General features: G+C 54.5%; 67 protein-coding genes (2 of these 67 only partly in view). 48 read left to right on the top strand and 19 right to left on the bottom strand.

Annotation, left to right across the window (positions count from 1 at the left end; all coding sequences use genetic code 11):
- Together pdxJ and acpS are read left to right on the top strand one after the other, a co-directional pair.
- Positions 1-637, top strand: the 3' portion of a protein-coding gene (gene pdxJ, locus AAIE04_RS20095) for a pyridoxine 5'-phosphate synthase (RefSeq protein ID WP_498577585.1). 95 nt of this gene lie to the left of the window's left edge; only the last 637 of its 732 coding nucleotides appear in the window; its start codon lies off the left edge, out of view; its stop codon occupies positions 635-637.
- A complete protein-coding gene (gene acpS / locus AAIE04_RS20090) occupies positions 637-1,017 on the top strand; it encodes a holo-ACP synthase (protein WP_019452319.1) in 381 nt (126 codons plus the stop codon). Before pdxJ ends, acpS begins: the two co-directional genes overlap by 1 nt.
- A gap of 46 nt (positions 1,018-1,063) precedes the next feature.
- Here the strand turns inward: acpS and AAIE04_RS20085 are convergent, their stop codons facing one another.
- Positions 1,064-1,324 (bottom strand): YfhL family 4Fe-4S dicluster ferredoxin, encoded by a 261-nt coding sequence (locus tag AAIE04_RS20085; RefSeq protein ID WP_049242206.1) that lies wholly within the window; start codon positions 1,322-1,324, stop codon positions 1,064-1,066.
- A gap of 215 nt (positions 1,325-1,539) precedes the next feature.
- On the opposite strand from AAIE04_RS20085, the gene AAIE04_RS20080 reads away from it, so the two are divergent.
- Positions 1,540-2,937, top strand: coding sequence for a tyrosine-type recombinase/integrase (locus AAIE04_RS20080; RefSeq protein WP_096242539.1), 1,398 nt, complete (start codon positions 1,540-1,542; stop codon positions 2,935-2,937).
- On the opposite strand, the gene AAIE04_RS20075 is transcribed toward AAIE04_RS20080, so the two are convergent.
- The 14 genes from AAIE04_RS20075 to AAIE04_RS20010 all read right to left on the bottom strand — a co-directional run bounded on the left by AAIE04_RS20075 (position 2,934) and on the right by AAIE04_RS20010 (position 9,606).
- Positions 2,934-3,149: a helix-turn-helix domain-containing protein gene (locus tag AAIE04_RS20075; protein WP_096242538.1), complete on the bottom strand. Its 216-nt coding sequence runs from the start codon at positions 3,147-3,149 to the stop codon at positions 2,934-2,936. The genes AAIE04_RS20080 and AAIE04_RS20075 overlap by 4 nt on opposite strands.
- A 15-nt stretch (positions 3,150-3,164) precedes the next feature.
- Positions 3,165-3,734 (bottom strand): 3'-5' exonuclease, encoded by a 570-nt coding sequence (locus AAIE04_RS20070; RefSeq protein WP_498577584.1) that lies wholly within the window; start codon positions 3,732-3,734, stop codon positions 3,165-3,167.
- 31 nt (positions 3,735-3,765) lie between these two features.
- The gene (locus AAIE04_RS20065; RefSeq protein ID WP_498577583.1) at positions 3,766-4,200 is read right to left on the bottom strand and encodes a hypothetical protein; all 435 of its coding nucleotides are present in this window, start codon (positions 4,198-4,200) and stop codon (positions 3,766-3,768) included.
- Entirely contained in the window at positions 4,197-4,418 is a 222-nt protein-coding gene (locus AAIE04_RS20060; protein ID WP_492175990.1) for a hypothetical protein, read from the bottom strand. The genes AAIE04_RS20065 and AAIE04_RS20060 overlap by 4 nt, the downstream gene beginning before the upstream one ends.
- Complete coding sequence (locus AAIE04_RS20055; RefSeq protein WP_498577582.1) at positions 4,419-4,892, bottom strand: hypothetical protein; 474 nt, start codon at positions 4,890-4,892, stop codon at positions 4,419-4,421.
- Complete coding sequence (locus AAIE04_RS20050; RefSeq protein ID WP_498577581.1) at positions 4,889-5,134, bottom strand: molecular chaperone DnaJ; 246 nt, start codon at positions 5,132-5,134, stop codon at positions 4,889-4,891. The genes AAIE04_RS20055 and AAIE04_RS20050 overlap by 4 nt, the downstream gene beginning before the upstream one ends.
- 13 nt (positions 5,135-5,147) lie before the next feature.
- Complete coding sequence (locus tag AAIE04_RS20045; RefSeq protein ID WP_049269876.1) at positions 5,148-5,366, bottom strand: ParE family toxin-like protein; 219 nt, start codon at positions 5,364-5,366, stop codon at positions 5,148-5,150.
- Positions 5,363-6,178, bottom strand: a complete 816-nt coding sequence (locus AAIE04_RS20040; RefSeq protein WP_085337736.1) for a ParB/RepB/Spo0J family partition protein — start codon at positions 6,176-6,178, stop codon at positions 5,363-5,365. The genes AAIE04_RS20045 and AAIE04_RS20040 overlap by 4 nt, the downstream gene beginning before the upstream one ends.
- Positions 6,179-6,250: 72 nt before the next feature.
- Complete coding sequence (locus AAIE04_RS20035; protein ID WP_346425680.1) at positions 6,251-7,072, bottom strand: YfdQ family protein; 822 nt, start codon at positions 7,070-7,072, stop codon at positions 6,251-6,253.
- Between the two features lie 42 nt (positions 7,073-7,114).
- On the bottom strand, positions 7,115-7,477 hold the full coding sequence (locus AAIE04_RS20030) for a YfdP family phage-associated protein (RefSeq protein WP_046687498.1): 363 nt from the start codon (positions 7,475-7,477) through the stop codon (positions 7,115-7,117).
- Positions 7,478-7,653: 176 nt separating this feature from the next.
- Complete coding sequence (locus AAIE04_RS20025; RefSeq protein ID WP_268258510.1) at positions 7,654-7,782, bottom strand: hypothetical protein; 129 nt, start codon at positions 7,780-7,782, stop codon at positions 7,654-7,656.
- Positions 7,783-7,839: 57 nt separating this feature from the next.
- Entirely contained in the window at positions 7,840-8,025 is a 186-nt protein-coding gene (locus AAIE04_RS20020) for a hypothetical protein (RefSeq protein WP_197784001.1), read from the bottom strand.
- A 5-nt stretch (positions 8,026-8,030) separates the two neighbouring features.
- Positions 8,031-8,297, bottom strand: coding sequence for a hypothetical protein (locus AAIE04_RS20015; RefSeq protein WP_126179969.1), 267 nt, complete (start codon positions 8,295-8,297; stop codon positions 8,031-8,033).
- Positions 8,298-8,961: 664 nt separating this feature from the next.
- Positions 8,962-9,606: a S24 family peptidase gene (locus AAIE04_RS20010; RefSeq protein WP_498577580.1), complete on the bottom strand. Its 645-nt coding sequence runs from the start codon at positions 9,604-9,606 to the stop codon at positions 8,962-8,964.
- Between the two features lie 91 nt (positions 9,607-9,697).
- Here AAIE04_RS20010 and AAIE04_RS20005 point away from each other — a divergent pair, with 91 nt between their 5' ends.
- The 40 genes from AAIE04_RS20005 to AAIE04_RS19810 all read left to right on the top strand — a co-directional run bounded on the left by AAIE04_RS20005 (position 9,698) and on the right by AAIE04_RS19810 (position 42,177).
- A complete protein-coding gene (locus tag AAIE04_RS20005) occupies positions 9,698-9,925 on the top strand; it encodes a transcriptional regulator (protein WP_208061209.1) in 228 nt (75 codons plus the stop codon).
- A 59-nt stretch (positions 9,926-9,984) separates the two neighbouring features.
- The gene (locus AAIE04_RS20000) at positions 9,985-10,518 is read left to right on the top strand and encodes a YmfL family putative regulatory protein (RefSeq protein WP_498577579.1); all 534 of its coding nucleotides are present in this window, start codon (positions 9,985-9,987) and stop codon (positions 10,516-10,518) included.
- Positions 10,519-10,553: 35 nt separating this feature from the next.
- A complete protein-coding gene (locus tag AAIE04_RS19995; RefSeq protein WP_498577578.1) occupies positions 10,554-10,853 on the top strand; it encodes a hypothetical protein in 300 nt (99 codons plus the stop codon).
- 186 nt (positions 10,854-11,039) lie between these two features.
- Positions 11,040-12,569, top strand: a complete 1,530-nt coding sequence (locus AAIE04_RS19990; RefSeq protein ID WP_498577577.1) for a DEAD/DEAH box helicase — start codon at positions 11,040-11,042, stop codon at positions 12,567-12,569.
- The gene (locus AAIE04_RS19985; protein ID WP_033655077.1) at positions 12,566-13,552 is read left to right on the top strand and encodes a toprim domain-containing protein; all 987 of its coding nucleotides are present in this window, start codon (positions 12,566-12,568) and stop codon (positions 13,550-13,552) included. The genes AAIE04_RS19990 and AAIE04_RS19985 overlap by 4 nt, the downstream gene beginning before the upstream one ends.
- Positions 13,536-14,114 (top strand): recombination protein NinG, encoded by a 579-nt coding sequence (locus AAIE04_RS19980; protein WP_213680177.1) that lies wholly within the window; start codon positions 13,536-13,538, stop codon positions 14,112-14,114. The genes AAIE04_RS19985 and AAIE04_RS19980 overlap by 17 nt, the downstream gene beginning before the upstream one ends.
- The gene (locus tag AAIE04_RS19975; protein ID WP_498577576.1) at positions 14,111-14,782 is read left to right on the top strand and encodes a hypothetical protein; all 672 of its coding nucleotides are present in this window, start codon (positions 14,111-14,113) and stop codon (positions 14,780-14,782) included. Before AAIE04_RS19980 ends, AAIE04_RS19975 begins: the two co-directional genes overlap by 4 nt.
- A gap of 296 nt (positions 14,783-15,078) precedes the next feature.
- Positions 15,079-15,513, top strand: a complete 435-nt coding sequence (locus AAIE04_RS19970; RefSeq protein ID WP_122137178.1) for a hypothetical protein — start codon at positions 15,079-15,081, stop codon at positions 15,511-15,513.
- Complete coding sequence (locus AAIE04_RS19965; RefSeq protein WP_122016202.1) at positions 15,510-16,805, top strand: DUF6575 domain-containing protein; 1,296 nt, start codon at positions 15,510-15,512, stop codon at positions 16,803-16,805. Before AAIE04_RS19970 ends, AAIE04_RS19965 begins: the two co-directional genes overlap by 4 nt.
- 641 nt (positions 16,806-17,446) lie before the next feature.
- A complete protein-coding gene (locus AAIE04_RS19960; RefSeq protein ID WP_033655082.1) occupies positions 17,447-17,833 on the top strand; it encodes a putative holin in 387 nt (128 codons plus the stop codon).
- Positions 17,823-18,101 carry a phage holin family protein gene (locus tag AAIE04_RS19955; protein WP_033655083.1) on the top strand — a complete coding sequence of 93 codons (279 nt, stop codon included), beginning with the start codon at positions 17,823-17,825 and terminating at the stop codon, positions 18,099-18,101. The genes AAIE04_RS19960 and AAIE04_RS19955 overlap by 11 nt, the downstream gene beginning before the upstream one ends.
- A 4-nt stretch (positions 18,102-18,105) precedes the next feature.
- Positions 18,106-18,732 carry a glycoside hydrolase family 19 protein gene (locus AAIE04_RS19950; RefSeq protein ID WP_498577575.1) on the top strand — a complete coding sequence of 209 codons (627 nt, stop codon included), beginning with the start codon at positions 18,106-18,108 and terminating at the stop codon, positions 18,730-18,732.
- Entirely contained in the window at positions 18,729-19,148 is a 420-nt protein-coding gene (locus AAIE04_RS19945) for a DUF2570 family protein (protein WP_498577574.1), read from the top strand. Before AAIE04_RS19950 ends, AAIE04_RS19945 begins: the two co-directional genes overlap by 4 nt.
- On the top strand, positions 19,102-19,281 hold the full coding sequence (lysC, locus tag AAIE04_RS19940; protein ID WP_146042032.1) for an Rz1-like lysis system protein LysC: 180 nt from the start codon (positions 19,102-19,104) through the stop codon (positions 19,279-19,281). The genes AAIE04_RS19945 and lysC overlap by 47 nt, the downstream gene beginning before the upstream one ends.
- 62 nt (positions 19,282-19,343) lie before the next feature.
- On the top strand, positions 19,344-19,547 hold the full coding sequence (locus AAIE04_RS19935) for a hypothetical protein (protein ID WP_110621455.1): 204 nt from the start codon (positions 19,344-19,346) through the stop codon (positions 19,545-19,547).
- A 122-nt stretch (positions 19,548-19,669) separates the two neighbouring features.
- Entirely contained in the window at positions 19,670-19,999 is a 330-nt protein-coding gene (locus AAIE04_RS19930) for an HNH endonuclease (RefSeq protein WP_443013825.1), read from the top strand.
- A 124-nt stretch (positions 20,000-20,123) separates the two neighbouring features.
- A complete protein-coding gene (locus AAIE04_RS19925) occupies positions 20,124-20,591 on the top strand; it encodes a phage terminase small subunit P27 family (protein ID WP_047574388.1) in 468 nt (155 codons plus the stop codon).
- Positions 20,542-22,287, top strand: coding sequence for a terminase large subunit (locus AAIE04_RS19920; RefSeq protein WP_498577573.1), 1,746 nt, complete (start codon positions 20,542-20,544; stop codon positions 22,285-22,287). The genes AAIE04_RS19925 and AAIE04_RS19920 overlap by 50 nt, the downstream gene beginning before the upstream one ends.
- Positions 22,287-23,591, top strand: coding sequence for a phage portal protein (locus AAIE04_RS19915; protein WP_147824156.1), 1,305 nt, complete (start codon positions 22,287-22,289; stop codon positions 23,589-23,591). Before AAIE04_RS19920 ends, AAIE04_RS19915 begins: the two co-directional genes overlap by 1 nt.
- 12 nt (positions 23,592-23,603) lie before the next feature.
- Complete coding sequence (locus tag AAIE04_RS19910) at positions 23,604-24,455, top strand: head maturation protease, ClpP-related (protein WP_033655091.1); 852 nt, start codon at positions 23,604-23,606, stop codon at positions 24,453-24,455.
- A gap of 15 nt (positions 24,456-24,470) precedes the next feature.
- Complete coding sequence (locus AAIE04_RS19905; protein ID WP_106046318.1) at positions 24,471-25,691, top strand: phage major capsid protein; 1,221 nt, start codon at positions 24,471-24,473, stop codon at positions 25,689-25,691.
- 48 nt (positions 25,692-25,739) lie between these two features.
- Positions 25,740-25,991, top strand: coding sequence for a DUF7210 family protein (locus AAIE04_RS19900; RefSeq protein WP_440481665.1), 252 nt, complete (start codon positions 25,740-25,742; stop codon positions 25,989-25,991).
- 8 nt (positions 25,992-25,999) lie between these two features.
- Positions 26,000-26,326: a head-tail connector protein gene (locus tag AAIE04_RS19895; RefSeq protein ID WP_047574407.1), complete on the top strand. Its 327-nt coding sequence runs from the start codon at positions 26,000-26,002 to the stop codon at positions 26,324-26,326.
- On the top strand, positions 26,323-26,661 hold the full coding sequence (locus AAIE04_RS19890) for a phage head closure protein (protein WP_047574411.1): 339 nt from the start codon (positions 26,323-26,325) through the stop codon (positions 26,659-26,661). Before AAIE04_RS19895 ends, AAIE04_RS19890 begins: the two co-directional genes overlap by 4 nt.
- Entirely contained in the window at positions 26,648-27,037 is a 390-nt protein-coding gene (locus AAIE04_RS19885; RefSeq protein WP_047574415.1) for a hypothetical protein, read from the top strand. The genes AAIE04_RS19890 and AAIE04_RS19885 overlap by 14 nt, the downstream gene beginning before the upstream one ends.
- Positions 27,034-27,438: an HK97-gp10 family putative phage morphogenesis protein gene (locus AAIE04_RS19880; protein WP_197777123.1), complete on the top strand. Its 405-nt coding sequence runs from the start codon at positions 27,034-27,036 to the stop codon at positions 27,436-27,438. Before AAIE04_RS19885 ends, AAIE04_RS19880 begins: the two co-directional genes overlap by 4 nt.
- A gap of 34 nt (positions 27,439-27,472) precedes the next feature.
- Entirely contained in the window at positions 27,473-27,928 is a 456-nt protein-coding gene (locus AAIE04_RS19875; RefSeq protein ID WP_033655098.1) for a hypothetical protein, read from the top strand.
- A 5-nt stretch (positions 27,929-27,933) separates the two neighbouring features.
- Complete coding sequence (locus AAIE04_RS19870; RefSeq protein WP_498577572.1) at positions 27,934-28,188, top strand: immunoglobulin domain-containing protein; 255 nt, start codon at positions 27,934-27,936, stop codon at positions 28,186-28,188.
- 9 nt (positions 28,189-28,197) lie between these two features.
- Positions 28,198-28,557, top strand: a complete 360-nt coding sequence (locus tag AAIE04_RS19865; protein WP_049272273.1) for a hypothetical protein — start codon at positions 28,198-28,200, stop codon at positions 28,555-28,557.
- A gap of 232 nt (positions 28,558-28,789) precedes the next feature.
- A complete protein-coding gene (locus tag AAIE04_RS19860) occupies positions 28,790-31,735 on the top strand; it encodes a phage tail tape measure protein (RefSeq protein ID WP_498577571.1) in 2,946 nt (981 codons plus the stop codon).
- On the top strand, positions 31,735-32,073 hold the full coding sequence (locus AAIE04_RS19855; protein ID WP_492175773.1) for a phage tail protein: 339 nt from the start codon (positions 31,735-31,737) through the stop codon (positions 32,071-32,073). The genes AAIE04_RS19860 and AAIE04_RS19855 overlap by 1 nt, the downstream gene beginning before the upstream one ends.
- A 9-nt stretch (positions 32,074-32,082) precedes the next feature.
- A complete protein-coding gene (locus AAIE04_RS19850) occupies positions 32,083-32,835 on the top strand; it encodes a phage minor tail protein L (protein WP_498577601.1) in 753 nt (250 codons plus the stop codon).
- A gap of 8 nt (positions 32,836-32,843) precedes the next feature.
- Complete coding sequence (locus AAIE04_RS19845) at positions 32,844-33,551, top strand: C40 family peptidase (RefSeq protein WP_492175772.1); 708 nt, start codon at positions 32,844-32,846, stop codon at positions 33,549-33,551.
- Between the two features lie 64 nt (positions 33,552-33,615).
- Positions 33,616-34,185, top strand: a complete 570-nt coding sequence (locus AAIE04_RS19840) for a zinc ribbon domain-containing protein (RefSeq protein ID WP_492175771.1) — start codon at positions 33,616-33,618, stop codon at positions 34,183-34,185.
- A gap of 56 nt (positions 34,186-34,241) precedes the next feature.
- Positions 34,242-34,856, top strand: a complete 615-nt coding sequence (locus tag AAIE04_RS19835; RefSeq protein WP_498577570.1) for a tail assembly protein — start codon at positions 34,242-34,244, stop codon at positions 34,854-34,856.
- A 53-nt stretch (positions 34,857-34,909) separates the two neighbouring features.
- Positions 34,910-38,074: a TipJ family phage tail tip protein gene (locus AAIE04_RS19830; protein WP_498577569.1), complete on the top strand. Its 3,165-nt coding sequence runs from the start codon at positions 34,910-34,912 to the stop codon at positions 38,072-38,074.
- A 274-nt stretch (positions 38,075-38,348) separates the two neighbouring features.
- Positions 38,349-39,080, top strand: coding sequence for a hypothetical protein (locus tag AAIE04_RS19825; RefSeq protein ID WP_492175999.1), 732 nt, complete (start codon positions 38,349-38,351; stop codon positions 39,078-39,080).
- A gap of 20 nt (positions 39,081-39,100) precedes the next feature.
- Positions 39,101-39,355 carry a phage exclusion lipoprotein Cor gene (cor, locus tag AAIE04_RS19820; RefSeq protein WP_498577568.1) on the top strand — a complete coding sequence of 85 codons (255 nt, stop codon included), beginning with the start codon at positions 39,101-39,103 and terminating at the stop codon, positions 39,353-39,355.
- A gap of 69 nt (positions 39,356-39,424) precedes the next feature.
- Complete coding sequence (locus AAIE04_RS19815) at positions 39,425-40,711, top strand: tail fiber domain-containing protein (RefSeq protein ID WP_498577567.1); 1,287 nt, start codon at positions 39,425-39,427, stop codon at positions 40,709-40,711.
- Positions 40,711-42,177 (top strand): phage tail fiber protein, encoded by a 1,467-nt coding sequence (locus tag AAIE04_RS19810; protein WP_498577566.1) that lies wholly within the window; start codon positions 40,711-40,713, stop codon positions 42,175-42,177. Before AAIE04_RS19815 ends, AAIE04_RS19810 begins: the two co-directional genes overlap by 1 nt.
- A 273-nt stretch (positions 42,178-42,450) precedes the next feature.
- On the opposite strand, the gene AAIE04_RS19805 is transcribed toward AAIE04_RS19810, so the two are convergent.
- Both AAIE04_RS19805 and AAIE04_RS19800 read right to left on the bottom strand, forming a co-directional pair.
- Positions 42,451-43,995, bottom strand: a complete 1,545-nt coding sequence (locus AAIE04_RS19805; RefSeq protein WP_498577565.1) for a phosphoethanolamine transferase — start codon at positions 43,993-43,995, stop codon at positions 42,451-42,453.
- A 143-nt stretch (positions 43,996-44,138) separates the two neighbouring features.
- A complete protein-coding gene (locus AAIE04_RS19800) occupies positions 44,139-44,987 on the bottom strand; it encodes a MurR/RpiR family transcriptional regulator (protein WP_063919905.1) in 849 nt (282 codons plus the stop codon).
- Positions 44,988-45,154: 167 nt separating this feature from the next.
- Between AAIE04_RS19800 and murQ the strand changes: the two genes are divergently transcribed.
- Genes murQ through yfhb form a run of 3 tightly spaced genes read left to right on the top strand, consistent with a single transcriptional unit; the run spans position 45,155 to position 48,094 of the window.
- Complete coding sequence (gene murQ / locus AAIE04_RS19795) at positions 45,155-46,048, top strand: N-acetylmuramic acid 6-phosphate etherase (protein WP_498057118.1); 894 nt, start codon at positions 45,155-45,157, stop codon at positions 46,046-46,048.
- Positions 46,049-46,066: 18 nt separating this feature from the next.
- On the top strand, positions 46,067-47,434 hold the full coding sequence (locus AAIE04_RS19790; RefSeq protein ID WP_198637077.1) for a PTS transporter subunit EIIC: 1,368 nt from the start codon (positions 46,067-46,069) through the stop codon (positions 47,432-47,434).
- 3 nt (positions 47,435-47,437) lie between these two features.
- Positions 47,438-48,094, top strand: coding sequence for a phosphatidylglycerophosphatase C (gene yfhb, locus AAIE04_RS19785; RefSeq protein WP_019452324.1), 657 nt, complete (start codon positions 47,438-47,440; stop codon positions 48,092-48,094).
- A 48-nt stretch (positions 48,095-48,142) separates the two neighbouring features.
- Here the strand turns inward: yfhb and AAIE04_RS19780 are convergent, their stop codons facing one another.
- A complete protein-coding gene (locus AAIE04_RS19780) occupies positions 48,143-49,195 on the bottom strand; it encodes a DUF2157 domain-containing protein (protein ID WP_211129588.1) in 1,053 nt (350 codons plus the stop codon).
- Positions 49,196-49,312: 117 nt separating this feature from the next.
- Here AAIE04_RS19780 and tadA point away from each other — a divergent pair, with 117 nt between their 5' ends.
- Positions 49,313-49,819, top strand: a complete 507-nt coding sequence (gene tadA / locus AAIE04_RS19775) for a tRNA adenosine(34) deaminase TadA (RefSeq protein WP_019452326.1) — start codon at positions 49,313-49,315, stop codon at positions 49,817-49,819.
- Here the strand turns inward: tadA and mltF are convergent, their stop codons facing one another.
- Positions 49,820-51,280 carry a membrane-bound lytic murein transglycosylase MltF gene (gene mltF, locus AAIE04_RS19770; RefSeq protein WP_019452327.1) on the bottom strand — a complete coding sequence of 487 codons (1,461 nt, stop codon included), beginning with the start codon at positions 51,278-51,280 and terminating at the stop codon, positions 49,820-49,822.
- Positions 51,281-51,554: 274 nt separating this feature from the next.
- On the opposite strand from mltF, the gene purL reads away from it, so the two are divergent.
- Positions 51,555-55,341, top strand: partial view of a phosphoribosylformylglycinamidine synthase gene (gene purL / locus AAIE04_RS19765; RefSeq protein ID WP_498577600.1) — the 5' portion only. It continues 107 nt past the right edge of the window; only the first 3,787 of its 3,894 coding nucleotides appear in the window; the start codon lies at positions 51,555-51,557; its stop codon lies beyond the right edge, outside the window.

Below are 55,341 nucleotides of genomic sequence, written 5' to 3'. Positions count from 1 at the left end.
TATTGCCGAACAGGCGGGGGCCGACGGCATTACCGTGCATCTGCGCGAAGACCGCCGTCACATCACTGACCGCGACGTGCGCCTGCTGCGCCAGACCATCCAGACGCGCATGAATCTGGAGATGGCGGTGACCGACGAGATGCTGGACATCGCCGTTGAGCTGAAGCCGCATTTCTGCTGCCTGGTGCCGGAAAAACGCGAAGAAGTGACCACCGAAGGCGGCCTGGACGTCGCCGGCCAACTGGACAAAATGAGCGTGGCGGTCGAGCGCCTGACGCAGGCGGGCATTCTGGTTTCGCTGTTCATCGATCCCGATCATCGCCAGATTGACGCGGCGGTGGCGGTGGGCGCTCCTTATATCGAAATCCACACCGGCGCCTACGCCGAAGCGCAGGGCGAGCTGGCGGTACAGGCCGAGCTGCACCGCATCGCGGTGGCTGCCGCCTACGCGGCCGAGAAGGGACTGAAGGTCAATGCCGGCCACGGTCTGACTTACCACAACGTGCAGCCGATCGCCGCGCTGCCGGAAATGCACGAGCTGAACATCGGCCATGCGATTATCGGCCAGGCGGTCATGTGCGGGCTGCCGGCCGCGGTTGCCGACATGAAAGTGCTGATGCGGGAAGCGCGTCGGTAATGGCGGTGCTCGGGCTGGGTACCGACATCGTCGAGATGGCGCGTATCGAAGCGGTGGTGGAGCGCAGCGGCGACCGTCTGGCGCGCCGGGTGCTGAGCGATGCTGAGTGGGCGCTGTATCAGCAGCACCAGCAGCCGATCCGCTTTCTGGCCAAGCGTTTCGCCGTGAAAGAGGCCGCCGCCAAGGCGTTCGGCACCGGCATCCGCAACGGCCTGGCGTTCAACCAGTTCGAAGTGTTCAACGATGCGCTGGGCAAGCCGAATATTCGTTTGCACGGCCGCGCCGCCGAGCTGGCGGGGGAGATGGGGGTCGCCGCGATCCACGTTTCGCTGGCCGACGAACGGCGCTATGCCTGTGCGACGGTGATCGTCGAAAGCTGAAAAGAGAAAGGGCGCCCTGTGGCGCCCTTGTCAGTTCTGCGGCGGATTAAAGGCGATCGGCGTGGTGCAACACCACGAATTTGTCCCACAGCTGCTCGTTGGTCTCGCGATGCAACGGATCGGTAATGATGGTGTTGTCGATCGGGCAGACCTGCTGGCAGGTCGGCGTATCGTAATGGCCAACGCACTCGGTGCAGCGATCGGTATCGATCTGGTAGATGTCATCACCCATCGAAATCGCCTGGTTCGGGCATTCCGGCTCGCACATGTCGCAGTTGATACACCGCTTTGTTATTAGTAATGCCATATCAATCACTTACGAGTTTAAACTATTTAAATCATGCATTTATAGGCTTTAGTTATTGCGCACGATTCCGCACTATGTGTATATTTATACAGTGTTTGGAACATTGAAAAACCATGTTCAGCAACACAGAATGGCAACACATGCCTTTTTTAGCCCCCAGATTTAACCTCATGTGTGAGCTTAGTGCTGGTGGCCTCTGATACAAGGAAATATCAATGCCGCGCACTGTAACACAGATGCAGGATATCCCCAAAAATGATGAGTTCTTGGCCGCATCTGCACGTTGGGAAGACTGCAAGCCACCTTATGCAAGCTCACACATGAGAATCTGTGTTGCTGCCGCCAAAATCATTTTGGCGCACCTCGGCCAAGCTCGGCGATCGAAGTACGAAAAAGACAACTATCTGCGCATAGATTTTAGCAAAGCAGGAAAGGTCACGTTCTACGCTGAGTTTCCAAAGAAGATGGGGCTTAAGGGTAAAAAACTGGGGGAGTGGCCAGAAATGGCTATTCAGATCGCCAGGGAGAAAGCTCAGGACATCGCCGATAATGGCTTGAAAGCTGAGTCGGTACAACAGGCAATCAGAGAGTATGAAGAGGACTTATACGCTAAAGTTCAGCGTAAAAAGTTGGGGGAGGATAGCTTCAAAACCTACTGCACACGGACGAAACAAATAGCCGCCGCGTTCGGTGAGCGTGAGGTTTTCAGCGATGTGACATATAACCGCCTGCTTGAAGTTTTCGATCTCTGGATAGAAACCAAATCCAATAATCAGGCGTTGGAGCTATCAGCAGAACTGCGACGGCTATGGAAGTTTGGCGCGCCACGTTACTGTAACGGGCGCAACGTTGCCGCCAGTCTGCCGAGTGATTACATATCATCGAGAGTCCAGAAGCCGACGCCGACACGTCTGTTTACCGATATTGAGTCTATCGCGGGGTTGTGGCTAAACATCGCTGCGGCCAAATCAGTGCATCAGAAAAATGCGATGCGGTACATGATCCTAACTGGCGTCAGGCCGATCAACGTCAGCAACTTGCGATGGAGTTTTATAAATGAGCAGGTAGGGGAAATAGTATATCCGGCTGGGGTAATTGGCATGCGCGGGGCTATGAAAACCCAGAAAGAATTCCGGCTACCTATAACGCCAGGCATCGGGAAGATTCTTGAAGAGCAGAAGGCGTGGAGGGATTCTGTCGAAGGGTGCAATAAAGATTACGTGTTCCTCCAGCCGCGTGACCCATCACAGCCATTTTCTAAGCGTTCCCTGGACAAGCTAATAAAAATTTATAGCCCAGAGAACGCCGTGAAAGGTATTAGGCATGATGGTACTGTGAAGGGGAAAGAAGGTGCATTTAATACAATGTGCCGAAAATTCCTGAAGAGTAATGTTATCGCCACGATGAGAGATAAAGGTTATTCACGAAGTGATTCGAAGGAAATAAGCATATTGTGTATGCATCACTCTGACAAAGAATCAGACCCTATGGGCGAGTTTTATGATTTCTCCGACGAAATATTAAATGAAGAGATGGCACTGAAGCGGCTGGCCTTTGAGGCACATGAGACTAGTATACTCGCTCAGGTTGCGTTATTAAGAAAGAAACGTTAATAAACGCTTCTGCATTTAGCAATAAAAGCCAAAACATTTTTGCGCTCATACCGGACTACTTTATGTGTAAACCGAATGGGCGCTAAAATCTGCCGGTGACGGTGATTGTTATTCCAATCCCTCAAAGTTTTAGTAGTAACCCCTCCAATAAGTTTGCACACCTCTTCTGGGGTTAGCAAATCCAGCTCTGTACCTTCTTTTTTATTATTCATGACCCCCCCCTTGATTTAATCTTGCTGGTGGCCTGCAAATAGGCGCTGATAAATTGCGGAAACATACTTCGCCTGGTGGATAGCATCGGCTAAGGCGTTGTGGCGCTCGCCGTCAAACGGCATATCACGCTTAGGATCAAAGCCAACTACACGGCCAAGCTCAACGATAGTGCGAACGTCCCTGTCGTTGTACCACTTCCACAGCAACGGAACGCATTCACGCTGGTAAGATTCACGCAGGATCACGTTATCGAATACAGCGCCGTTCCCCCATACGCGCAGGCTACGAGGATTGGCGACATTGGCCCGGATAAACTTATTCAGGTCATACAACGCAGACAGCAACGACGGCGCACCGTCAACGCAGATTGCCGCGCGGGCTTCGCTGCTTTGCTTCATCCACCAAATAATCGTATCGGCGTCAGGTGTTGCCTTACCGGCCATAACGCTTTGCAGGTCTACGGCGGTGTAGAACTGCTCGCCAAGTTCGCCGCTGTGCGGGTTAAAAAGTACAGCGCCGATAGTCAAGATAGGGGCGCTGGGCTTCTTACCCAGAGTTTCAAGGTCAAGCATCAAATGGTTCATCAATATTTATCCTGGCTGTGAGTCGTGAGTGTCATGCATCCGATTTCTTCTTGGAGTTGCGCAGCTTGGTGATGCGCGATTTGACCGCCCGCAGCTCCGCGTCTCCTTCCGCCACCGTCAGTGCAAACTTGAGCGCCTGCAACGGGGTGGTAAACATACTGGACAGTGGTTTCCCGCTAGCCGGGAACTGGTGGCGGCAACACGCCGGGATGTTTTTGAGCCAGTTCCCCTTTTTGTCCTGCGTCAACGAGCCTCGCTGGACGAGGTTCACATACTGTGTGTCGTCCGCGTATGCTTTCTTAACACCGAACTGAGATTGGCTGTTGCGCTTGCGACGAATGGTTCTAACCTCCCATTCATCGATGGTGATCTCCACGCGTCCCGCTTCGTTCGTGTAGGGCCAGCAGGTATAGAACACCTGCCCCGGCTTGAACTTGACCCTGCTTTCGGATTTGGTTGGTGTCATGCATCCCCCTTAACGCGCGCTTCAATCATTCCCCAGACCTTTTCGTACTCAGGCCAGTCAGCTTCGACGACCACGGCATCCAGTGGTTGCTTACCGTTGTTCTGTCGATGTGCGGTAACAGCAATAGCAATTCCCCTCAACGCCTCGCGCTGCTCAACTGTGAGCGCCTCGATTGCGTCTTTAAATTTGATAACCAGATAGCGGTTTTCGCGTTCCATTCACTTATCCTCTACGGTGAAACCAGCTTTCCCAACATCACGAGCAGCTGCATTACGCCCATCAACCCAGCCCTTGCAGTAGTCATCACTGGCTCCGGACACATGGCAGATGAAGAACTCGTCGTAGTTCACGATTTTAATTGGCGTAGCCAGCTTGGCTTCCAGCTCCGTGACTCGTTCACGTAAAACCCCGCGTTCACTAATCAGCCTCGCAGCATGCACCCGATGTGCTTGGTCTTTCGCTTCCAGCTCTGCCAGCAGGGCGGAGACGTACTCTTGCGAGTAGAGAGGCCGCCTGGACATGATCTCAACTTCACGGGCGATCATGTAAAGATGCTCGGTGTTGTACATGTCCGAACCACCGATCGGCCGCTTATGCTCTGCCAGATAGCGCAGAGCTTTTACGGAGGTTTCATTGCAGCCGTTAGGCCACGCCACCGGCTTGCTCAGTTCGCTCAGCTTTTCAGTGCTCATTGTGCTTTCTCCCGGGCCTCGGCCTGCTGCACCTTGACGTGCTTTGTGATGTTCCGGCCACAGTCGCAGCAGTAGAACGCTTTACCGCCTCTGATGCCGCTGGTGTGTTGACCTTCCTGAAACTCGCCTGACCAGTCGTAGAACTGCTTGAAGTCCACGATCTCTTTCGTGTGGTAGCCGTTCTCGCCGCCGCAATGCGGGCAGGCGGTTAACTCTGCGTTGTTGCTCTTACGCTTAGCCACGCTCCACCTCCCTCTATTTATCGATCACGCAGTTGTAATCATTGTGGGTAAGCAACAGCCAATTATGGCCGTCGTCTTTTGAAAGTAAGCGCCAGCGTTTATTTACACGAAAGGTCAGGTATTTTTTGCCATAGGTTCTTTTGGGGAATAATCGACCGGCGCGGAACTGTTTTAATTTTTCCAGCGCCTTCGCAGTAATCCACAAAGGCGCATTATTCAGATTGATGCTCATTGCTGGTGGCCTTCATTGCGATAATCATTAATTATCTGCATGACCTCGTCTTTAACACCTTTGGCTAACATCAGTGAATCGGTATCGCCTTGCACGATTGGCACAGCATCAAACAGCAGTTCCAGCATTCGACGGGCTTTCTTGGCGCTGAATTGTGGCTGAGCGACGCTCTTAGTGATTTTTTTCTTACCGGATTCTTCGGCCTTTTTCATCAAGCGCGCGGCTTCACGGTCGGCATATACGCCATGCTCGCGGTTAATTTGAATAGCCAGGGCATAGTTAATGGAACCAGAGCGCACCAGGCTCTTGATATAGGGGCTGCATTCCTGCAATTGCAGATGCTGGAGGATATCGGACTCAGAACGCTTAACTTTCTTTGCGATCTCCGCGTTAGTCCAGCCCTGATTTACCAGCCGTTGATAGGCCGCGCCACGCTCGATAGGGGTAAGTGCCAGACCCTGCGAACTGGTGACCATGAAGGCGATTTTATCGGCCTCAGTACCCACAAAATCCTTACACTCAAGACGCGCCACCTCATGCCCGGCTTCACTTGCCAACAGCGCACCGTGGAAGCGGTGGTGACCGTCGATAACTTTCACGCCTTGCTCAGTCACTTCAACTGCCAGCGGTGGTATATATTCCCCCGCAATAAACGCATCCCTAAACTCTTCAACGTGCGCCTGATTTAATTCGCGAACGTTATAGCCGTCTTCAGCATAAATTTCACTGAGTGGAACCAGAAACGTTTTGCGAGTAGTGATATCCGAACCGATGCTTTCTTTTGCAGAATAACGCTGACTTAAAGTTGCCATAATTATCTTCCATTCTTAGAGGGTGAAAATGCTTCACTATGCGCCACACACGGTGGCGCATAAGACTGCACTTTATTTAATTGAACCTTCATAAACCGGGATTTTTTCGAGCTGGTTTTCCAGGTCTACGACGATCTCGGTGAATGCATGTTCAACGATTTTTTTCGGTTCGATAAGTTCGTACCAAAGCGCTAAGCCGCCGTCTTTCAGGCGGTAGCGGATACGGGCTTCAACCTGGTAAGGTGCGCCGTTATGGAATGGCGCGATGGCCAGGCTGATTTTTTCCGGCAGGGAGGTGTTACCACTTCCTGATTTTTCATCGCTATAGCTCATTTGGAACGTGCCATCTTGCAGGCGACGCACCGATTTGAATTCAGCTTTGCGGGTTTCTTGGAACGCCAGAACCATTTCCAACAACGCCGTACCAGATGGGCCTTTGTAGTCATCACTGATCGGCGCTATATCGCGGATGTGGTTTTCGAGGAACTCTGCAAAGTCCGTCTGGTTCATCGCGCGGCTGTCACGTTCGGCCCACGCTTGCCACTCATCGGAATACGGGCAATCGTAAACAGCACGATGATTAGCCCACTCAGCGGAATTTGGGGCCGAGTGATAATCCAGAACCGCTTCGATACGGGTTGCTGTTTTATCGGCGAAAATTGCTGTGCGTTCGTCGGAAAACTTTTTAACGTAGGCAATCAGTGAAGATGCTGAAATGAGCTTGACCGCCTGGCGAATTAAGGACGGCTGAAGTTGATAACTCTCCAGAGATTTGACGTTATGATCATTAGGCACAACGGCTACTGGAATATCCGTTTTCGGCGTGAACGCGGTCAGTGCCAATTCCTGAATTTCGCGCACTGAGCCATTAGCGAGGCTTGCAAGTTCTTGCATGCTATTTTCCTTAATTAATATTAACGTTGCTGGCTAAATTAATTAGCCGTGGGCTTGCAGCTTAATAGGCGCTGCGGCGGGGGCTGTATCAATGACTTTCAAATCCATTTGCACTTGAGATGGATCATCACGCATTAAATCGCCATCGGCGGTTGAGAACATAATGGTGTCAGCCCGATCCAGTTCAGGAATGGATTTCTTGACGTTCGGGGTGATTTTCATCGTGTTTTCGTCGCGGCTGTTCAACATCTGGCAATTAAGCGTCAACGTAACAGCGCCTTTCTTGCCGGTTTCGCGAACCATTTTAATAACCTCGGCCAGCGCTTCGGTAAGCTCCTGGTCTAAGGTGCCTTTGTTGATATAAGCCAGCTGCTGGCTAAAGGGAGTGCATTTGCTTTCAGACATACTATTTCTCCTCGTCACATACAGAGAAGAACTCGGGCCGGGTGACGCCCTCCACGGTTAAATGGATGCCAGAATTCTTCTCTCTATGAAAAAGGGCGACCAGCCTATGAACATTATCTTCACCCCTTATTGGTTGAAGTTCGGTCTGGCCGCCAAAGACTACACACAGCAAAGATTTAGAGCGGGTGGCCTTTCTGGGACAGGATTTTCACCAGGCGGGCAAAGAAGGTGAGGCGTACAGCTTGCACGGTAGGAGCCACGCGCATGGTATCGACAACGACTGTGTTAACATTGCGGTTGATCATGTTGAATCTCCGTTCTACTGGTCAGGCCCCGGCAAAGATTGGCGTCTGCAGCCGGGGCTATTTTGAAGATATCGTTTTGGGCATCAGCCCGGCCTTAGCCAATTCGCTGATGACCTTTTTGCGCAGCCCATCTTTAGCTGCTGACAGGTGGAAAGCGGCTCCGGCGTAGCGAACGAAAACGGAACTGCCTGAAACTTCGGCACACCCAGTGACGCCGGAATGACTGAAATTCAGAGATTTCATGATCGTCACCAGTGGCTCACTCGTTCTCTGTCCCACATATCGATAAATGCAGGCCCACGCGGAATTGATTTATTGGCTTTCCGCTGGATATGCCGACCTTTCATTTCTAGAGTCTGTCCGACCCTGGTATATCCCTTAACAGCGTTATCAGACCTAACCTTTTGTTTGAAGAATGGAGCGTTGCCGAAGATCGCATGTTTTCGGCTTAACAGAACTGCGGCGGCTTGCTTATTTGACATGCCTGCATGGAAATAAATAGTTGCTTTGGCCATCGTGTAATCCTTTCGTATTGTGCGCCCCGTAGGGCGCGGTGGGTGTTAGAACGTTAAGTTGCGAATCAGAGGCGCTGCCGTTGAACCGCCGCTCATCTGCACGCGAACACGGCTTACTGACGGCTTGGTGCGTTCTTCTCCGGTGTAGCTATTAAATGTGCATGGCCCCAGCACCAGGCGGGGAACTCCGCGAAGAATTACGGTTTCACCGGCTTTTGGATGCTTGCGATATGCCTTTCGGCGTTGTGCTGCGTTCATCGTGTAACCCTCTGCTGTAGTGGTTTTATGCCTGTCCGCCGGATGCTCTCGACGGCAGGGTAAATCCACTCTTTCCTTAAAGAACGTTACCGGTCGATCCCTCTCGGGGCCGGGGAATGATTGCATCGCTCACCCCTTGGCGTGTTGCCTGTTGGCATCCTGCCTTACCCGTAACGTTTGCGGCGGTGTTTTGCTGGTGGCGTCTCGGGTTGATGAGGTGAGTTTAATAAACAATAAACTTTATCGTCAAGTAAATACTAAACTTAAGGTGTCGTAAAGTATTAACCAATTGAATATTTTGATAATTTATTTTTTAGAGTTGGTTAGAAAGGTATTAGAATTTGCTGAGGATGAGTGGATATAGAAAACCCGGCACTGTGGCCGGGTTGGGGGGATGCTGGATAACTTATCCGTGGCGCTTGTATGCTTGTGACTGGCTGAGTAATACGCGCCCGATAACCTTCAGTTTATGTTCGTTTTCTTCAGTAATAACCCAATCGGCATACTCCGAGTTGTCTGAATGGACGAGCAAATGATCTGGCATCATCTGAAGCCTTTTCACATGAAGGTGATTCTTAAATAAAAACACATAGATACCATCGCCAGTGAAATAGTCTTTGCTTACATCGACAAAGATAGCATCTCCTACCTCAATTGTTCCTGCCATGCTATCACCGTCAACGGTAATCATCTTTATTTGTGATGCCTGCTTACCACCAAACATCTGCAACGCATGATCATTGGTGTACTCAATTGAACGAATGGTCTGAATCACTTCGCTGTTGATTACCCCTGGCCCAGCACTTGCCTGGACATCAAGAACTTCGATTTTGAAATCGCTACTTTGCTGATTTGCCAGCCGATCATCGTTGACGTCATCAAGGAAGCCTTTCGGCATCCCATAACTATTCTCAAGGCGTCTTGCAGCCCGCTCGCCAAAAGATGCCTTACCCGTCATCAATTGTGACAGGTAGCTCTTTTCGCTGGCTGGCAGCACTTTGTCTGCGAACCAAGCCCTCAGACGTTCACGCCGATTTTCAGTCGTATTCATTTTTTCATTGTGCTTAGCAATAACTAAACAAGCAAATACTTGACGTTTAGTTTAGTGTTTAATAAACTCCGTTCAATTAACGAGGTGACCTATGCAACTAAAAATTTATATCGATGGGTTGGAGAGAGGTGAAGCCAAGAAGTTGGCAGATCAACTTAATGTTTCCAGCTCTTATCTTTCACAAATGGCATCTGGTCGATGCCCCATCTCACCCGCTCGTTGCGTAGAAATTGAGATCGCAACCGAGGGGAAGGTTAGCAGGCGTGATCTTCGTCCGTCTGATTGGAAAAAAATCTGGCCTGAGTTGGCCGCCGCCTGACGTAAGAAATTATCTAGCAAGATCGAAGATTAAGTAACCACAGCCCGAGGAGTACAACTGTGTCACAGCAAAAAGCGCCGGACTGGCAGGCAGAAAAACAGCCTGAATGGGTGGTCAATTCCGCCCGCAAAATCATCACTGGTCTGCCTGGTGGCTATGCTGAGGCTGCACAGTGGCTGGGGGTTACGGAAGACGCGCTGTTTAACCGTCTTCGCCCAAACAGCAACCAAATTTTCCCGATCGGCTGGTTTATGGTTTTACAGCAAGCTGGTGGCAATACCCACTTTGCCGATGCTGTATCCCGCCAGTCTCGCTGCGTGAACGTGCGTCTGCCCGAAGTTGAAGACGTCGATCGAGACGACATCAACGCCAAGCTGATGGAAGCGATTGAGTACATCGGCAAGCACTCCGAACTTGTCCGCAAATTTACCGAAGACGGCGAGATAGACGCCGCCGAGCGTAAAGCGCTGGACGCCAATACCTACCGCCTGATCGCGACGTTCCAGGAGCACATCCTGTTGCTCTATAGCGTGTTCTGTCCGGCGGAAGTCACCCCAATCCACAAAGCGAAGTGGTGCGGCCCTATGCCGTAGGGAACTGCTGTATTTCACAACCGGAGGGTAAGCGTATGGAGCCTGCATCGTTTGTTCGAACCGCCATGCCTGCGGTGTATTGCCGCGAGGATGCCGCATGGATTCAAGACCAGCTCGGTAAGTTACCGCACGGACAGCGCGGGAAGATTGCGCACGCCTACGAGGAGGCTTACCGCACAGCGTTCGACGCCGAGGAGGTTTCCTACCGGCAGGAGAACGCTGGCCGCAAAGCGGCTAACACGCGCCTGCGGCTGTACGTCGAGCGGTATTCACGGGCAGGCCAGGGTATGACAACCGCGCCACCGCTGGTGGGGCAAAACAGGGTAGCGGCATGAATTTTTTAGCCGGTGTTTTTTTAAACGGGGGAGAGGGGAAGGGTAAGAGGGGGGAAAGGGGGGTGATCGGGTTGGGGTGTGGGGGAAGGAACGGGCTTTACCAGAGAGAAGATCTTTAAGGGATCGAGTGTTTAAAAAAGCCAAACGGACATTTAGACGGCTAGACGATTAAACGAGGAGATAACGATGACGCTTACAATCCAGCCACGCGAAAAACAGATAGTTGCACTGAACATGCTGCGCGCGGCGTGGAAACAGTACGCCTCGTTCATGATGTACGCCCCGGTCGGGTTCGGCAAAACCGCAATCGCGGCGCTGATCGCCAGCGGGTTCATCAGCCGCAACATGCGCATAATGTTTGTGGCCCCGTATACCGTCCTGCTCGACCAGACCGCAACGCGTTTTATTGAGTACGGGTTGCCAGCTGAGGAGATCGGCTACATCTGGCGCGACCATCCGGCATATGACCCGAGCCGACTTATTCAAATCGCATCAGCCGATACGCTGATCCGCCGCGACTTCCCCGACAACATCGATCTGCTGATCATCGACGAGGCGCACCTGAAGCGCAAAAAAATGCTGGAATTCATCGACAAGCTGACCGCTAAAGGCGTGAAAGTGATCGGGTTGTCCGGTACTCCGTTCTCGGCCTGGCTGGGGACGTATTACCAGAAGCTGATCAAGCCGACGACGATGAAAGAGCTGATCGCTATCGGCGCGCTGAGCAAATACGAATTTTATGCCCCATCGCACCCAGACCTGAGCGAAGTGGAGACGTCAGAGCAAGCAGGCTATGGCCGAGACTACAAAGAACAGCAGGCTGCAGATGTGATGAGCGACCCGACGCTGGTGGGCGATATCGTTAAGAACTGGCTGGAGAACGGGGAAGACCGCCCGACCATTTGTTTTTGCGTCAACGTGGCCCACGCAAATTACGTGACCGTTGAATTCAGCAGAGTGGGTGTGACCGTTGAAGTGATGACGGCGGCGACGCCACACGAAGACCGCCAGATGACGATCCGCCGGTTTGAGCAGGGCATCACGAAGATCATCATCAACGTCGGCGTGCTGGTGGCCGGTTTTGATAGCGATGTCCGCTGCATCATCTACGCCCGCCCGACGAAATCAGAAATCCGCTGGCTGCAATGCCTTGGCCGTGGCTTGCGCACTGCGCCCGGTAAAGACCACTGCCTCATCTTCGACCACACAGGCACCGTGCATAAGCTCGGCTATCCCGACGATATCGAATATGACTACCTGCCCGCCAGTTCTGACGGGATGGAGAAAACGCCAGCGCGCGTGGTTAAGACTGACCAGCCTGAGCGCCTGCCGAAAGAATGCACCCAATGCCACTACGTGAAACCGGTCGGCGTCTACATCTGCCCGAAATGCGGCTTCAAGCCGATCGCAGGCGAGGACGTAGAAACCGATAAATCACGCGGCCTGAAAAAAGTGAAGCAAGCCAAGGAGGTTGTCACCAAAGAAGTGAAACAAGCCTGGTGGAGTCAAATCATCTACTACCAACGCATGCGCGCCGCCCAGGGCAAACCGGTAAGTGACGGCTGGTGCTCGCATGTCTACCGCAAAAAATTCGGGGTATGGCCGCAAGGGCTGTATCACGCACCGATGGCCATCACACCAGTGGTGAGCAACTTCATCAAATCAACGCAGATCGCCTACGCAAAATCTAAGCAAAACGAAGGGAAAGCCGCATGAATACCAAACAGGCAGCTATCGGCCATTGGCCGAAAATATTCGAGTTTTACGGCCTACCCCCGGTAACTGGGAAAAAACATTTTAAGGGAGAATGCCCGCTGTGTGGCCGCAAGGGCAAATATCGTTGCGACGACAAGAACGGCACCGGCTCTTACATCTGCGCATGCGGCGCGGGTGACGGTTGGGCGCTGCTGACCGGGGCAACCGGCAAGGACTTTAAAACGCTGGCGGCAGAGGTCGATAAGCTGATTGGCCGCGTCTACTCGCCGGAAGAGGGTTATCAAGCTGGTGGCCCTTCATCTGGCATAGCCTCGCAACGCCAGCGCGTGAGCTGCAAGTTTGCCTCGCTGACCAGCCTGAAAGGCACCGGCGCAGACCGTTACCTTAAGCTGCGCGGCATCACCAGCCTGCCACAAGACAACGTGCGCTACTGCGACCGGCAACGCGCAGCGGGTGGCGAATACCAATCCATCTATGCGCTGGCAACGGACGACAAAGGCGAGCTTTGCTACCTGCACCGCACCCTGCTCGACGGGGACAAAAAAGCCACGGTAGCTGGCGCGCCGAAAAAGATGATGAAGCTACAGGAGGACAGCTATCTGGAGCATGCCAGCTCGGTCGCTATCCGCATGTTCCCGCCGTCTACCACGCTGGGCATCGCTGAGGGCATCGAAACCGCGCTGTCGTGCCATCAAATCACGCAATGCAACACATGGGCGACGCTGAACACCACCTTCATGAAGAAGTTCCGCGTACCGCGTGGAGTGCAACGCCTGATCATCTTTGCTGACGCAGACAAGAACGCATCCGGCCACGCTGCGGCGTTTGAGTGCGCCCGCGCCAATCTGCTGGCAAAGAACGATCTCCAACAAGTCTCAGTGCGCTGGCCGAAGTCCGGCGACTTTAACGATCTGCTGCTTAACGGCTCAGAGGTCTACGAGTGGGTATTCCACCGCGAGGAAAACAATGAAAAAACCAACTAAGCCGAAGCAGTACAAGGCGAAAAAGTGCGCCCAATGCGGTGAAACGTTCACGCCGGTGAAGTATCTGCAAAAGGTCTGTGGCCCGCTCTGCGCTATCGCATACCAGAGTGACGCACGTAAGCGCCAGGCGGAAAGGGAACGCAAGGACAAGCTGAAAATTCGCAAACTGGCCGTTAAGCCGCTGCGCTACTTCATCAACCAGGCGCAGACCGAATTTAACGCCTACATCCGCGAGCGCGATGCCGACGAGCCATGCATCAGCTGTGGACGCTACCACACCGGCCAATACCACGCCGGGCATTACCGCACCGTTGGGAGCCATCCAGAGCTGCGCTTTGATGAAGATAACTGCCACAAGCAGTGCTCGGTCTGTAACAACTTCAAATCCGCGAACCTGAGCGAATACCGCCCTAACTTGATCGCCAAGATAGGCCAGGCACGGTTTGACCGGTTAATGGGGCCACCGCCGAAAGTCGGCAAGTTGGGCCGCAGTGACTATGAGCGCATCCGCGACACGTATAAAGCCAAACGCAAAGCATTGAAGCAGGAGAAGGCAGCATGATGACCCCAAAACAGAAACGAGAAATCAAACACAACGCCTGGGCGACTGTTGCCGGTGTTCCTCGCAAGAAATACCTGGGTAAGTACCAGCGCCTGACCCGGCTGCAAACATTGTGGATCACCTCGCTATTGAACGCCTGGGGCGATATGTACGGCGGCAACACCGACGGGAAGTTGAAGTGCAGTGGCGGCAGCGGTGTATGGGGGCAAATCGTGCCTGAGCAGTGGGACGACGAAAGCGCGGCGCGAATTGTGAAGGTGCTGGGCGACCTGCGCAAACTTGGGTATCGCGGGGAGGAGCAGTTGAAGAAGGCAACAACTATCCTCTGGCCTCAACGCTCTCTGGGCTCAATGCTGGTGGCTGCTGACGCTGGCGAGGAATGCGACTTCATGGAAAAAGCGGTGTTGGCGTCGATGACTCACGATAACCCGGTCTACATCATCGGCAAGCTGTTCTACACGGGCCGGAACAATACGGTCTCGGTGCTGGGGCGCTATATGCAAAATCATTACGCTCCCTGGCTGACACGCGATCAGGTGGATGACCGGGTGCGCTGGTGCATTGAAATATTCAATTCTGCGGTATTCGTCGCCGTTCGTGCGGCTATCTGCATCGAAAATGAAGAAAAATGCAAAAATATCTTGAAAATAGCCAAAGAAACTGCATAATACAGGTATGCTTTCGCGAAGCTGTACCATCAAGCGATGCAACAAAATGACCCGCCACTGAGCGGGTTTTTGCAATTTTGGAAGGTTATTGGTTTTCGATATGTAGTGCCAGAAGTGAGCAATAACAACTACATACTGCTATGTGAGCCATAATGGTAACTTTTCAGTGTCTTCTGTTTTAATTTACAGTATGTCTTGACTATTAAGTGTCTGCTATATTCAGTTGCGATGCCAACGGACGGTAATTTTAGCTCACGTTGAACTTGGCAGTTTGAATAGTTTGAAGAGCAAAGAATATGACAGACAAAAAACAAGAAGAAGTTAATCAGGCTAATAATGAGTACCCGAATTATTTTCCTGAAAACGTTCCGCCCAAAGAAGCAAAGGACGCAGAAGGTGAGTTCTTTCGTATCGTGAAGAGTAACCCTCCGCAGCAGGGTTGCTTTTTGAGTATGTATAAAGAGAAACCTAATAGACTGAAAAAATTCAGCGGGTTGAAACTTAAATGTTGTTACGGTGTTTCTGTTTATACCGAGGAAAGTGCAGTTGTAAATGCATTTGATAAGTTTCCGGAAGGGACTGGGCAGAGATACGTCGCTAAAGGCACTGTATGTGCTGAAAATGGAAAAATGATGAAAACCTTTTCCGACCCATTTCATCATACTTTGTGGTTAAAATTGAATTCTCAGATACATGAGGTTTTTGCATGTACTCGGGGGCTGAATAAATGAGTAACTTATTCTTGTCCGACACACAATTTGGCTCTTTGTTTTTCAAGAACATATATGAGTTTTTCGAAGAGCCTAGGTTTTTTTCAGTATCCAATGAAGTTGGAGGGCTTTTTGTTGTCTATTGGATAGGTGATGATGATGACTATGATAAATGGTTTATAATCCCAATATCCAAAGGCAGACTGGAGCATCTAGAGCGGAAGAGAATAGACATTCATGCGGTATTGTCTTATCAAGAACAGCGCTCTTATTATCAAGTGAATATTCCGTATGATGACTCTGAAGAGCCGGAATATATAACAAGAGAATCTCAAGATATTGCGGCAGCGATAAAGCTTCCAAGGCCTGGACTATTCATCAGTGGGGTAACACCAGTCCTTGATACTGGTAAGTTGGGCGCGGAAGTGCAGTTTTCGACCCATGAGATTCATATCGAGAAGAGCGCTAAAAATAGCCAAGTGCCTTTGATGCTAAATGGTGTTTCTAAAGTTTTCGAGAAATTTAATGATTTATATAATTCTATATTAGAAGCTGTCGGTGAAAAGGATGCGATGACCCCCATATCTGGAAGGCCTGGGTCGTTCGCACTCTCATTTCAGGCTGAAAAGCTTGAGCATTTCGAACCGCTTTTGAAAGGTCTTAATGACCTCATTCTGTACAAAAGGGATATCATTCCCTACATTAAAAAAAATAATATAGACGTGCAGATGATTGAAGCACTGTTTCAAAGTGTAATTGAAACAAGTACAACAATGGAGCTGAAAAGCAATAGTACTGGTGAGTTGATTTTCTCTCTCAGCAAGCCTAATGCATTAATTTACATCAATGGATTGGCTAAGCTTGCAAGCGAGTTTGTCGGCGGCTATCAAGTCCCACAGGCCAATATTATTGATCAGGTATTTAAAATTGTAGAGCTAAAACATAAAGATAAATACCTGAACTTGGAATCTACTGGACTAGATGAACGCCATATTTTCTATTACATTCATGCTGCAAAAATACTTGGCTTCTTGAATGCTAATGGCTCCATTGCCGCTTTAGGGCAACAGCTCGCAGAGTCTTCTGTAGAGTCAAAACTTAAAATAGCGGCAAGAAGTTTTGAAGCGAGCCACTGTGGCTGGGCTTGGATTATGTGGAGCAATGCGAAAAACCTCAAAGGGGTCAAAGCTGAGACAGCAGAAGAGTTCCTAATGGAAAAATGCTTATCCCTTAGTACCACCACCATTAAGCGTCGTGCATCGACCTTACGGCAGTGGTGTGATGCTTTTCAACCAGTTTACCAAGAGTTTTAATTTTTTATCGATCACAAGGCTACCCTCTGGTGGCCTTTTTTTTTGATAAATTAAAGCGAAGCCTCATCCAACATTAACCGGTGTCCCAACTGAGGGGTTGTGTCGGCAGCGGGGTGATGGGGCTTCGCCTTAATGTTTGTGAAAATACCCTGAATGAAATTCGTTAGGGCATCAGTGAACCACTATGGATGGCGAACCAACCAGTAAGGTAAACAGAATGACGCTGCCTATAGCGACAGCTGCTGCTAATTCATTTTTCATATCTTAATCCCCGGTAAATGTGTTGGTACTGCTGCGAACTCTGTCGGTTCGATGTTGCTTCTACTCGCCAGGGCTACTCTGGTGAAGGTGCCCGCGTGTGCGGGCTAGAGAAGCCATTCTGGTGTATCAAATGTTACAAGACACATATTAGATATTGATAACTCTATATGACAATTTCAACTTAGGACTATTCCGAAGTGAGGGCAAGTGTCTGGGGAAACTCATCCTCATTTTAAGACAAAACTCATTAAGAACTTGCACCTGGTTGAAGTGATCGTGGCCTGACCAAAGTTACCAATACAACTTAGTGGCCCCGGCATTTGCTGGGGCTTTTTGCATCTAACGCCCGGCATCGGCTGAGCTAACACAGGAGATAACTCATGTCCGAACCGGTAACCAGTACCGCCGCAGGGACTTACATGATTGGCGGTATCACTATTGCTGGGCTGGTGGCGGGAGCAGATACGGGCGTAATCATCGGTGCTTTCGCTGGTGCTGTGATTTATGTCCTGTCGGCAGCTGATCTTTCAATCTGGCATCGTCTGGCGTCGTTCCTGGCATCGTTCATGATTGGCACGCTGGCGGCTGGGTTCGTCACTGACGCCATCAACTACCTGACCCCGGACGCTATTCACGCAGAAAGGCCGCTGGGTGCTGTAGTTGCTGCTGCTGTGGCGGTTCGCATCTTCATGTACATCAGCAAGCAGTCGGAAAATCCGGGGCAGTGGTTTAAGCGGCTGCGGGGAGGTAGTGGTGATGGCCAGTGAAATTATCTTGATTGTGAATGCGGTGGCCTGCACGGCTATCGCGTTGCGTCTGATGACATTTCGCAGGGCTGGTGGCACTCATCGGCCATTAGCCGCATGGGCGGCATATTTCCTCATTATCGCGGCGGCGTCCGTACCAATCCGCATCCTGACCGGTGAGTACGTTTGTGCCGATTGGTCGGAGACATTCATCAATATCGCGTTTTGCGTCACGGTGCTGGCGGCACGCGGGAATGTCATGCACCTGGCTAAACCTTTCTTGAGATAGACCTATGACACAAAACGACTTTCAACGGGCGGCAGGTATCAGCGCCGGGTTAGCTGCGCGCTGGTATCCGCACCTGCTCGTAACGTTTGCAGAATTCGGCATCAACAAGCCGTTAGAGCAGGCGATGTTTATCGCTCAAATCGGCCATGAGTCGAACGGCTTCACGGCCAAGGTCGAATCATTCAACTACAGCGTTGATGGCTTGATCGCTACATTCGGCCCTAAATCGAAAGCCAAGCGGTTGACTGACTATCAGTGCCGGATGTTGGGGCGTACAGCCCAGCAGCCAGCCAAGCAGGAAGCTATTGCCAATCTGGTCTACGGCGGGCGAATGGGTAACAGCGCCAGCGGGGATGGTTGGAAGTATCGCGGACGCGGGCCTATGCAAACGACCGGCCTGAAAAACTACATGGCTTGCGGCCCGGCGCTGAAGCTTGACCTGGTTGGTCATCCAGAACTGCTGGAACAAGACCTGAACGGAATGCGTTCGGCTGGCTGGTACTGGAAAGCTAACGACTGTGGTCGCAACGCTGGTGATGTTGAGTTGACCACGCGGCGCATTAACGGCGGGACAAACGGCCTGCAGGACAGGAGCGAACGCTTCGAACGTGCTTGCAAGGTGCTGTTATGAGCTGGCGCTGGTGGTGGGATGTAATTATCAAAGCGTGGCCTCTGCTGGTGGCGCTGCTGGCCGCAGTGCTGGTGCTCTACACGCTTTCTCTGCGCGATGACCTGGATAAATCCAAAAGGAATAACGGCGCGCTGGTGGAAAAGTTAAACACCAAAGACGCGGCGCTGGTGGCGATGAAACAGGCATCAGATGCTGACAGGCAAGCGAGCGCCGCGCAGTTGGAAAAAGAGCGGAAACTGAGAGGGAAGGCTGATGCAGAAAACAAAGCGTTGCGCGAGGCTCTGGACGCGAGCGGCTGTAGCAACAAGCCTCTGCCTAGTGCTGCTCTCGACATCCTGCGCGGACAGGCCAAAGCCGCAGAGCACGCAGATGATTTACATCCTGCCGCCAGCGGTGCTGCTGCAACAGTGCGATGACGCGCCGTTCACCGGCACAACGTTCGGTGATGCAGTGACAGCGCTGCACGTCAAACAAGGCGAAATGAAGGTGTGCGCCTCACGCATGGAGGCGTTGATCAAGTGGGCGCAGAGCGCCGGGAGAGAGCAATGAGCAAGCAGTTTTACGAGCGCCGTAAGCGCTATTTAGAAGAGAAGCGCCGCCGCATGGAAGAGATGGAGGTCAGCAAGATTGTGCTGACTCAAGAGCAAATCAAAGAGCTGGCACGGTTCGCGGCTGAAGACGGTCAGCCGTCATACACCATTACGCATGGGCTTATTGATGCGTTCGAGGCGGATGATGGTAAGCACGTGCCGGAGTACAGCGGCCTGATCGCCTACTCGGAGTCGGAAGAGCACGGCGTTTTGCAGTTGGCCTAATTTATAAAATTCTGAAAAAGGCATTCGTCGAGTGCCTTTGACAGAATAAACGATCTGAATACCCACAAGGTGGTTTGCTACATCGTCGGGGTTATATCCAACTAACTAGCAGGAAGTTCCATATGAGCATCAAGAAACCCTACGGCAGCAAATGGCAAGCCGAACGGCTTGTGTTCCTGCGGGAGAATCCTCTGTGTGCCATGTGTCAGCAGATGGGCCGTATTGAGCCAGCAACGGTGGTGGATCACATCGTGCCGCACCGCATGAAAGAAGCGAAGACGCCCGAGGAAATGAAGACGGCTCAGCACCTGTTCTGGAGTCGCAAGAACTGGCAGGGATTATGTAAGCCACACCACGACTCCACAAAGCAACGTATGGAGAAGACCGGCAAGGTAATAGGGTGCTCGCCCGACGGCCTGCCACTCGACCCAGCGTCGCACTGGAACCGCTGACAGCGGCGTTTGAACGCGGTGGGGAGGGGCGGGGTAAGAGTTCACCCCTCTCGCCCTTAAAGACCGCCGCTTGTCATTTTTGCGCACAACCGCGAAATGAAAAGTTTTTTTCTGGGAGGTTCCGATGGCAGGACGACGCCCGAAACCGTCCCACCTCAAGGTGGTCACCGGCAATCCGGGCAAACGTAAACTTAATGATAAAGAGCCGCAACCGGCGAGAGAAATTCCCAGCCCACCTTCGCACCTGACGGACTGGGGGAAAACGGCCTGGGGAAAAATGACTGTGCTGCTGGACGGCATGGGCGTTCTGACCGTTGCCGATACTTTTGCGCTTGAGCGGCTCTGCGATATTTACGCCGACATATTGCAACTGCGCAACACGATCGCCGACGAGGGCCGAACGTATACCGTTCAAACGGAGGGGGGCTTTTTGATTAAGGCTAACCCTGCGGTTGCCATGCTGGCAGACGCCGATCGACGCTTCAAAAGTTATTTGGTGGAGTTTGGTCTGACGCCTGCCGCCAGGTCAAAGGTGAAAGTAAATGGTGGAGAGAAAGAAGAAGACCCGCTCGCCGAATTCTTCGGCACCTGATCCAGCCACGCAATATGCGCTGGATGTTACCGAAGGTCGAATTATTGCCGGGCCTGATATCCGAAACGCCTGCAAACGTCACCTTAATGATTTAGCCGAAGGTGAAAGCCGGGGGCTGTATTGGGATGTTGATGCTGTTGGCCGCGTGGTTGACTTCTTTGCCAAAGTGCTGAAGTTGAACGGTGGTGAACATGAAGGCGCGCCTTTCGTCCTTCTTGGATGGCAGGCATTTGTTGTTGGCTCACTGTTTGGCTGGAAAAAAGCAAACGGCACGCGTCGATTCAGAACGGCATATATTGAATCAGGCAAAGGCTCCGGCAAGTCGCCATTATCCGCTGGGATTGGCCTCTACTGTCTGGTTGCAGACAAAGAGCCGCGCGCTGAAGTCTATGCAGCGGCCACGAAAAAAGACCAGGCGATGATCTTGTTCCGTGATGCGGTGGCGATGGTGAACCAGTCCCCGGCGCTGGCCCAACGTATCGATCCCTCCGGCGGGGCCGGTAAAGAATGGAACCTGGCATTTTTGCAAACGGGTTCTTTTTTCCGCCCGATCAGCTCTGATGATGGGCAATCAGGGCCGCGTCCGCACTGTTGCCTCATTGATGAGGTGCATGAGCACAAAGACAACAAAGTGGTTGAGATGATGCGCGCCGGGACAAAAGGCCGCAGGCAAGCGCTCATCTTCATGATCACAAACAGCGGTCACGATAAAACCAGCGTTTGCTACGAGTACCACCAGTACGGCAAACAACTCGCCGCCGGTCAGAAAGTTAACGATGCCTTCTTTGCGTTCATCTGCTCTTTGGATGAGGGTGACGATCCTTTCAAGGATGAGTCCTGCTGGGCAAAAGCCAACCCCTCAATGGGGCATACGTTCCAACTAGAATATTTACGCGAGCAGGTGGAAGATGCGCGGGGCATGCCGTCGAAAGAAAGCCTGGTCAGACGCCTTAACTTCTGCGAATGGGTGGATGCTGAAAACCCGTGGATCGGTGGCGATATCTGGATGGCATGTGAAAAAACATTCGATATCGAAAGCCTGAAAGGGGAAGAGTGTTTTGGCGGTCTGGACTTGTCCGGCAAGCGTGACCTGACAGCGCTGGGGCTGTATTTCCCGCGTATTAAGACGGCGCTGGTGGAGTTCTGGACGCCGCGCGACACGCTGCACGACAGGGCCAGAAATGACCGCGTTCCGTATGATTCCTGGGTACGTGAAAAGTACCTGCATGCGCCAAAGGGCAGCGCTATCGATTACGGCTTCGTTTCTAAACGAATCGCCGAGCTGGCAGCACTCTTTGATATTCAGTCGATCGCCTTCGACCGCTATCACATGGATTATCTCGAGCCTGAATTGCTGGATGAAGGGGTGACCGTTCCGTTGGTTCCTCATGGGCAAGGCTTCGGAAAATCGGCGGAGTCGGGCTTGTGGATGCCGCATTCAATCGAGCTGCTCGAACAACTCATCACCGAGAAAGAAATCACCATCCTGTTTAATCCTTGTCTGCGCTGGAACGCGGCAAACGCGGTTATTGAAGAAGATAAAAGCGGTAACCGGGTATTCAGCAAACGGCGCAGTAATGGCCGCATAGATGGCGTAGTAGGGCTGGCGATGGCAGTCGGTGCTGCTGACGGCGTTGTTGAGGATGACGGCGATATTGATGGCTTTTTCGATGATCCGATCATGGTAGGTATCTGATGGGCAAAAACAAGCAACCTGGGCGCGTTAAAAGCGCCCTTTTAAATTGGCTGGGTGTTCCTATCAGTCTCACTACCGGGACATTCTGGCAAGAATGGTTCGGCACCAGCAGCAGCGGCAAGGTGGTCACTGCTGACAAGGCTATGCAGCTTTCCGCTGTATGGGCTTGCATTCGGTTACTCAGCGAATCGGTTTCCACTTTACCGATGAAAGTCTATCGTCGTGAGGCCGATGGTTCTCGTAAGCTGGCGCAGGATCACCCGGCATACCAGGTGTTGTGCCGCCGTCCTAACCTCGAAATGACGCCGTCCAGGTTCATGTTGATGGTGGTGGCCAGCATCTGTTTGCGGGGAAACGCCTTCATTGAGAAAAAAATGATTGGCAGAAAGCTGGTGGCGCTTAATCCGCTGTTGCCTCAAAACATGGTGGTTAAACGTCTGGATACCGGGCAGTTGCAGTACACCTACACCGAGGATGGCAAAAAGCGCGTGATACCGGTCGACCGGATGATGCACATTCGCGGCTTTGGTCTGGATGGTGTCTGCGGCATGATGCCGCTGAGTTCGGGCCGTGACGTGTTTGGGGCGGCGATGGCTGTTGATGAGTCGGCGGCAAAAATCTTTGAAAACGGTCTGCAAACGTCAGGATACATCAGTTCGAAAGTTGCTCTGAATAAAGAGCAGCGAGAGCGTCTGCGCACATACTTAGCCGCGTTCGCCGGTTCAAAAAACGCCGGTAAAATGATGGTGCTGGAAGGGGATTTATCGTACCAGAATGTCACGATGAATCCTGAAGACGCGCAGATGTTGGAGAGCCGAGCCTTTAGCATTGAGGAAATTTGCCGCTGGTTCCGGGTGCCGCCTTTCATGGTGGGGCATGTGACGAAGCAGAGTAGCTGGGCATCGAGTGTTGAAGGGATGAACCTGATTTTCCTGACCAACACGCTACGCCCACTGCTGGTGAACATCGAGCAAGAAATCTCACGTTGCCTGCTCGATAGCGATGAAGATTACTTTGCAGAGTTCTCGGTGGAAGGTTTGTTGCGTGCCGACAGTGTTGGCCGCGCGGCGTACTACACCACCGCTCTGCAGAATGGCTGGATGAGTCGCAACGATGTACGCCGACTTGAAAACCTGCCGCCGATTCCTGGCGGTGAAATCTATACCGTGCAGCTTAACTTGACCCCGCTTGAGGACTTGAAACAGAACAATCTCGGCGCTCAGGCTGGCGCTATCACCCGGCTGCATAATTATCTTTTCCCCGATATTCCTGAAGACCAGTCACCGCTGAAAAAAGCGGCGTAGGAGCAATCCCCCATGACAAAAAAACGACTTCCGGTCGCACCGGCGGGGCGTCCCTGCGCGGGCGTTACCTGTGAGCCGCTGCCTTCGGCGCTCGAAAGATGGAATGGCGGTCTAAAGGCCGCTGCCTCTGACGACAATTCTATCTCGGTGTTCGACGTTATCGGCCAGGATTACTGGGGCGAAGGCGTTACAGCGAAACGGATCGCCGGTGCGCTGCGCTCAATGAATGGCGCTGACGTTACCGTAAACATTAACTCGCCGGGCGGGGACATGTTTGAGGGGCTGGCGATTTACAACCTGCTGCGAGAGTACCAGGGCAAAGTAACCGTAAAAGTGTTGGGGCTGGCTGCAAGCGCAGCCTCAATCATTGCGATGGCCGGTGACGAGATTCAAATTGGCCGCGGTGCTTTCCTGATGATCCATAACTGCTGGGTGGTGGCGATCGGTAATCGTCATGACTTTGCTGCAATGGTTGAGTACCTCGAACCTTTCGATAACGCAATGGCGGATATTTACTCCGCCCGCTCCGGACTCGATAGCGACACCGTCAAGCAGTTGATGGACGGCGAAAGCTACATCGGCGGCAGTGATGCCATCGAGAAAGGGCTGGCCGATAGCCTGTTGTCATCCGATGCGGTAAGCAGTGATGAAGACTCACCGGCGGCAGCATTGCGCAAGCTGGATTCCATACTGGCCAAGGCTAATACCCCTCGGTCAGAACGCCGAAAACTTTTGAAAGCCTTAACAGGTAGCACGCCGAGCGCTGTTACCGATCCTACGGGTACGCCGAGCGCTACCGAACCATCCCCTGAAATCCTTGCCAAGCTGAACGCCGCATTAAGCGGGCTGTGCGCGGCGTGCTAATTATTTGGAGAAATTATGTCTGAAGTTAATGAGATTCTGAAAAAAGTCACCGCATCTATCGAAGATGCAACCAGCAAATTTAACGCCAAGGCAGAGGACGCCCTGAAAGAGGCGAAAAAATCAGGCGAGTTGTCCGCAGAGACTAAGGACGCCGTAGATAAAATGGCGACCGAACTGAACGCCATGAAGGCAGCAGAGAAAACGCTGAAGGCCGCGCTGGGTGAGCTGGAGCAGCACGTGGCGCAAATGCCATTGAACCGCGCGGCTGAAGTGGTTCAATCGGTCGGGCAGCAGGTGATTTCTGCGGAAGCGCTGAAAGACTTTGCATCCGGTATTCAGGCCTCACAACGGCTGAGCATTCCGGTTAACGCGACGCTGATCTCTACCGATGTTCCAGGGCAGATTGTGGCCCCACAACGCCTGCCGGGTATCGATACCGCGCCGAAACAACGCCTGTTTATTCGCGACTTGATCGCACCAGGCACCACCGGCTCCAACACGATTTATTGGGTGCAACAAACCGGCTTCACCAACAAGGCTGCTGCCGTGCCTGAAAACACGCCTAAGCCGTACAGCGATATCCAGTTTGCTGAAAAAATCACGCCGGTTCGCACGTTGGCGCATCTGTTCAAAGCCTCCAAGCAGATTCTGGATGACTTTCCGCAGCTGCAATCGACCGTTGATGCAGAAATGCGTTACGGCCTGAAGTATGTCGAAGAGCAGGAAATTCTGTTCGGTGACGGCACTGGCGCACACCTGGAAGGCATCATGCCGCAGGCGTCGAAGTATAAGGCGGCGTTTGAAGTCGCTATGCAAAACGGCATTGACGATCTGCGTTTAGCAATGTTGCAGGCACAACTGGCACGTTTCCCTGCCACCGGCCATGTGTTGCACTTCATCGACTGGGCCAAGATTGAGCTGATCAAGGATACGCTGGGGCGTTATATCCTCGCCAATCCAGCCGCGCTAACCGGCCCGACTCTCTGGGGCTTGCCTGTTGTCGCGACGGAGTCTTCGGCGTTCCTGGGCAAATTCCTGACCGGTGCTTTCAGCGCGGGCGCACAGCTCTTTGACCGTGAAGAGGCAAACGTTGTGATCAGTACCGAGAACGCCGACGACTTCGAGAAGAACATGATCTCGATTCGTTGCGAAGAGCGTGTGGCGCTGGCGGTCAAACGACCTGAAGCGTTTGTTACCGGTGCTTTCACTGTGCCAACCCCACCAACCGGCGGTTAATTATCCGCACCGCATAGCGGCCTTCGGGCCGCTTTCAAGGAGATACCCATGAAAGTTAAAGCACTTGTACCGATCTTGTTCGGTAGCCGGGTGGTGAATGACGGCGAGTTGTTCGAAACGCAGGAGCTTCACGGGCGCGAGCTGATCAAAAAAGGCTATGCCGAGCAGGTGAGTGATGACGATCCTGCAGAGCAGCAGGAGCAGCAGGAGCAGCAGGAGCAGCAGGAGCAGCAGGAGCAGCAGGAGCAGCAGGAGCAGCAGGAGCAGCAGCCAGAAGCGGCCAAGAAATCCAAAAAGTAAGGTGAGCCATGTTAGAACTGGAATTGGTGAAAGAGCATTGCCGCCTGGAACCTGATTTCAGTGCGGATGACACCCTAATCGGTGTCTATATCGGTGCGGCGAAAAAACATGTTGAGATGTATACCCGCCGCACCCTTTACGCCAGCGAATCCGACCCCGGATACGATACCGACGAAGATCACCTGTTGCTGGATGATGATGTGCGCACGGCAATGCTGCTTTGTATCGGGCATTGGTACGCGAACCGCGAGGCTGCGATTGTTGGCGCGTCGGCATCTAAATTGCCGCTGGCTGTTGAGTCTTTACTCCAACCCTATCGGATTTACGGCTTATGAAATCATTACGCGCAGGTTCGCTGGAGTTTCGCATCAAGCTTCTACGTCCCGTTACACTTCGCGATAAGCAGACCGGCGCACCGGTCAAATCCTTTGAGTTCGTCGCTGAGGTTTGGGCCGATGCGGAGCCGATCTCCAACCGAAAAATTCGCACGGGTGAACAGGGGCAGGTGGTGGAAACCATGCTGTTCACGCTACGGCCACGGGATGAAATTACCGTTGATTGGCAGGTGGTTTTTCAGCAGCGAACTTTTACCGTTCGTGCGCCAGATCGTTCGCAGCGAGATCGGCTGTTAATTACGGCGGAGGCTGATATTCGTCATGATCGAGTATGAAATCAAAGCGGCACTGGAGGCACTAACGAGCCTGCCAGCGTATCCGCTGTTGCTGCCTGACCCGGAACAGGAAGGCGTGACGTATCAGAAGGTCAGCAACCCGAAAGTTGATACCGGGCTAGCCAGCACGGCACTGATTCAGGGGCGTTTTCAGGTCGCGCTTTATGTCATCGGCGATTACGCGCGCCTCATTGAATTGGATAAGGCTATCTGCGCCGCCTGGGAGAGCATTCAGCATGGGCATATTGGCCGCTGGCCCGTTCAGACGGTGACACGCGGCACGATGCAACAAGGGGCAACCACACTCACCAACAACAGCGTTCAGTACCGGCTTGTGCGTGATTACGTCATCTGTTATCCGGAGGACGCCACATGATCAGCATAAACGTTACGGGCCTGGATTCTCTGGAGCGTCAGCTAAAGGCGATGGGGGATGAAGCGGTTAAGGTATTGCGAGATGCCGGGCGAGCGGCGCTGGAGCCGGTGCTGGAAGACATGAAACAGCATGCCGGTTTTGATGAGAGCAGCACCGGGCCGCACATGCGGGACGACATAAAAATCCGCAGTACGAGCCGCATGAACGATCCCCGTTATTTGACGGTAATGACATTCAAGGTCGGCCCGAGCAAGAAGCATCACATGAAGGCGCTGGCGCAGGAATTCGGCACGGTTAAGCAGGTTGCCGTACCGTTTATCCGCCCGGCGCTGGATTACAACAAAACCCGCGTATTACGCATCCTGGCGGCAGAACTCCGCTACGGCATCGAAAACCGGTAGCGACCGCTGCCACAATCATTAAGTGAGGGAAATTATGGCTGATAAAACGTCGCCAGAGTACGCCATGCTTCCGGCTGGCACGGTTGTTAAGTGGGGCGCTGTCGGCGCAGCACCGACGGCCATGAAGGCGCTGGTTAACTGTAAGGCTGTGGGCGAGATGGGGCAGACCGGCAGTTTTGTCGATTGCACGACCCTTATCGACACCACAAAGCAATTTATCTCCGACCTGCCGGAAGGCGCGGAGAAGTCGATCGGGTTTATCGACGATCCATCCAATACCGATTTTGCGGCGTTCCTGACCGCAGCGGACAACCGCGAAACCGTTCAGTTCTATGTTGAGCTGCCGAACGGCCGCACCTCCACCTCGATCCTCTCGCTGTCCGGCTGGAAGATGAATGAAATCACCGCTCCGGCGAGTGAAGTCATTCAGATCACGGTGCAAGGCAAGCAGAACAGCAACACCTGGGGAGCTGTGGCCCCAAAGGTGTGATCAGCGTGACTACCCAGCCGAAGAGCGCTGATCTGGCAGTCGGGGGCAATTTGTCCCTGACTGTTGCGGCTACCTCCAGTAACGGCAAGCCCGTTAAATACAAATGGCAGAAAAACGGCACTGATATCAGCGGTGCAACCTCTGCCACTTATACCAAAAACTCAGTTGTGGCGGCGGATGCAGGCGTTTATCGCGTGGTGTTGTCTGCCGAGCGGTCAGACACTGTCAACAGCGCAACCGCAACCGTAACCATTAAGTAAGGACATGGCATGACCCAGAAGAAAATCAACCTCAAGACCGCGCTGCTTCAACCCATCAATACGGCTGTGCCGCACACGCTGTTTGGCGTACCGGTACATATTCGCCGCCTGACGGTATGTGAACTGATGGATTACGACGAAGGGCTTGGAAAGGCGCAGGCAGAGAGTGACCAAAAGGCAGCAACACTGCTGGGTGCTCAGTTGATCCTCTCTGCACTGGTTGACGAGCAGGGTAAATCAGTACCGGCGTCTGATTTGCCGTCACCGGCGGAACTGCTGGCCGCGCATGATAACGCGGCGTTATTTGATGCAATCCGCGCTATCCAGAACCACAGCTACGGCACGCTGGAGGAAGCCGAAAAAAACTGACCCACTCACCGTGGCTATGGCTGATCTATCAGTTGGCCGATCGCTTCGGTGAGCCAGACGTCAGAAAAATTGCAGCCCTCCCGGCCTCCATTATCCAGCACTGGGAGGCATTCTATTCGCTGGTGGATAAGGCAACGTCCGATACTGCTGCCCCGCCCCCTGTCAATCTGTCAGCCCCTGTCGCATCTGATGTTGATGAACAGTGTGCTGCCGTTGTGCGAGCGCTCATGTAATGGCCGATGTAGCTACTCTGGCGGTAGCGTTGCACCTGAATTCCGCCAGTTTTAAATCTCAAATTGTCGATTCATTCAGAACGGCAGAAACCGCGTCAAAAAACTTTACCGGCAAGGCGCAGCAGGAAAGCCAGAAAACCACCGAAGCGCTGACCCAGATAGGCAATCAGGCGAAGCGCACCGGTGGTCAGCTTAACTCGTTGAGCGGTGCGCTCAGCGCCAGCCAGGGCGGCTTCGAAGGGCTGCGAAGTGTGATCAGTGGCCTGGCCGGTGGGAGTAACATCGCGGTCAGCACGCTGGCCAATACATTAATCCCGACGCTCGACCGCACTTTCATCGGCTTTAAGGGGCTGACCAGCGGCTGGGAGGCCCAACGCGAAGCGGCGAAGGCTGCTGCCCTTGAGTTTAACAAGGCGGCACAGGGCCAGATTGAACAGGCGCAATCTGCACGCCAGCAGGCCCAGGCACAGTTCGATGCGGCTAAGCGTACCCGTGAACAGGCTCAAGCATCCCGCGAGCAGGCTCAGGAAATGGCGCGCTTCTATGCGGCAAAAAATCAGGAGAACCAGCTCTACGGCCTTTCGGTCAGCTACCAGAAAGAGTATGCCGACATTCACCGCAAGGTGCGCGAGGCTGATCTTGCTGAGGTCAGCGCCAAGGAAAAAATGGCGCAGGCATCGAAAGCGGTACTGGCGGCAGATGTTGCCGAAGCCCAGGGAAAAACCAATCTGCTTTCCTCCCTGAACCAAATCAGTGTGGCCAACAAGGAGGTTTCCTTTACAGCGCGCGCGGCAGCGGTCAGCACCAACCTGATGAAAAGTGCGCTGGCCCTGCTGGGTGGCCCGGTTGGCTTAAGCATCATGGCGGCGGTTGCCGGTGCCACGGCATTGTATACCGCGTTCCAAAAAGGGGAGGCAGAGACCAAGGCATATACCGCAGCGCTTCAAAAGTCAGGGCTTCAGGCCATTATGACGGTGAATGATCTGCGTATGCTGACGATGACGCTCGGCGGCACAGAGAATGCGGTTAAGGCTGTCACCAGCGCCGCCGGCGCGGGATTCGGTGGCAATATGCTGTCGGACATAGCTGAAACCGGCACACGGATGAACGAGCTGGGTATGTCATCCGATGATCTTGTTTCGACGCTATCAAGCCTGAGCGGTGAACCTCTCAAGGCAATGGAGGCGTTGACCAATCAGGGCGTTCAGCTCAACACCACGTTTATCGATCATATCGCCACGCTGTCCAGGCAGGGCAAAACCAGTGAAGCGACGGCGTTACTTCAGCAGAAATACCTTGATGATGTGAAAGCCAAAGTCACCGAGCAGGAGAACAGCGTCAGCGGCTTGGCGTCTATCTGGAAGTCGCTGAAAAATGAAGTGGCGTCTGCGTTCGATATCATCGGTCAGGCACACATGAAAACCGGCCAGGCGCAGGCACTGGCGCAGGGCGTTAAGCTGGATATCAGTAACGATACCGCTAACGAGGTGAAGAAAACCAACGAAGAGCTATACAAGCGGCGGCAGCAGGAACAGGAAGCCGCCCGGAAAGAGCTTAAGTTACAGAATGAAGTTTCTGCTGCTATTAAGGCTGGTGCTGATCCTAAAAAGGAACAGGCTCGACTAACGGGGATTGTATCGGCGCAGTTTAAGGCCGGGAAACTGACGGCAGACGAATATGCGCAGGCGTTGAAGGGCATTAACAAGCAGTATGGCACAAAGTCTAAAGGGGCTGCGTATAGCGATAGTGAAGGCGTAAGGCGTCTGCAACAGTTGCAGCAACAATCCTCCGTGCTGCGCGCGCAGGCGCAAGATGCCGACAAACTGACCGAATCGCAGAAAAAGCTGGTGGCCTTCGATCAGGAGATTGCAGGGCTTCAGGGTAAGAAGTTGACCGCCGGTCAAAAAAGCCTGTTGTCCATGCAAGACCAGATCAGGGCGCAATTAACCGAGAATGTGGCGCTGGAAAAGGCAAACCGCGAAAGGGAGATTGGCAAAAAACTGTTGGAACAAACCCGTAGCCTGGTGATGGAAACGGCCTCGAAACAGCAGGAATACGCCAACCGTAACGCGCAGATGACCATGTCCACTGATGCCTACGATCAGATGGTGGCTGAGCAGCAAATCCGGCAGTCGTTCCAGCAACACCGCTTGCAGCTGGATAAGGAAGTGACGGACAAAACGTCCGAGCAGTACATGCAACAGACGGCCATTCTCGCCAGTGAGCAGCAGCGCCAACTGGATATCGTGCGCAATGCCGCGCAGGAAAAAGCGGCTATCGAGGGCGATTACACCGCAGGGCTGAAAAAGGGAATGATGGACTGGTCAGCCAATGCCGGTAACGTTTATGGGCAGGTGAAAGACGCTACCACCCGAACATTTGACGGCATGACCGGTATGCTGACCAACTTCGTCACCATAGGCAAAGCCAGCTTTAACGACTTCGCCAAGTCTGTCCTGACCGATCTCGCCAGCATGATGATCAAGATGGCGATGTTCAACGCGCTTAAAGCCGGAATGAGCTTCTTCGCCCCCTCCGGCAATGACCCAGGGCAAGTACCGATGTTCGCCAACGCCAAAGGCGGCGTTTATTCGTCTCCATCACTGAGCGCATACAGCGGCCAGATCGTCAGCAATCCCACCATGTTTGCTTTCGCTAAGGGCGCAGGCCTAATGGGCGAAGCTGGCCCGGAGGCGATCATGCCGCTCAAACGTGGGGCTGATGGTTCACTGGGTGTGCGGGCTATTATGCCACAACAGGCTGCTGCCGCGCCGAACGTCTACATCACCATTGAAGGCGGCGGTAACGTGAATACCCAGGCCGATCAGGGCTGGGAAGAGTTCGGCAAGCAGATGGGCAACATCGCCGCGCAGGAAAGCCAGAAGGTCATCAACCGGAATCTGAAGCCCGGCCAGCCTATCTGGAAAGCAATCAAGGGGATGTAATGGCCATTAAGACCTTCAACTATCCGGCGCGCGTCAATGCCGCCGGTGATACCCGGTTTCGTATCCGGAAAGCGCAGTTCGGCGATGGTTATATGCAGGTCTCCGGCGACGGCATCAACCCGATCATTCGCTCATGGGATTTGACCTTTATCGGCAAGTACAACTACATCACGCCGATTATCGTCTTTCTTGAAGATCATCAAGGGGTGAAGTCATTCCAATGGACACCTCCTACCAACGTTCCCGGCCTGTACCGCTGCGAGGGCTATAAGCCGGTCGCCATGGGCGGGGACAACTATTCACTGACGGCCACGTTTACCGAGGCCTTCCACGTTTAACCGAGATTAATCATGTTGAATACAGACCTGCAGAAGTTGGAGCCGGGCAATCGCGTTCGTCTTGTTGAAGTGGACGGGACAAAGTTCGGTGCTGATATTCTGCGCTTTCACAGCGATACGCTTCCCTATACGCCGGAAGAACTGGCCGCTGCTGGCGGGGACGAAACGAAACTCCCCGCAAAATCGATCTGGTGGCAGGGCAAGGAGTATGGGCCGTGGCCGTTTTCCGTTGAGGGACTGGAAATATCCTCCGACAGCCAAAGCACAGAACCGAAATTGACGGTCGCCAATATCAACGGCCTGATCACTGCGCTTTGCCTTCAGTTTGAAGATATGGCGCAGGCGAAGGTGATGATTCACGATACGCTGGTGCATTACCTCGATGCCCGGAATTTCCCTGAAGGGAACACAATGGCTGACCCGGTGCAGGAAAAGCTACAGGTGTTCTACATCGATCGCAAAGCTACGGAAAGCGATGAGGCGGTGGAGTTCGAACTATCCAGCCCGGCAGACCTTCGGGGGCTGCGCATCCCGACCCGCCAAATCCACAGCCTGTGCACTTGGTGTTCGCGTGGATGGTATCGCACCGGTAAGGGCTGCGATTACGCAGGCTCACGATATTTTGACGACAAGGGCAATCCGGTGGATGACCCAAGTAAAGATCGCTGCGGTGGGCTGCTGAGTGATTGCCAAAAACGTTTTGGTGAGACTGAGCCTTTACCGTTCGGCGGCTTCCCTGGTGCAGCCCTGATTAAGCAGTAGGTGGCGTTATGAAAGAGAAAACCATAGCAGCCATTATGGCGCACGCCGAGGCTGAGTATCCGCGCGAGTGCTGCGGCCTCGTGGCGCAGAAATCCCGTGTTGAGCGTTACTTTCCCTGCCGTAACCTGTCGGATAATCCCACCGAACAGTTTCACCTGTCGCCAGAGGATTATGTGACCGCCGCCGAGTGGGGGACGATCACAATGATTGTGCACAGTCACCCGGATGCCACCACGCAGCCGAGCGAACTGGACAAGGCGCAATGTGACGCGATGGAGTTGCCTTGGGTGATTGCCAGCTGGCCAGAGGGGGACTTGCGAACTATCATGCCGCGCGGGGAATTGCCGTTGATTGGTCGCCAGTTCGTGCTGGGTCATACCGACTGCTGGGGGCTGATCATGAGCTATTTCCGGCAGGAGCACGGCATAGCGCTCCAGGATTACCGCGTTGATTATCCGTGGTGGGAACGGGGCGAAAATCTCTACTTGGACAACTGGCACGACTGCGGTTTTCGAGAGTTCGACGGCCCACCGATGCCGGGTGACATGGTGATTATGCAGGTTTCCGCGCCGGTGGCGAACCATGCCGGTATTCTGCTCGAAGACGGCATGCTGTTGCACCACATGTACGGCATGCTTAGTCAGCGGGTGCCTTACGGTGGCTATTGGAAAGAAAGAACGATCAAAATTGTTAGGCTCAGGGCGTTAAGGTACTAATTTATTGTTTCTATGGCATCTGTTAACATATCGGTACTTTTTAGTCCGGATAGGTGTTAGTTAAATGAGAAATATTGGTTTCTTAATATTAGCTGTCGGTGTCATATGGGTGCTCGTAGCTTTAAATATTGATACAAGTGTTGCAACCGGATATGGTGGTAGAGTAAACAACATTGGGTTGATGGCAAATAAACAAAATCAAATTATTATTGGTGGCATTGTCATTGTTTGTGGTTTGATAATCTCTGTGTTTTGCAAGGCTATCCCTTCATATAAAATAGTCAAATGCCCGTTCTGTGCAGAGGATATTAATCGTGATGCTTTAAAGTGCAAACATTGTGGTAGTGATGTTTCAGAACACTTAAGTAAAGGTGAGTTACCAAAAGTTCATGGGCATAGTGCAAATGAACTGGTTATTACTAACTCTGATGGAAAGAAGGTGTTGAATCTGCCTGTGGTTTCAGAAATAGCAATGAAAATGCACCTAGAAATGCCAAATAACAAAGCTCTTTCTGTGATGGTAACTAATGCACCAACAATTAGCACGCTTAAGGAAACCATGGGAAAGCAGATGGGAATAAATTTTGAATCGCATCTGGAGAGTGAGTTGATTAGGATAAAGAGTAAAAAATAATACTTTTCTTCTGTTAGAAAAAAACTCGTTTTTCGAGGTTTTTTATTGGAGGTAGTATGGGGTTTTTAGAGGTTCCACTAAGAACTATACGATTTCACGGCCCTATGATTAGTGTGTTCGGTCGCGAATTTAAATATCGGGCGCCAACGGTACCAAAGGCGATCGATGCGATGAAGAATCTGTTACCCGGCTTTGAACGTTACATGCTTGAGGCGCACAAGCGTGGCCTGACATTTTCAGTTTTCGTCGGTAAACGCAATGTCGGGCAGGATGAGCTTGATCTAACCAAAGGGACGGAAGATATTCACCTTGTTCCCGTTGTGATTGGGAGCAAGCGTGCTGGCCTATTCCAAACTATTTTAGGGGTGGCATTAATTGGTGCGGCTATGGCCTTCTCACCCGCTGGGCTTGGTGTTTTTTCGGCAACGGGTGGGTGGGCTTCTATGGCTTATGCAGGTGCAGCAATGGCCCTTGGTGGTGTTGTTCAAATGCTATCCCCTCAAGCAGGCGGACTGCGCATGCGCCAAGACCAGGACAACAAGCCGAGCTATGCCTTTGGCGGGCCTGTCAACACCACGGCGCAGGGTAATCCTGTTGGTGTACTGTACGGTACGCGTGAGATAGGCGGAGCGGTTATATCCGCTGGCATCTATACCGAAGACCAGCAATAACAACATTCGTTTGAACAGACAGCCGCAATAGCGGCTTTTTTTATGGGCGAAATATGGCACAGAAAATTATCCGTGGGCGGAAAGGCGGCGGTGGTGGCGGCCACACGCCGGTAGAATCGCCGGACAGCATTCAGTCGATCGCAAGAGCAAAGATGTTATTTGCCTTGGGTGAGGGCGAGTTTGCCGGTGGGCTGGATGGCACAAACATTTTCGCTGACGGCACCCCCGCAATTAATGCCGATGGCTCTGAAAATTTCCCCGGCTTCCGTTGGGAGTTTCGCCCAGGCACGCAGGCACAGGATTATATTCAGGGTATTCCTGCTGTCGAAAACGAGATCACCGTCGGCACAGAACTGAAAAGCGGCACGCCGTGGGTGCGGTCAGTATCGAACCTGCAGCTTTCCGCTGTGCGTCTGCGCTTTGGCTGGCCGATGCTGCAAAAGCAAGAAGACAACGGCGATGTTAACGGCTACCGCATCGAATACGCCATTGATGTGGCCACCGATGGCGGCAGCTATCAGGAAATGTTAACGGCAGCAATCGACGACAAAACCACCTCGCTGTATGAACGTTCTCACCGCATCAACTTACCGAAAGCCACCACGGGCTGGCAGGTGCGAGTTCGCCGGTTGACGCCTAACGCCAACAGCGCCCGTATCGCCGACCGTATGAACATCGAGGCGTTGACGGAAATTATTGACGCCAAGTTGCGCTACCCGAACACGGCGCTGCTGTACGTTGAGTTCGATTCCAAACAGTTTCCGAACATCCCGAAGATCAGTTGCGCGCCGCGTGGGCGAGTTATCCGGGTGCCTGACAACTATGACCCGGAATCGCGCAGCTATACCGGCGTTTGGACGGGGGGCTTTAAGTGGGCCTACAGCGACAATCCGGCCTGGGTGTTCTACGACATTATTCTGGCTGACCGTTTTGGCCTGGGTGATCGCATCGACTCAACTCAGGTATCCGAGTCTGAACTGTACCGCATCGCGCAGTATTGCGATCAGCCGGTGCCAGATGGTCGCGGCGGTGATGGCATGGAGCCGCGCTTTACCTGCAACGTTTACATTCAATCCCGCGAGGATGCCTGGACGGTGCTGAGCGATCTGGCCGGTATCTTCCGTGGCATGACCTATTGGGGACAAAACCAAATGGTCGCCCTAGCGGATATGCCGCGCGATATGGACTTCACCTATACCCGTGCCAACGTTATCGACGGCAAGTTTACCTACTCGTCGGCCAGCGAGCGCACCCGCTACAGCACCGCGATGGTTAGTTGGTCTGATCCGGCGAACCACTACGCCGATGCGATAGAGGCTGTATTTGATAGCGACCTGGTGCGCCGGTACGACGTGAACCAAACCGAGCTGACGGCGATCGGTTGTACCCGCCAGAGCGAGGCAAACCGCCGGGGCCGCTGGGCATTGCTGACCAACAGCAAAGACCGCACGGTTACTTTCTCTGTTGGCCTCGATGGCATGATCCCCATGCCTGGACATATCGTCGGCGTGGCCGATCAGATGGTCGCCGGTAGGGTGATCGGTGGCCGTATCAGTGCGGTGGACGGTCGCAAGTTGAAGCTGGACAGAAAGCCAGGTGCTAAAGTCGGCGATCGCCTGATCATAAACCTGCCTTCAGGCAAAGCACAAGCGCGCACTGTGCAGGCGGTGAATGATCGCGTTGTGACGGTGACCACGGCCTATAGCGAGATTCCCGTGCCGGAGTCTGCCTGGTCTATCGACGCTGACGATCTGGCTGTGCAGCTCTATCGCGTGGTGGGTATCGCTGACAATGGCGACAACACTTTTACCATTAACGCAACCGAGCATGACCCGAACAAATACGCTCGCATCGATACTGGCGCGCGCATCGACGATCGCCCGATATCAATTATTCCTCCTGGCGTGCAAGCCCCGCCGAAAAACATCACCATCGACAGCTACTCCTCGGTGAGCCAGGGTATCGCGATTACCACCATGCGCGCAGCCTGGGGGGCAGTAGATAACGCGATAGCGTATGAGGCGGAATGGCGGAAAGATAATGGTAACTGGGTATCGATGCCGCGCACTTCGGCGCTCGGTTTTGAAGTGCCAGGCATTTACGCCGGTCGCTACTTGGTGCGCGTGCGAGCCATCAATGCTAGTGACGTATCGTCTGTCTGGGCGACGTCGATGGAAACCTACCTGAAGGGGAAAGAGGGTAAGCCGCCGGTGCCGGTCGGCTTCAAGGCTTCTCCGTTACTGTGGGGTATCCAGCTCGATTGGGGATTCCCAGACGGGGCCGAAGACACGCTGAAAACCGAAATTCAGTATGCGGACAACGCCGCCGGGAATAACGCGATGCTGCTGGCCGATATCCCGTACCCGCTGCACACCCACACTATGACCGGGTTGAAGGCGGGGCAAGAGTTCTGGTTCCGTGCTCGTCTGCAAGACCGCACCGGCAACCAGGGCGACTGGACTGGCTGGATTAAGGGGCAATCCAACGCAAACGCCGGTGACTACCTGGAGAGCATCGGCGATGGCTTCCTGACGGATAAGGACGGTGACCGCCTCACTGGCGACATTGACACAAACATTGAGGCCATCATTCAGAATGCGCTGGCCAACAACGCGACGGTTGAGCACCAGTGGGCGCAGTACGGCACGGTACGGGCTGATATTCTGGTGGTGAAAACCACAATAGCAGAAGTCGATCACGCCCTGGCCGAACTGTCTACGCAGGTGCAGGCGCAGATTGACGACGTGACAGCTGTACTGGAGGACAAGCTGACGGCCACGGTTGATGCCGACGGCGCAACGGCAATCCACACACTGAAAGCGGGTGTGAGGGTTAACGGCGTGTTCTACAACGCGGGTATGTCGATCGCCGTGCTGGCGGAAACCGGTAAACCCGTCATCACCCGTATCGGTTTCAACGCCAATCAGTTCGTGTTGATGAGCGGCAGCGGCGACACGCAATACTCGCCATTCGCTGTGGTTAACGGCCAGGTGTTTATCAGCGACGCTTTCATTCAGGATGGCTCAATCAATAATGCCAAGATTGGGAACTATATTCAGTCGAATGATTACGTCGCTGGAAGGAAAGGATGGCAGCTAAATAAGGCCGGTGTATTTGAGATTAACGCGAGTAACTCACGAGGGCGTTCCAGATTTACCGGTGACTCGTGGGTTATGACAGATTCAAATAATATCAATCGTATAGAGGTTGCTCTTTAATGCCGACTTTCATTGTTAGAGATGCTTCTGGAAGGATTAAGGTAGACCTTTCTAAGAGACTAACCAAGGTTATCGGCGTAACTACAACCTCGCCGGGCGTTCCTGGTAGCATAAATGTTGTTGGATACGAAAATGGAAGTATTTGGTATTCAGCAACACCGGCTGAAAATGATGGCTTGACTAGATTTACTTCTCTGATGGTGAATATCAATTCGGGTGTCATTTCGTGGGGTGCTAGCCCAAGGCCCTACACAATCATGTGGGGCATTTACTAATGGCTTTTATTCGCGTTTTGAATGACTGGGGAAGTGTTTTAATTGATGATAGTTTCATGAACATTAGATTAGCATCGAAAGGTAATCTTTCAATTAATAGGGATGTTGATGAAGGAGACTATCAGGACATTAATTACACAGCAACTAACCCAGAGTATCCTCCGCTACTGGCTATAAGGTGCACCAGCCATAGAACAACGATTGTAAGAACACTGAAGGTGGGAAATAATTATACGTTTAGGATTGGTTACATGATTGGATTAGACCCATCTAATCCTTCAAACGTAACAGGTCAGTTCTATATATTTGACTCCGCACCAAAAACAAACTCGAGAATAGGTAATCTCTGCTTGAGGAACTCGGTAGGACAAGTTGTTTTTGATAGTGGATATGATTATATGAATGTGGTTGATATGGTTTATCTGCCCGGTTTCAATAATGGGAGTCAGCCTCAGACGAATAAAGCATACCCAACTGACAAAGAGTATGCAGCCGTAACAGTAAGCCAGGGATATTTTTGGTCATTCTCATCTTCATATGATGATGTCGGGAAGTATTGGGAAACTGATATCACATACATGTTCTCAGGGGTGGTGTTCTCTGGTAACACTGCGTTGTTTCAAGGTGGCGTGTTCCACAGCCAGTATCTGCAATCGCAATCTAGCCAGGGGCAAGGCAATAGCCAATCTGGACTTGGTGTGTATATGATTATTGATGTGACTGGATTATAATGATTTCACTATAACTGATCATGGAAGAGGTCTATATGAATGCGAATAAAATAATCACCATTTGCACTATACTATTGCTAACCGGTTGTGCAAATCTGATGAAAGAACGCCCAGTGTTGTGTGAGGGCGTCGCTAACATAGGCCGACAAGACTATCGGATTCCCATTTACGATACGCGCGATTATGGTGGTAAAAAACAATACTTAGCGGGTTCAGTGTTCAAGTCAACATGGGTAGACACAACCAACTTCACGCGCACGACCTGCGATAAATAAAAGTCACTCAACACCAAGCAACCCGGCCACCGCGCCGGGTTTTTTGTTGCCTAAATTCAGGAGAGCATCATGCCCGCAGGCACTCTTACCCTAACGAACAACTCCGCCGTAGTGAAAGGTACGGGGACGGCGTTCAATACCGAGCTGAAAGCCGGTGATTTCATCGTGAGCGTTGTCGGCGGCGTCACGTATACGCTACCGGTGAAAACCGTTGATAGCGCCACACAGGCGACGCTGATTAAAGCCTATGACGGCCCAACGCAGGCGGGCGCGGCATGGTATGCCGTACCGCGTGACGCGATGAACACCATTACCGCACAGCTGGCCGCAGAGACAGCCAAAGCCCTACGCGGGCTGAACCTCGATAAAAACAACTGGCAACAGGTATTCAGCGGCACCGGAAACATTACTGTGATGTTACCTGACGGCAGCACTTATACCGGCCCGGCCTGGAATAGCTTTACTACGGCATTGGAAAATAAAGCCGCTAAAGGGGTAAACAACGATATAACTCAGCTGAAGGCTTTGAGCACGGCTATCACCGTTGCCCAAGGTGGTACGGGTGCAAAAGACGCAGCTGGCGCGCGAACAGGTCTTGGCCTGGGGAATTCGTCAACGAGAAATATAGGCTCTGCGGCCGGAACTGTTGCAGCTGGTGATGATGCTCGTTTGAATACTGTAGGCGGTAAATCTGGCGGGCAGCTTACCGGCGGTCTGGGGGTGTTGAACGGGGTTAATAATGTAAACCTTTCCTTACAGGGGACATATTTATTATGGAATGAGCAACCGGGGACTGGGGTAAGTTCATTGGTTAATAATCCCGGCGATGGCCTTGGCGGGTTTTGGATTAGACTTTTAAATAAATCTAATGCAGCAGAGAAGGCGCGTTTCACGTTCAATCCTGACGGGACAATGATTGCTCCCAGTGGAGTTTATTCTTTAAATGGGCGGGTACGTTCATTTACGGGGTTAGGCGCGGGCTATGTTGAGATTTTTGTCGATGGTGTTCCTAAGGGTATGAACTTCTTTGATTCAGACGAAAAAATCAAAGAGAAAATTAATCCAGTGGAACCGGGTGCCGCTTCGGCCGTTATACGTAAAATTCGCCCGGTGTCATACAAATTTAAAGATACTACTTATGATGGCGGGGTAACTATAGGTGCTACGCATGATTTCGGTGTGATTGCACAGGAAGTCGAGAAAATATTACCTAATGGTGTTACGACATTATCCGATGGAAAAAAATCTCTTAATCCACTTGAGCTATTTGGCCTTTTATTGACAGCGAATAAGGAAATGCTGGAAAGAATAGATCGCCAAGATGAATTAATTAACTTGTTAATGGGGGATAAATAATGGTGTTAATCAGCGGTGTATTAAAGGGGCCTTATAGCGATCCCCGCTCTGGCGTAACCATCACTATGCGCTCGATTAAAACGTCGTCTACGGTGTTGAATTTGGCAAAGTCGCAATCGGTGACGGATGACGGCGGTAAATACTCCCTATCCGTGGAGCCGGGCGCTTACGAGGTCATCATTTCTGTGTATGGCGCGCAGCCGGAGCGGGTGGGGGCTATTGAGGTTTATAACGATTCACTACCCGGCACGCTCAATGATTTCCTGCGTCGGCCAGGGGAAAGCGATATTACGCCGGAGATTGTGCAGACTGTCGATCGCCTGCGTGCAGATGCAGCTTTGTCCGCCGAAAAATCAGCAGCATCAGCCGCGGCCGCGAAAATCAGTGAAAATAATGCGTCGGCCACTTTAGCGAATGCAGCAAAGAGTGGCGCTAACTCAGACATTACATCACTGTCTGGCCTGAAAACTGCGCTTAGTATCTCGCAGGGTGGAACAGGGGCAAAAACTAGTCAAGAGGCGGCACAAGGAATTTTACTTGGCAGTTGCTATGATAGATTTACTTCCGGGTATGTTAGTAATGGAGCCTGGATGAAAATCACAGTTAAATTTGCAGATACTTCGAATGGTAAAACAATTGGATTTATCATTATAGGTGGCTCGTTATTTAACGGAAATCCGCTACAGCAAGGCGTTCAGTTCGTTACTATTAAAACAGGTAACACGAATAAAGATGGCTTTAGTAATGCTGTTATTCATACGCTTTTTGGTGCAAATAATCGAACAATTAAAGAAGCGAAGTTGAACACGTTAGCTGATGGGCTTACTGTTGAGCTTTATTGCCGAGTAGACCAGTATTCGAGTGATACCGGCGCAATCCTGTTGCCAAGCCGACACGCCAATATCAGCGATGTCTCATTTTCGAATGTGCAGGTGTTGCCAGCGAATATTCCCGCGACTGCATCCGATGCCCGCGTGCTGTTTGTCGATGCCTGGACTAATCAGAATACGACAACTGACTCCAACGGTTTTATCAAGAAGGCTTCGCCTATTATCAGGCTTTCCGGCGAACCGGAAAAGATGCCTGATGACTACTTGGACGGTTTTACGTTGTCTGGCTGCGTTGCGGTGAATGCTGAGGCAGAAGGGGTATCTGGTGAGCGAGTTTCGGTTGGCGTTTACAAAGTCTCCGGCGCGTTAGGTTTTGCGGAAGAGGGCTGGAACATCGAAGTGCCGCAGGACGTGAACGGCAACCGCCTGTGCTTTGTCTCAGCCAACACCGGCAAGGACGGAACAATCTATGTGAAGGTCAGCAAGCGCCGTTTTGACATCGACACAGCCGCGATTGTGGCCGGTGAGCCGATGGATATTCCGGCGGGGCGTTGGATTGATCTGCGACTGGAAATGCCTGTTCTTGAAGTTGATGAGGTAGTCGAAGATTTTCAACATGAAACAGCCGAGCCATAATGAAAACAGCCGGGATTACCCGGCTATTTTGTGTTACGCATGGAAATTAGTATGGTTTTTTCTCGAAAACCAAAGAAACGCAATCAATAACACAAATAAAAATGTTATTGATTTAAATGAAATTAATAGGCATGTCCGCACATGTCGCAGTTGATGCATTTCTTGGTAATCAGCAGTGCCATCTTCAGTTATTTTTCCATCGGTGTGCTCGGGCTGGCGCGCAATCTATCATAGAATCACCGCGCAACGGGCGTTTTTTCGTCATCTTACCGCTTAGGGTAACTCAGGCGGGTCGTCAGCCAACTGATCGAAATCAACCATTCTTTGCCCGTCAAACACCCAGCGCTTGTCTGCATCCACCATATGCAGGGTGGGCATCACTTCCGGATAGGCGATTCGTATTCCCGCTTCTTGAGCAAACAGCCCGATAAAATCGAAAGCGCTCAAGGGGGCATCAATAACCTGATGTTGCCGATCACGATCGGTCAGCACCAGTAACGGCACCTGGTAATTCTGCCGGGTATCGCTGCTGTGGCGCAAAGAACGCCCGCCGCCGATATCCTTATGGGAAAGGCCGTGATCGGAGAAATAGAACAGTTTAAACGGCGCACCGTTCTGTTTCAGACTTTGATAAACCTGTTCGATGAAACGGTCGGTCTTGCGATAGGTGGAGAGGTAGCAGGCCAGTTCCTGATTCGGCGACTCGATGCTTGGTGGTTCATCATTAAGCCGCTCGCAAAAGTCGGCGTGTGAGCCCATCAGATGCAGCACATACAGGTTGCCTTGCCCCTGGCGCCGCAATAATTGGTCAAATATCGGCAGCAGCGCATCATCATTGGTGTTGCGCGATTGGTAGTCGCCTTTCTTCAGGAAATAATGGCTATCGCTGAACATCGCGATTTTTGACACCGGCGTATCGAATTGTCCGAACATGCCCTGATTGGACAGCCAGTGGGTGTTGAGGCCGGCGGCTTTTGCCAGGGTGATGATATTATCTCCGATGGCAATGTTGTGGCCGTTGCTTAAAGCCAGCGTGCGAGGGAGCGATTCGAAGGTATTTGGCGCGGTAGAAATATAATTGCTGTAAAACCGTCCTTTGGCATTATCCAGAAACGGCGTAGTGGACACCGGATAATCAAATAAGGACATATGATCCCTGCGCATACTTTCGCCGACGATAATGACATAGTTTTCATCCGTTGGCGCGCCTGCGGTTACTGACCAGGTATTCGGCGCTGAAGCACCGGCACTTAATTCATCAACCTGCTGTTGGTATTGATGGTAAGCCGAGTAAATGGATAAAAAGAAGTCAGGCAGTTTAAGGTTCGCCACGCCGCCATTGAAGGCTCTGGCGATAATGATAATCGCCAGCAGGGCTAGCAAGGGAAGTAATGTTTGTTTTGAAATGGCTTGCCGCCAAATAAATAGGCCGAGAATGGCCAGCATAACCAGAATGGCGGCAGGCAGCAGATAGCAACGGGCAGGCAGGGTCTGCAAGAACTCCGTCGCTTCTATCAGGTTGGTTTGCAACAGGGCTGACATCACGGTAGCGGAAGGGGTGCCGTAAATAGCCCCGACCGGCGCATACAGCGCACACAGCAGAATAAACGGAATAATCAGGCCGTATCGAGTAAGCGAATGAATAGATAATAATAGTAAAATAAGTGCAATAAAAAGAATATCAATGCCTTTTCCACCGCTGTATCCCATGGCTTTGATTAATATCAATGCCGTAACGATATAAAACAAACTGGCACGAAGAAGAGGATGAGCGACGGAATGCCGTAACTTATCTAAAATTACTGAGTGTGTATTCATAATGAGATCGCCAAATAATGCTGTCCATGCAAGCTCAATTATCGTTCGATAATTGATTAAATAACCGCCTGCACATTATTTTTCGAATGCAGAGAAGGGAAATAATTGAACTGGCGGCTTTTTATCGGCCGCCATTATACGCCTCAAACCAACTTTTTCATTAATTGTTCGCTGTGCCTGATACGGTCACGCGCATGATCGAGATCGTGCTGGATCAGCGCCATAAACAGCAGATCGGTCAGAGCGAACTGGGCGGTGCTGGAAGAGATGGCCGCGCTGCGGGTATGGGGCTCTTCGGCGATGGTATACAGGCAGTGATCGGCGCGCTGCTGCAGGCCGTTGGGTGAGAAGCTTGTCAGCGCCAGCACCCTGGCGCCGGCCTGGCGCGCTTCTTCCGCCGCCAGATTGATTTCACGCCGTTCGCCGCTGAATGAGATCGCCACCAGCAGATCGCGTTTATCCAGCGCCTGCACCGCCGCCAGCTGGACGTGCATATCCGCTTCGGCTACCGCCATTACGCCGATTTTCAGCAGCTTGAAGGAAAAATCCTTGGCTACCAGCCCGGAAGCGCCGATGCCGATTAGCATCACCCGGCGCGCCTGGCGCAGCATGTCCAATGCCTGATGCAGCCGTTCTTCGCTGTTGATGTCGAGCGTCGCGCGCAGCGCCGCCTGCTTTTCCGCCAGCAGCTTTTCACCGACGATTTTCAGCGTATCGCTGCTGAGGATGTGGTTGTGAACGGTCACCACCGGCTCGGCCTGCGGTTGGGCCAGCGTTTCGCTCAGCGCCAGCTTTAGCGCCGGAAAGCCTTTATAGCCCAGCTTTTGGGCGAACTTCACCACGCTCGATTGGCTGATGCCGGCCAGCTGAGCCAGCTTTTGCGAGCTGAGATGGCGCGCCTGCTCGGCGTTATTCAGCAGAAAATCCGCCAGCTTGCGGTCGTTTTGCGCCAGTGTCGGATACATCTGGCGAATGCGCAGAAGGGTACTCATTGTTCTTTCCCTGGAAACCAGCGGCCATTTTGCCATGCAGAGGGCGAAAACGCGCGGTGAAAATTTTTGTGAGCTCACCGTTAAAATAGCAAATAGCGCTCGCTTTGTTGAATAAAATATTCAAATATTGATTTAATTTTGTGAATTAAAAATTCAAAGGTGAACAGATGAATTTAGGCGCACTGGTATCGGAAACCCGCAACCCGGCCACCATGGGGCTGGATGAGATGTCGACGCTGAACATGGTCCGCTGTTTTAACCAGGAGGATCGCAAGGTGCCGGAAGCGATCGAAAAGGTGCTGCCGGCGATCGCGCAGGCGGTTGACCTGGCGGCGGCGGCGCTAAAGGCCGGCGGACGGCTGATTTATTTGGGCGCCGGCACCAGCGGCCGGCTGGGCGTGCTGGATGCTTCCGAATGCCCGCCGACTTTCGGCGTGCCGCACGGTGTGGTGGTGGGGCTGATCGCCGGCGGACCGGGCGCGCTGCTCAAAGCGGTGGAAGGGGCGGAAGACGACGAAGCCCTGGGGGAAGCCGATCTCAGAGCGCTGAATCTGACCGCCGTCGATATGGTGGTGGGGCTGGCGGCCTCCGGGCGCACGCCTTATGTGATCGGCGCACTGCGCTATGCCCGCGGGCTGGGCTGCCCGACGGCGGCCATCTCCTGCAACCCGGACTCGCCTATCGCGCATGAAGCGCAGGTAGCGATCTCGCCGGTGGTGGGGCCGGAGGCCCTGACCGGCTCGACTCGCCTGAAATCCGGCACCGCGCAGAAACTGGTGCTCAACATGCTGTCGACCGGCGCGATGGTCAAGCTGGGTAAGGTCTATCAGAACCTGATGGTGGACGTGAAGGCCACCAACGTCAAACTGGTGGATCGCGCCTGCCGCATCGTGGTGGAGGCCACCGGCGCCGGACGCGCTCAGGCGGAGGCGGCGCTGACGCAGACCGGCTTTGAGGTCAAACCGGCGATCCTGATGATTCTGGCCGGCGTCAGCGCTGAAGAGGCGCAGCAGCGGCTGCAGCAGCACGACGGTTATCTGCGCGCGGCGTTGGCGCGTTAATTCACGGTGGGGGCGGCGATGGACAAGACAACGGCATTGGCGACACAGATCCTGGCGGGTGTGGGGGGCGAGGGCAATATCCTCAAACTGGAAAACTGCATGACGCGGGTGCGCGTCGAGGTCAGCGATGAGCAGCGCCTGGATCTGGCCGCCCTCAAGCAGCTGCCGGGCGTGAAGGGCTATATCAAGCAGGGTGAACAGCATCAGTTTATCGTCGGCCCGGGTGCCGCCGCCAAGGTGGTGGACGCCATGCGCGGGCTGTTGAGCGGTGATGCGCAGCCCGTTGCCGCCGTCGGCGATGCCGCTCGCACAAAAGCGCAGGCCAAGCAAAAGTACGCGGCGCCGATGAGCGGTGCGCTGAAAAAGCTGGCCGATGTTTTTATTCCGCTGATCCCGGCGTTTATCGCCTCGGGGCTGATCACCGGCATCATCAACCTGCTGAAACGGCCCGACATCGCCGGCCAGCTGGCGGTGGACTATCCGAACGTGCTGGGGCTGCTGGCTATCTTCGGCAGCGCGGTGTTCGCCATCATGAACATTCTGGTCGGGGTTAACGCTGCGCGGGTGTTTGGCGGCTCGCAGGCGATGGGCGGCGTGATGGCCGGCATTCTTTCCAGTCCGGCGCTGGCGCAGATCACCTTGTTTGGCGAGGCGCTGCAGCCGGGGCGCGGCGGGGTGATCGCCGTATTGTTGGTGGTGGCGTTGATGTGCTGGGTAGAGAAGCGCCTGCGCACGCTGTTGCCGGAGTCGGTCGAACTGATCCTTAACCCATTGCTGACCACGCTGGTGACCGCCTCGTTGGCGATCCTGATTTTGCAGCCGATCGGCGGCATTATCTCCGACGCCATCGCTCACGGCGCCAATCTGGCGATCGACAAGGGCGGGCTGCTGGTGGGAGCGTTGCTCTCGGGGCTGTTCCTGCCGCTGGTGCTCTCCGGCCTGCATCAGGGGCTGGTGCCGATCCACGTCGAACTGGTGCAGGCGCACGGTTCCAACCCGCTGCTGCCGATTCTGGCGATGGCCGGCGTTGGCCAGGTGGGGGCGGCGCTGGCGGTACTGTTGAAAACCCGCAACGCGCGGCTGAAGAAGGTGATCAAAGGGGCGTTGCCGGTCGGCATTCTCGGCATCGGCGAGCCGCTGATCTTTGGGGTGACGCTGCCGCTGGGCCGGCCGTTTATCGGCGCCTGCCTCGGCGGCGCGGTCGGCGGCGCGCTGATCAGCTACTGGAAGGTGGCGACGGTCATCACCTTCGGCATTTCGGGGCTGCCTTTGGCGTTGACCATCGTCTCAGGTAAGGTGATGTTGTATCTGGCGGGGATGCTGATTACGATTATCGCCGGTTTTCTCTTCACCTGGATGATGGGGTTCAACGATCCCGAGGAGTAGCGTTTGAGCGACAAGCAGCAACAACCGGCCGCAGAAGGGCGCCGCGTGGTGTTTTTCGATCTGGACGGCACCCTGCATCAGGAGGATATGTTCGGCAGTTTCTTGCGCTTCCTGCTACGCCGCCTACCGCTGAACCTGCTGCTGGTGGTGCCGCTGCTGCTGCCGATCGGTCTGGCGCTGTTGCTGCTGGGGCGCGCTGCGCGCTGGCCGATGAGCCTGCTGCTGTGGGCGATCACTTTCGGGCGTTCCGAAGCGACGCTGAAGGCGCTGGAGCGGCAGTTTATCGAGGCTTTTCGCCAGAAGGTGACCGCATTTCCGGTGGTGCAAATGCGGCTGCGGCAGTATCTGGAGGAGCACGATGCCGAAGTGTGGCTGATTACCGGCTCGCCGGAACGGCTGGTGGAGCAGGTGTATCGCGATTCGGCGTTTCTGCCGCGGGTGCGGTTGATCGGCAGCCGCATCACGCGCCGCTGCGGCGGTTGGGTCTTGACCCTGCGTTGCCTGGGGGAGCAGAAAGTGGTGCAGCTGGAGCAGCGGCTCGGTGCGCCGCTGAAGCTGTACAGTGGTTACAGCGACAGCAAGCAGGACAATCCGCTGCTGTTCTTTTGCGAGCACCGCTGGCGGGTAAGCAAACAGGGTGAGCTGCAGCAGCTGGAATAAACCAAGGGCGGAGGATTCCGCCCTTTGTTGTTGTTATCGGTACTGCGATTAGTCGTCGCTCACGTCGTGCGGCTTGCGCCCCAGCTGCCAAATTTTCTCCGCATAATGTCCTAACGCCCACAGGCTCAGCCCGAGCAGCGCGAAGAAAATCGTCTTCGGCATGCTGTCCCAGAAAAATTCGAACAGGCGGGTATACAGGTTAATGCCGAGGAAGGTCAGCCCGAAACCGCGCAGCATGGCGTCGTCATGTTTCAACCCCAGCCAGATGGCGGCGAGGGCGGCCAGCCCGAACAGCAGGCTCCAGTGGAACAGCTCGATCTGGCGCGCGCTGTACCAGCTGTCGAGATCGCCGTAGTTGCCGAAGATCGACAGCAGCCACAAGGCGATGAACAGGTACAGCAGCCCCATCGCCAGCGACACCCGCTGCAGACCGCGCTGCGCCAACAGCGGCCGCAGCAGCAGCGCGGCGGCGATCAGTACCGCGCCAAAGGCGATAAAGCGAATCGGGTAGCTCATGCCGAGCCAGTAGGCGCCCCAGCCGGACAGGTAGCCGGTCTCGGCGCCGAAGGCGTTGCCGAGCGACAGCAGGGCGAACCACCACACCAGTCCGGAGCGGCTGAACCAGCCGATCGCGCCGTACAGCAGCGCGGCGAACAGCAGCAGCACGGAAACCCGCCCGCTGCCGTTATCCAGCCAGACCCCCAGTTGCCATAAGGCGCAGGCGGTGAGCAACACCGCGACAAACAGCGCCGCCTCGTTGCCGTAGCGTTTCTCCGGATGCCGCCGGCGGCGACGCAGCGCCCAGACGTAGGCCAGCGCCGCCAGTACGCCGGCGATCGCCATGCGTACCGGCGCGTCAAAGCGGAACAGCTCGCTGAGCCATGCCAGCAGTTCGCTGTCGGCGAACAGGCTGGTGACGGCGATCAGCAGCGAGGCCAGCGCGGCCAGAAACGCATAGCGCGCCAGCCGTCGCCAGTCGAAAGGCTGCACGTCCATATGCTGCAGCAGTTGCTGTTGTTGCTCGGGCGTTAAGGCGCCTTCGCCGACCCAGCCGTCCAGCGCCTTGCGCACCACGACGGCGTTCTTTTTACTGAGTTTCATGTTTCTTGTCCCTGAATCACCTGCTGATTCGGCCAGTATAGCCATTGTCGCGCGGTTACGACAAAGTGGGGCTAGTGTGTATAATGCCCGCCGCAAAAGCGCACGAGGAATTATGCGATGACTGAATATAACGATGAATACTGGATGCGTCAGGCATTGCGGTTGGCCCTGCGCGCGCAGGAAGAGGGCGAGGTGCCGGTGGGTGCGCTGCTGGTGCTGGACAATCAGGTCATCGGCGAGGGCTGGAACCGGCCGATAGGCCGCCACGATCCTACCGCACACGCCGAGATCATGGCGCTGCGCCAGGGCGGCGCGGTGCTGCAAAATTATCGCCTGCTGAACGCCACGCTGTACGTCACGCTGGAGCCCTGTGTGATGTGCGCCGGCGCGATGGTGCACAGCCGCATCCGTCGGCTGGTGTATGGCGCCGCCGACGAGAAAACCGGCGCTGCCGGTTCGCTGGTGGACATTCTGCGCCATCCGGGCATGAACCATCAGGTGGAGATCGTCTCGGGCGTGCTGGCGGACGAATGCGCCGCCACCCTGAGCAATTTCTTCCGCCTGCGCCGCGAACAGAAAAAAGCGCTCAGGCTGGCGCAACGGGCGGCGGATAAACCGGAATAATCAGTAGTTGAGCGCCAGTTCCGGCATCACCGTCGGATAGCCTTTCCCCAACGCCTCCTGCTCGGCGGCCGCCTGCGCCGCCTTTCTCTCTTTTTCCTGCAGATAGCCCACCAGGCTGACCTGGTAGCGGCGGATGTTTTCTACATAGTTGTAGGCTTCACGCCCGCGCGCATAGCCATAGGTCAGCTGCGGGTAGTAGCGCTTTTGGCTGAGCATCGGCAGGCGCTGCTTGACGTCGACCCAGCTGTCCGGGTTGCCTTTTTGCGTCTTGGTCAGCTTGCGCGCGTCCAGCATATGGCCCCAACCCATGTTGTAGGCCGCCAGCGAGAACCAGATGCGTTCGTCTTCCGGCACGCTGTCCGGCACCTTGGCCATCAGCCGCTGCAGGTAAAGGGCGCCGCCCTGAATGCTCTCTTCCGGATCGAGGCGGTCATTGACCCCCAGGCCGTCGGCGGTGGCGCGGGTCAGCATCATCAGGCCGCGCACGCCGGTGGGAGAGGTGGCCTGCGGATTCCAGTGCGATTCCTGATAGGCGATGGCCGCCAGCAGCTTCCAGTCGATCTCGTTGGCGTGCTTCTCGAACAGCGGGCGGAAGTTGGGCAGCACCGAGTCGATGGCCGACAGGAAGGTTTTGGTGTCCACATAGTCGAAGCTGCCGACGTGGCCGAGGTATTTCTCTTCCAGCCGCGCCAGGGTGCCGTCGTCCACCATCTGACTGTAGAAATCCAGCATCGCCGCGTACAGGCTGTCGTCGCCGTCACGTTTGAGGTACCAGGTGACCGGTTCTTCGTCGGTGACGTCGAATGCCACCGCCAGCTGCGGATGGATGCGCTGCAGCAGCGCGATGGTCACCGAATCGCCGAGGGTGTAATCCAGCTTGCCGTCGGCAACCCGTTCCAGCAGCTCTTTGGAGGTGAGATCGCTGGAGGACTCCCAGGCGAGGTCCGGGTATTTATCCTGCTTGAGCTGCTTTAACGTGCTGACGTGCGCGGAACCGGAGGCGACCGCCAGCTTGCCTTTAATGTCGGCGAAGCTTTTCGGCCGCGCGGTGCCCAGCCGGTACACCAGCTGTTGGGAAACTGAGTAGTAGGCCGGGCCAGTGCGTGCGCGGCTGAGGCGCTCCTGGTTGTAGATCAGGCCCGCCGCCAGCAGGTCGGCGTCATCGTCGTCCAGATCGTCGAACAGGTCATTGATGTTCTGATGGGGGATCACCACCAGCTTCACCCCGAGGTAGTTGGCGAAGCGCTTGGCCAGTTCGTAGTCGAGCCCACCCGGCCCTTGCTTGGTGTTGAAATAGGTCAGCGGTGAATTCAGCGTGCTGATACGCAACTCGCCGCGGGAAATGATCTCCTGGAGTTGCCCGCCCTGGCCGCTGCGCCAGGTGATATTGGGCCACAGCGCGAGAGCCAGAAGCAGGGTGACAACGCCGATGAGGATGTAGTTTATTTTAAGACGTTTCAAATAGTTATCCAGTGGTGGCACAGGTACACCGGCGACGGCAGCCACGACTTTTCTCATGGTTAAATCACCAGTGCGGGGGCATTTTGCGCAACAAAACGCCAGTGTGCAACTTTATTGACACGTTATGACAATTCGACGGTGCGGCACGCTTTTATCAATAATCCCTACGCAAACGGTTTCGTCGGCGCGGAGGATTCTCTATAATGACGCGCGTTTTCCCCTGTTGCGCCCAATGAAGCGTCTTATCCGTCGCTTCGAAGACGAGAGAACTTTGATTATGGAAATTCTGCGTGGTTCGCCCGCTTTATCGGCTTTTCGCATTACCAAACTGCTGTCCCGCTGTCAGGACGCCCACCTGCCCGTCAGTGATATCTACGCCGAGTACGTCCACTTTGCCGATGTCAGCGCACCGTTAAGTGTCGAAGAACACGCCAAACTTCAGCGTCTGCTCAAGTACGGTCCTTCTCTCGCCGAACACGCCCCTGAAGGCCGGCTGCTGCTGGTTACGCCGCGTCCGGGCACCATTTCACCCTGGTCTTCCAAAGCCACCGACATCGCCCACAACTGCGGTCTGCAACAGGTGCTGCGGCTGGAGCGCGGTCTGGCGTTCTACGTCAAGGCGCCCGAATTGACGGAAGCCCAGTGGCGGCAGCTTGCAGCGCTGCTGCACGATCGCATGATGGAAACCGTCTTCAGCGAGCTGCAACAGGCCAAACAGCTGTTCGCGCACCATCAGCCGGCGCCGTATCAGTCGGTCGACGTGCTGGGCGCAGGGCGCGCCGCGCTGGAGCAGGCCAACGTCCGGCTCGGCCTGGCGCTGGCGCAGGATGAGATCGACTACCTGCTGAATGCCTTTACCGGTTTGGGGCGCAACCCGACGGATATCGAACTTTATATGTTCGCGCAGGCTAACTCCGAGCACTGCCGCCACAAGATTTTCAACGCCGACTGGATCATCGACGGCGAACAGCAGCCCAAGTCGCTGTTCAAAATGATCAAGAATACCTACGAGCAGACGCCGGACTACGTGCTGTCGGCGTATAAAGACAACGCCGCCGTGATGGAAGGCTCGCAGGTCGGCCGCTTCTTCGCCGCGCCGGAGAACGGCACGTACGATTATCATCAGGAAGAAGCGCACATCCTGATGAAAGTGGAAACCCACAACCACCCGACGGCGATCTCGCCGTGGCCGGGCGCCGCGACCGGCTCCGGCGGCGAGATCCGCGACGAGGGCGCTACCGGCCGGGGCGCCAAGCCGAAGGCCGGTCTGGTGGGCTTCTCGGTGTCCAACCTGCGCATTCCCGGCTTTGAACAGCCGTGGGAGCAAGATTTCGGCAAGCCGGAACGCATCGTCACCGCGCTGGATATCATGACCGAAGGCCCGCTGGGCGGCGCGGCGTTCAACAACGAATTCGGCCGGCCGGCGCTGCTGGGCTACTTCCGTACCTATGAAGAGCGCGTCAACAGCCACAACGGCGTTGAGCTGCGCGGCTACCACAAACCGATCATGCTGGCGGGCGGCATCGGCAACATCCGCGCCGATCACGTGCAGAAAGGGGAAATCACCGTCGGCGCCAAGCTGGTGGTGCTGGGCGGCCCGGCGATGAATATCGGCCTGGGCGGCGGCGCGGCGTCCTCGATGGCGTCCGGCCAGTCCGACGCCGATCTGGATTTCGCTTCGGTGCAGCGCGACAACCCGGAAATGGAACGCCGCTGTCAGGAAGTGATCGACCGCTGCTGGCAGCTGGGCGACCAGAACCCGATCCTGTTCATTCATGACGTCGGCGCCGGCGGCCTGTCCAACGCCATGCCGGAGCTGGTGAGCGACGGCGGCCGCGGCGGCCGTTTCGAACTGCGCGATATTCTCAACGACGAGCCGGGCATGAGCCCGTTGGAAGTGTGGTGCAACGAATCGCAGGAACGTTACGTGATGGCGATCGCCCCGGCGCAGATGGCGCAGTTCGACGAGATCTGCCGCCGCGAACGCGCGCCTTACGCGGTGATCGGCGAAGCGACCGAAGAGCAGCACCTGACGCTGAACGATAGCCACTTCGACAATCAACCGATCGACATGCCGCTGGACGTGCTGCTCGGCAAGACGCCGAAGATGACCCGCGACGTCACCCGCCTGCAGGCGCGTGGCCAGGCGGTACAGCGCGAAAACATCACCCTGGCCGATGCGGTGAAACGCGTGCTGCATCTGCCGGCCGTTGCGGAGAAGACCTTCCTGATCACCATCGGCGACCGCACCGTCACCGGCATGGTGGCGCGTGATCAGATGGTCGGCCCGTGGCAGATCCCGGTGGCCGACTGCGCGGTCACCACCGCCAGCCTGGACAGCTACTACGGCGAAGCGATGTCGATCGGCGAACGCGCGCCGGTGGCGCTGCTGGACTTCGCCGCCTCCGGTCGCCTGGCGGTCGGGGAAGCGCTGACCAACCTGGCTGCCACCGAGATCGGTAGCCTGAAGCGCGTGAAGCTGTCCGCCAACTGGATGGCCGCCGCCGGCCACCCGGGCGAAGACGCCGGCCTGTACGAAGCGGTGAAAGCGGTGGGCGAAGAGCTGTGCCCGGCGCTGGGCATCACCATTCCGGTGGGCAAAGACTCCATGTCGATGAAAACCCGTTGGCAGGAAGGCAACGAACAGCGTGAAATGACTTCGCCGCTGTCGCTGGTCATCACCGCTTTCGCCCGCGTGGAAGACGTGCGCGGCACCGTGACGCCACAGCTGCGCACCGATAAGGGCGACAACGCGCTGCTGCTGATCGACTTGGGCAACGGCCATAACGCGCTGGGTGCCACCGCGCTGGCGCAGGTTTATCGCCAACTGGGCGACAAACCGGCCGACGTGCGCGACGTCGCGCAGCTGGCGGGTTTCTTCAACGCCATGCAGCAGTTGGTGGCCGATCGCGCGCTGCTGGCTTATCACGACCGTGCCGACGGCGGCCTGCTGGTGACACTGGCGGAGATGGCCTTCGCCGGCCACTGCGGCGTGGACGTTAACCTGGACGGCCTCGGCGACGATGCGTTGGCGGTGCTGTTCAACGAAGAACTGGGCGCGGTGATTCAGGTGAGCGCCGAACGTCTTGACGACGTGAAGCAGGCGTTCGCTCAACACGGTTTGACCGACAACGTGCATCACATCGGCAGCGCGCAGGCCGGCGATCGTTTCGTCATTCAGCAACACGGCAAGGCGCTGTACAGCGAAAGCCGCAATACCCTGCGCACCTGGTGGGCGGAAACCACCTGGCAGATGCAGCGCCTGCGCGACAACCCGGCGTGCGCCGATCAGGAACATCAGGCCAAGCAGGATGAACAAGATCCCGGCCTGAGCGTGAAACTGACCTTCGCACCAGAGGAAGACATCGCGGCGCCGTATATCGCCAAGGGCGCTCGCCCGAAAGTGGCGGTGCTGCGCGAGCAGGGGGTGAACTCCCACGTTGAGATGGCGGCGGCGTTCCACCGTGCCGGCTTTGACGCGGTGGACGTGCACATGAGCGATCTGCTGGCGGGGCGCCGCGATCTGCAGGACTTCCACACGCTGGTGGCCTGCGGCGGCTTCTCTTACGGCGACGTACTGGGCGCCGGCGAAGGCTGGGCGAAGTCTATCCTGTTCAACGAGCGGGTGCGCGACGAGTTCGAAGCGTTCTTCCACCGTCCGCAGACGCTGGCGCTGGGCGTATGCAACGGCTGCCAGATGATGTCTAACCTGCGCGAGCTGATCCCGGGCGCCGAACACTGGCCGCGCTTTGTGCGCAACCTGTCGGATCGCTTCGAGGCGCGCTTCAGCCTGGTGGAGGTGGCGGCCAGCCCGTCGCTGTTCCTGCAGGGCATGACCGGTTCTCGTATGCCGATCGCCGTTTCCCACGGTGAAGGGCATGTCGAAGTGCGCGATGCGGCGCATCTGGCGGCGCTGGAAAGCCACGGCCTGGTGGCGCTGCGGTTCGTCAACAACGCCGGTCAGGTCACGGAGGCTTACCCGGCCAACCCGAACGGTTCGCCGAACGGCATTACCGCCGTGACCAGCGCCAGCGGGCGCGCTACGGTGATGATGCCGCACC

It is taken from the genome of Serratia sp. Ae19-1, from assembly GCF_059801225.1.
This window is presented reverse-complemented; position numbering and strand designations above follow the sequence as displayed.

Coding starts and splice junctions, on each gene's coding strand:
- AAIE04_RS20080 (WP_096242539.1), top strand. CDS start 1,540: ATGCCGCGCACTGTAACACAGATGCAGGATATCCCCAAAAATGATGAG.
- AAIE04_RS19895 (WP_047574407.1), top strand. CDS start 26,000: ATGTTAGAACTGGAATTGGTGAAAGAGCATTGCCGCCTGGAACCTGAT.
- AAIE04_RS19910 (WP_033655091.1), top strand. CDS start 23,604: ATGACAAAAAAACGACTTCCGGTCGCACCGGCGGGGCGTCCCTGCGCG.
- AAIE04_RS20015 (WP_126179969.1), bottom strand. CDS start 8,297: ATGGCCAAAGCAACTATTTATTTCCATGCAGGCATGTCAAATAAGCAA.
- AAIE04_RS19960 (WP_033655082.1), top strand. CDS start 17,447: ATGTCCGAACCGGTAACCAGTACCGCCGCAGGGACTTACATGATTGGC.
- AAIE04_RS19985 (WP_033655077.1), top strand. CDS start 12,566: ATGAATACCAAACAGGCAGCTATCGGCCATTGGCCGAAAATATTCGAG.
- AAIE04_RS19800 (WP_063919905.1), bottom strand. CDS start 44,987: ATGAGTACCCTTCTGCGCATTCGCCAGATGTATCCGACACTGGCGCAA.
- AAIE04_RS19845 (WP_492175772.1), top strand. CDS start 32,844: ATGAAAGAGAAAACCATAGCAGCCATTATGGCGCACGCCGAGGCTGAG.
- AAIE04_RS20065 (WP_498577583.1), bottom strand. CDS start 4,200: ATGACACCAACCAAATCCGAAAGCAGGGTCAAGTTCAAGCCGGGGCAG.
- AAIE04_RS19935 (WP_110621455.1), top strand. CDS start 19,344: ATGGAGGTCAGCAAGATTGTGCTGACTCAAGAGCAAATCAAAGAGCTG.
- AAIE04_RS19930 (WP_443013825.1), top strand. CDS start 19,670: ATGAGCATCAAGAAACCCTACGGCAGCAAATGGCAAGCCGAACGGCTT.
- AAIE04_RS20005 (WP_208061209.1), top strand. CDS start 9,698: ATGCAACTAAAAATTTATATCGATGGGTTGGAGAGAGGTGAAGCCAAG.
- AAIE04_RS19805 (WP_498577565.1), bottom strand. CDS start 43,995: ATGAATACACACTCAGTAATTTTAGATAAGTTACGGCATTCCGTCGCT.
- AAIE04_RS20075 (WP_096242538.1), bottom strand. CDS start 3,149: ATGAATAATAAAAAAGAAGGTACAGAGCTGGATTTGCTAACCCCAGAA.
- AAIE04_RS19875 (WP_033655098.1), top strand. CDS start 27,473: ATGGCTGATAAAACGTCGCCAGAGTACGCCATGCTTCCGGCTGGCACG.
- AAIE04_RS20055 (WP_498577582.1), bottom strand. CDS start 4,892: ATGAGCACTGAAAAGCTGAGCGAACTGAGCAAGCCGGTGGCGTGGCCT.
- AAIE04_RS19950 (WP_498577575.1), top strand. CDS start 18,106: ATGACACAAAACGACTTTCAACGGGCGGCAGGTATCAGCGCCGGGTTA.
- AAIE04_RS19810 (WP_498577566.1), top strand. CDS start 40,711: ATGGTGTTAATCAGCGGTGTATTAAAGGGGCCTTATAGCGATCCCCGC.
- AAIE04_RS19970 (WP_122137178.1), top strand. CDS start 15,079: ATGACAGACAAAAAACAAGAAGAAGTTAATCAGGCTAATAATGAGTAC.
- AAIE04_RS19915 (WP_147824156.1), top strand. CDS start 22,287: ATGGGCAAAAACAAGCAACCTGGGCGCGTTAAAAGCGCCCTTTTAAAT.
- AAIE04_RS20085 (WP_049242206.1), bottom strand. CDS start 1,324: ATGGCATTACTAATAACAAAGCGGTGTATCAACTGCGACATGTGCGAG.
- AAIE04_RS19885 (WP_047574415.1), top strand. CDS start 26,648: ATGATCGAGTATGAAATCAAAGCGGCACTGGAGGCACTAACGAGCCTG.
- AAIE04_RS19890 (WP_047574411.1), top strand. CDS start 26,323: ATGAAATCATTACGCGCAGGTTCGCTGGAGTTTCGCATCAAGCTTCTA.
- AAIE04_RS19925 (WP_047574388.1), top strand. CDS start 20,124: ATGGCAGGACGACGCCCGAAACCGTCCCACCTCAAGGTGGTCACCGGC.
- AAIE04_RS19990 (WP_498577577.1), top strand. CDS start 11,040: ATGACGCTTACAATCCAGCCACGCGAAAAACAGATAGTTGCACTGAAC.
- AAIE04_RS20035 (WP_346425680.1), bottom strand. CDS start 7,072: ATGCAAGAACTTGCAAGCCTCGCTAATGGCTCAGTGCGCGAAATTCAG.
- AAIE04_RS20045 (WP_049269876.1), bottom strand. CDS start 5,366: ATGAGCATCAATCTGAATAATGCGCCTTTGTGGATTACTGCGAAGGCG.
- AAIE04_RS19880 (WP_197777123.1), top strand. CDS start 27,034: ATGATCAGCATAAACGTTACGGGCCTGGATTCTCTGGAGCGTCAGCTA.
- AAIE04_RS19830 (WP_498577569.1), top strand. CDS start 34,910: ATGGCACAGAAAATTATCCGTGGGCGGAAAGGCGGCGGTGGTGGCGGC.
- AAIE04_RS19865 (WP_049272273.1), top strand. CDS start 28,198: ATGACCCAGAAGAAAATCAACCTCAAGACCGCGCTGCTTCAACCCATC.
- AAIE04_RS20070 (WP_498577584.1), bottom strand. CDS start 3,734: ATGAACCATTTGATGCTTGACCTTGAAACTCTGGGTAAGAAGCCCAGC.
- AAIE04_RS20060 (WP_492175990.1), bottom strand. CDS start 4,418: ATGGAACGCGAAAACCGCTATCTGGTTATCAAATTTAAAGACGCAATC.
- AAIE04_RS19995 (WP_498577578.1), top strand. CDS start 10,554: ATGGAGCCTGCATCGTTTGTTCGAACCGCCATGCCTGCGGTGTATTGC.
- AAIE04_RS19825 (WP_492175999.1), top strand. CDS start 38,349: ATGGCTTTTATTCGCGTTTTGAATGACTGGGGAAGTGTTTTAATTGAT.
- AAIE04_RS20040 (WP_085337736.1), bottom strand. CDS start 6,178: ATGGCAACTTTAAGTCAGCGTTATTCTGCAAAAGAAAGCATCGGTTCG.
- AAIE04_RS19900 (WP_440481665.1), top strand. CDS start 25,740: ATGAAAGTTAAAGCACTTGTACCGATCTTGTTCGGTAGCCGGGTGGTG.
- AAIE04_RS20020 (WP_197784001.1), bottom strand. CDS start 8,025: ATGAAATCTCTGAATTTCAGTCATTCCGGCGTCACTGGGTGTGCCGAA.
- AAIE04_RS19855 (WP_492175773.1), top strand. CDS start 31,735: ATGGCCATTAAGACCTTCAACTATCCGGCGCGCGTCAATGCCGCCGGT.
- AAIE04_RS19905 (WP_106046318.1), top strand. CDS start 24,471: ATGTCTGAAGTTAATGAGATTCTGAAAAAAGTCACCGCATCTATCGAA.
- AAIE04_RS19835 (WP_498577570.1), top strand. CDS start 34,242: ATGGGGTTTTTAGAGGTTCCACTAAGAACTATACGATTTCACGGCCCT.
- AAIE04_RS19780 (WP_211129588.1), bottom strand. CDS start 49,195: ATGAAACTCAGTAAAAAGAACGCCGTCGTGGTGCGCAAGGCGCTGGAC.
- AAIE04_RS20030 (WP_046687498.1), bottom strand. CDS start 7,477: ATGTCTGAAAGCAAATGCACTCCCTTTAGCCAGCAGCTGGCTTATATC.
- AAIE04_RS19965 (WP_122016202.1), top strand. CDS start 15,510: ATGAGTAACTTATTCTTGTCCGACACACAATTTGGCTCTTTGTTTTTC.
- AAIE04_RS20025 (WP_268258510.1), bottom strand. CDS start 7,782: ATGATCAACCGCAATGTTAACACAGTCGTTGTCGATACCATGCGCGTG.
- AAIE04_RS19815 (WP_498577567.1), top strand. CDS start 39,425: ATGCCCGCAGGCACTCTTACCCTAACGAACAACTCCGCCGTAGTGAAA.
- AAIE04_RS19980 (WP_213680177.1), top strand. CDS start 13,536: ATGAAAAAACCAACTAAGCCGAAGCAGTACAAGGCGAAAAAGTGCGCC.
- AAIE04_RS19945 (WP_498577574.1), top strand. CDS start 18,729: ATGAGCTGGCGCTGGTGGTGGGATGTAATTATCAAAGCGTGGCCTCTG.
- AAIE04_RS19860 (WP_498577571.1), top strand. CDS start 28,790: ATGGCCGATGTAGCTACTCTGGCGGTAGCGTTGCACCTGAATTCCGCC.
- murQ (WP_498057118.1), top strand. CDS start 45,155: ATGAATTTAGGCGCACTGGTATCGGAAACCCGCAACCCGGCCACCATG.
- cor (WP_498577568.1), top strand. CDS start 39,101: ATGGAAGAGGTCTATATGAATGCGAATAAAATAATCACCATTTGCACT.
- lysC (WP_146042032.1), top strand. CDS start 19,102: ATGATTTACATCCTGCCGCCAGCGGTGCTGCTGCAACAGTGCGATGAC.
- tadA (WP_019452326.1), top strand. CDS start 49,313: ATGACTGAATATAACGATGAATACTGGATGCGTCAGGCATTGCGGTTG.
- AAIE04_RS19955 (WP_033655083.1), top strand. CDS start 17,823: ATGGCCAGTGAAATTATCTTGATTGTGAATGCGGTGGCCTGCACGGCT.
- AAIE04_RS19920 (WP_498577573.1), top strand. CDS start 20,542: ATGGTGGAGAGAAAGAAGAAGACCCGCTCGCCGAATTCTTCGGCACCT.
- AAIE04_RS19840 (WP_492175771.1), top strand. CDS start 33,616: ATGAGAAATATTGGTTTCTTAATATTAGCTGTCGGTGTCATATGGGTG.
- AAIE04_RS20010 (WP_498577580.1), bottom strand. CDS start 9,606: ATGAATACGACTGAAAATCGGCGTGAACGTCTGAGGGCTTGGTTCGCA.
- AAIE04_RS19975 (WP_498577576.1), top strand. CDS start 14,111: ATGATGACCCCAAAACAGAAACGAGAAATCAAACACAACGCCTGGGCG.
- acpS (WP_019452319.1), top strand. CDS start 637: ATGGCGGTGCTCGGGCTGGGTACCGACATCGTCGAGATGGCGCGTATC.
- AAIE04_RS19790 (WP_198637077.1), top strand. CDS start 46,067: ATGGACAAGACAACGGCATTGGCGACACAGATCCTGGCGGGTGTGGGG.